The 56,872-nt window shown below is 63.5% G+C and carries 55 protein-coding genes (1 of these 55 cut by a window edge); 34 read left to right on the top strand and 21 right to left on the bottom strand.

All coding sequences use genetic code 11. The features are described from left to right. Positions 1–65, bottom strand: the 5' portion of a protein-coding gene (locus U0S50_RS08405) for a LysR family transcriptional regulator (RefSeq protein ID WP_322308330.1). The gene continues 823 nt to the left of window position 1, outside the view; the window shows 65 of its 888 coding nt (coding positions 1–65); its start codon is at positions 63–65; its stop codon lies off the left edge, out of view. Between the two features lie 97 nt (positions 66–162). On the opposite strand from U0S50_RS08405, the gene U0S50_RS08400 reads away from it, so the two are divergent. Genes U0S50_RS08400 through mmsB form a run of 10 tightly spaced genes read left to right on the top strand, consistent with a single transcriptional unit; the run spans position 163 to position 8,041 of the window. Next, entirely contained in the window at positions 163–1,656 is a 1,494-nt protein-coding gene (locus U0S50_RS08400) for a CoA-acylating methylmalonate-semialdehyde dehydrogenase (protein WP_322308329.1), read from the top strand. 7 nt (positions 1,657–1,663) lie between these two features. After that, positions 1,664–2,602, top strand: coding sequence for a polysaccharide deacetylase family protein (locus U0S50_RS08395; RefSeq protein ID WP_322308328.1), 939 nt, complete (start codon positions 1,664–1,666; stop codon positions 2,600–2,602). A 44-nt stretch (positions 2,603–2,646) separates the two neighbouring features. Continuing rightward, entirely contained in the window at positions 2,647–3,210 is a 564-nt protein-coding gene (locus tag U0S50_RS08390; RefSeq protein ID WP_322308327.1) for a hypothetical protein, read from the top strand. A gap of 30 nt (positions 3,211–3,240) precedes the next feature. Beyond that, a complete protein-coding gene (locus U0S50_RS08385; RefSeq protein WP_322308326.1) occupies positions 3,241–3,546 on the top strand; it encodes an I78 family peptidase inhibitor in 306 nt (101 codons plus the stop codon). Then, the gene (locus U0S50_RS08380) at positions 3,539–3,970 is read left to right on the top strand and encodes a RidA family protein (protein ID WP_322308325.1); all 432 of its coding nucleotides are present in this window, start codon (positions 3,539–3,541) and stop codon (positions 3,968–3,970) included. Before U0S50_RS08385 ends, U0S50_RS08380 begins: the two co-directional genes overlap by 8 nt. A gap of 13 nt (positions 3,971–3,983) precedes the next feature. Next, positions 3,984–5,129, top strand: coding sequence for an acyl-CoA dehydrogenase family protein (locus U0S50_RS08375; protein WP_322308324.1), 1,146 nt, complete (start codon positions 3,984–3,986; stop codon positions 5,127–5,129). Between the two features lie 8 nt (positions 5,130–5,137). Then, a complete protein-coding gene (locus tag U0S50_RS08370; protein WP_322308710.1) occupies positions 5,138–6,181 on the top strand; it encodes an enoyl-CoA hydratase/isomerase family protein in 1,044 nt (347 codons plus the stop codon). After that, positions 6,178–6,339 (top strand): hypothetical protein, encoded by a 162-nt coding sequence (locus tag U0S50_RS08365; RefSeq protein ID WP_322308323.1) that lies wholly within the window; start codon positions 6,178–6,180, stop codon positions 6,337–6,339. Before U0S50_RS08370 ends, U0S50_RS08365 begins: the two co-directional genes overlap by 4 nt. A gap of 42 nt (positions 6,340–6,381) precedes the next feature. Further along, entirely contained in the window at positions 6,382–7,164 is a 783-nt protein-coding gene (locus U0S50_RS08360) for an enoyl-CoA hydratase-related protein (protein ID WP_322308322.1), read from the top strand. Position 7,165: 1 nt separating this feature from the next. After that, positions 7,166–8,041: a 3-hydroxyisobutyrate dehydrogenase gene (gene mmsB / locus U0S50_RS08355; RefSeq protein ID WP_416194974.1), complete on the top strand. Its 876-nt coding sequence runs from the start codon at positions 7,166–7,168 to the stop codon at positions 8,039–8,041. 31 nt (positions 8,042–8,072) lie between these two features. Here mmsB and U0S50_RS08350 read toward each other — a convergent pair whose 3' ends face one another. The 10 genes from U0S50_RS08350 to U0S50_RS08305 form a co-directional block, all read right to left on the bottom strand. Then, positions 8,073–8,300 carry a hypothetical protein gene (locus U0S50_RS08350; protein WP_322308321.1) on the bottom strand — a complete coding sequence of 76 codons (228 nt, stop codon included), beginning with the start codon at positions 8,298–8,300 and terminating at the stop codon, positions 8,073–8,075. Between the two features lie 153 nt (positions 8,301–8,453). Beyond that, positions 8,454–10,487 (bottom strand): 3-hydroxyacyl-CoA dehydrogenase NAD-binding domain-containing protein, encoded by a 2,034-nt coding sequence (locus U0S50_RS08345; RefSeq protein WP_322308320.1) that lies wholly within the window; start codon positions 10,485–10,487, stop codon positions 8,454–8,456. 112 nt (positions 10,488–10,599) lie between these two features. Continuing rightward, entirely contained in the window at positions 10,600–11,802 is a 1,203-nt protein-coding gene (locus U0S50_RS08340) for a serine hydrolase domain-containing protein (RefSeq protein WP_322308319.1), read from the bottom strand. 13 nt (positions 11,803–11,815) lie between these two features. Continuing rightward, a complete protein-coding gene (locus U0S50_RS08335; RefSeq protein WP_322308709.1) occupies positions 11,816–12,619 on the bottom strand; it encodes an SDR family NAD(P)-dependent oxidoreductase in 804 nt (267 codons plus the stop codon). Continuing rightward, positions 12,619–13,395, bottom strand: coding sequence for an SDR family oxidoreductase (locus U0S50_RS08330; protein WP_322308318.1), 777 nt, complete (start codon positions 13,393–13,395; stop codon positions 12,619–12,621). The genes U0S50_RS08335 and U0S50_RS08330 overlap by 1 nt, the downstream gene beginning before the upstream one ends. After that, positions 13,392–14,459, bottom strand: coding sequence for a phosphotransferase family protein (locus U0S50_RS08325; protein WP_322308317.1), 1,068 nt, complete (start codon positions 14,457–14,459; stop codon positions 13,392–13,394). The genes U0S50_RS08330 and U0S50_RS08325 overlap by 4 nt, the downstream gene beginning before the upstream one ends. Positions 14,460–14,508: 49 nt before the next feature. Continuing rightward, complete coding sequence (locus tag U0S50_RS08320) at positions 14,509–15,600, bottom strand: Zn-dependent alcohol dehydrogenase (RefSeq protein WP_322308316.1); 1,092 nt, start codon at positions 15,598–15,600, stop codon at positions 14,509–14,511. Between the two features lie 90 nt (positions 15,601–15,690). Continuing rightward, positions 15,691–16,983 (bottom strand): acyl-CoA dehydrogenase family protein, encoded by a 1,293-nt coding sequence (locus U0S50_RS08315; RefSeq protein ID WP_322308315.1) that lies wholly within the window; start codon positions 16,981–16,983, stop codon positions 15,691–15,693. A gap of 122 nt (positions 16,984–17,105) precedes the next feature. Further along, positions 17,106–18,566 (bottom strand): MFS transporter, encoded by a 1,461-nt coding sequence (locus U0S50_RS08310; protein WP_322308314.1) that lies wholly within the window; start codon positions 18,564–18,566, stop codon positions 17,106–17,108. Continuing rightward, positions 18,563–19,420: an SDR family NAD(P)-dependent oxidoreductase gene (locus U0S50_RS08305; protein WP_322308708.1), complete on the bottom strand. Its 858-nt coding sequence runs from the start codon at positions 19,418–19,420 to the stop codon at positions 18,563–18,565. The genes U0S50_RS08310 and U0S50_RS08305 overlap by 4 nt, the downstream gene beginning before the upstream one ends. 173 nt (positions 19,421–19,593) lie before the next feature. Between U0S50_RS08305 and U0S50_RS08300 the strand changes: the two genes are divergently transcribed. From U0S50_RS08300 to U0S50_RS08285, 4 genes are all read left to right on the top strand, one after another. Continuing rightward, complete coding sequence (locus U0S50_RS08300) at positions 19,594–20,775, top strand: acyl-CoA dehydrogenase family protein (RefSeq protein WP_322308313.1); 1,182 nt, start codon at positions 19,594–19,596, stop codon at positions 20,773–20,775. Positions 20,776–20,779: 4 nt separating this feature from the next. Next, entirely contained in the window at positions 20,780–21,898 is a 1,119-nt protein-coding gene (locus tag U0S50_RS08295; RefSeq protein ID WP_322308312.1) for an acyl-CoA dehydrogenase family protein, read from the top strand. Between the two features lie 50 nt (positions 21,899–21,948). Then, positions 21,949–22,752: an SDR family oxidoreductase gene (locus U0S50_RS08290; RefSeq protein ID WP_322308311.1), complete on the top strand. Its 804-nt coding sequence runs from the start codon at positions 21,949–21,951 to the stop codon at positions 22,750–22,752. Positions 22,753–22,854: 102 nt separating this feature from the next. Then, the gene (locus tag U0S50_RS08285) at positions 22,855–23,379 is read left to right on the top strand and encodes a hypothetical protein (RefSeq protein WP_322308310.1); all 525 of its coding nucleotides are present in this window, start codon (positions 22,855–22,857) and stop codon (positions 23,377–23,379) included. A 35-nt stretch (positions 23,380–23,414) separates the two neighbouring features. On the opposite strand, the gene ppc is transcribed toward U0S50_RS08285, so the two are convergent. The 3 genes from ppc to U0S50_RS08270 all read right to left on the bottom strand — a co-directional run bounded on the left by ppc (position 23,415) and on the right by U0S50_RS08270 (position 27,240). After that, positions 23,415–26,093: a phosphoenolpyruvate carboxylase gene (gene ppc / locus U0S50_RS08280; protein WP_322308309.1), complete on the bottom strand. Its 2,679-nt coding sequence runs from the start codon at positions 26,091–26,093 to the stop codon at positions 23,415–23,417. Positions 26,094–26,170: 77 nt separating this feature from the next. Continuing rightward, positions 26,171–26,593 (bottom strand): YbaY family lipoprotein, encoded by a 423-nt coding sequence (locus tag U0S50_RS08275; RefSeq protein ID WP_322308308.1) that lies wholly within the window; start codon positions 26,591–26,593, stop codon positions 26,171–26,173. Positions 26,594–26,673: 80 nt separating this feature from the next. Beyond that, positions 26,674–27,240 carry an HNH endonuclease gene (locus tag U0S50_RS08270; RefSeq protein ID WP_322308707.1) on the bottom strand — a complete coding sequence of 189 codons (567 nt, stop codon included), beginning with the start codon at positions 27,238–27,240 and terminating at the stop codon, positions 26,674–26,676. 170 nt (positions 27,241–27,410) lie between these two features. On the opposite strand from U0S50_RS08270, the gene gluQRS reads away from it, so the two are divergent. From gluQRS to U0S50_RS08235, 7 genes are all read left to right on the top strand, one after another. After that, positions 27,411–28,271 (top strand): tRNA glutamyl-Q(34) synthetase GluQRS, encoded by an 861-nt coding sequence (gene gluQRS, locus U0S50_RS08265; protein WP_322308307.1) that lies wholly within the window; start codon positions 27,411–27,413, stop codon positions 28,269–28,271. Positions 28,272–28,280: 9 nt separating this feature from the next. Continuing rightward, positions 28,281–28,505 (top strand): HIG1 domain-containing protein, encoded by a 225-nt coding sequence (locus tag U0S50_RS08260; RefSeq protein WP_322308306.1) that lies wholly within the window; start codon positions 28,281–28,283, stop codon positions 28,503–28,505. A 67-nt stretch (positions 28,506–28,572) separates the two neighbouring features. Further along, on the top strand, positions 28,573–29,154 hold the full coding sequence (locus U0S50_RS08255; RefSeq protein ID WP_322308305.1) for a cob(I)yrinic acid a,c-diamide adenosyltransferase: 582 nt from the start codon (positions 28,573–28,575) through the stop codon (positions 29,152–29,154). A gap of 258 nt (positions 29,155–29,412) precedes the next feature. Then, on the top strand, positions 29,413–30,684 hold the full coding sequence (egtB, locus tag U0S50_RS08250; protein WP_322308304.1) for an ergothioneine biosynthesis protein EgtB: 1,272 nt from the start codon (positions 29,413–29,415) through the stop codon (positions 30,682–30,684). Positions 30,685–30,686: 2 nt separating this feature from the next. After that, positions 30,687–31,673 carry an L-histidine N(alpha)-methyltransferase gene (gene egtD / locus U0S50_RS08245; RefSeq protein WP_322308303.1) on the top strand — a complete coding sequence of 329 codons (987 nt, stop codon included), beginning with the start codon at positions 30,687–30,689 and terminating at the stop codon, positions 31,671–31,673. A 56-nt stretch (positions 31,674–31,729) separates the two neighbouring features. Continuing rightward, positions 31,730–32,596 (top strand): 3-hydroxyacyl-CoA dehydrogenase NAD-binding domain-containing protein, encoded by an 867-nt coding sequence (locus tag U0S50_RS08240; protein ID WP_322308302.1) that lies wholly within the window; start codon positions 31,730–31,732, stop codon positions 32,594–32,596. Positions 32,597–32,710: 114 nt separating this feature from the next. Further along, positions 32,711–33,199: a hypothetical protein gene (locus tag U0S50_RS08235; RefSeq protein ID WP_322308301.1), complete on the top strand. Its 489-nt coding sequence runs from the start codon at positions 32,711–32,713 to the stop codon at positions 33,197–33,199. An 8-nt stretch (positions 33,200–33,207) separates the two neighbouring features. On the opposite strand, the gene U0S50_RS08230 is transcribed toward U0S50_RS08235, so the two are convergent. The 3 genes from U0S50_RS08230 to U0S50_RS08220 all read right to left on the bottom strand — a co-directional run bounded on the left by U0S50_RS08230 (position 33,208) and on the right by U0S50_RS08220 (position 35,547). Further along, entirely contained in the window at positions 33,208–33,528 is a 321-nt protein-coding gene (locus U0S50_RS08230; protein ID WP_322308300.1) for an MliC family protein, read from the bottom strand. A gap of 14 nt (positions 33,529–33,542) precedes the next feature. Then, positions 33,543–34,163, bottom strand: coding sequence for a beta/gamma crystallin-related protein (locus tag U0S50_RS08225; protein ID WP_322308299.1), 621 nt, complete (start codon positions 34,161–34,163; stop codon positions 33,543–33,545). Positions 34,164–34,305: 142 nt separating this feature from the next. Next, positions 34,306–35,547 (bottom strand): NupC/NupG family nucleoside CNT transporter, encoded by a 1,242-nt coding sequence (locus U0S50_RS08220; RefSeq protein WP_322308298.1) that lies wholly within the window; start codon positions 35,545–35,547, stop codon positions 34,306–34,308. Between the two features lie 117 nt (positions 35,548–35,664). Here U0S50_RS08220 and U0S50_RS08215 point away from each other — a divergent pair, with 117 nt between their 5' ends. The 6 genes from U0S50_RS08215 to U0S50_RS08190 are packed head-to-tail and all read left to right on the top strand — an operon-like array spanning position 35,665 to position 39,797. Beyond that, positions 35,665–36,342 carry a queuosine precursor transporter gene (locus U0S50_RS08215; RefSeq protein WP_322308297.1) on the top strand — a complete coding sequence of 226 codons (678 nt, stop codon included), beginning with the start codon at positions 35,665–35,667 and terminating at the stop codon, positions 36,340–36,342. Continuing rightward, entirely contained in the window at positions 36,339–37,247 is a 909-nt protein-coding gene (argB, locus tag U0S50_RS08210; protein ID WP_322308296.1) for an acetylglutamate kinase, read from the top strand. Before U0S50_RS08215 ends, argB begins: the two co-directional genes overlap by 4 nt. A 45-nt stretch (positions 37,248–37,292) precedes the next feature. Continuing rightward, entirely contained in the window at positions 37,293–37,592 is a 300-nt protein-coding gene (locus U0S50_RS08205) for a YggT family protein (protein ID WP_322308706.1), read from the top strand. Then, positions 37,592–38,497 carry a bifunctional methylenetetrahydrofolate dehydrogenase/methenyltetrahydrofolate cyclohydrolase FolD gene (folD, locus tag U0S50_RS08200; RefSeq protein ID WP_322308295.1) on the top strand — a complete coding sequence of 302 codons (906 nt, stop codon included), beginning with the start codon at positions 37,592–37,594 and terminating at the stop codon, positions 38,495–38,497. The genes U0S50_RS08205 and folD overlap by 1 nt, the downstream gene beginning before the upstream one ends. Beyond that, positions 38,497–39,171: a hypothetical protein gene (locus tag U0S50_RS08195; RefSeq protein WP_322308294.1), complete on the top strand. Its 675-nt coding sequence runs from the start codon at positions 38,497–38,499 to the stop codon at positions 39,169–39,171. The genes folD and U0S50_RS08195 overlap by 1 nt, the downstream gene beginning before the upstream one ends. Beyond that, entirely contained in the window at positions 39,168–39,797 is a 630-nt protein-coding gene (locus U0S50_RS08190) for a MarC family protein (RefSeq protein ID WP_322308293.1), read from the top strand. The genes U0S50_RS08195 and U0S50_RS08190 overlap by 4 nt, the downstream gene beginning before the upstream one ends. A gap of 73 nt (positions 39,798–39,870) precedes the next feature. Here U0S50_RS08190 and U0S50_RS08185 read toward each other — a convergent pair whose 3' ends face one another. Then, positions 39,871–40,554, bottom strand: a complete 684-nt coding sequence (locus U0S50_RS08185) for an OmpA family protein (protein ID WP_322308705.1) — start codon at positions 40,552–40,554, stop codon at positions 39,871–39,873. Between the two features lie 216 nt (positions 40,555–40,770). Between U0S50_RS08185 and U0S50_RS08180 the strand changes: the two genes are divergently transcribed. Next, positions 40,771–42,093, top strand: a complete 1,323-nt coding sequence (locus U0S50_RS08180) for a hemolysin family protein (protein ID WP_322308292.1) — start codon at positions 40,771–40,773, stop codon at positions 42,091–42,093. A 50-nt stretch (positions 42,094–42,143) separates the two neighbouring features. On the opposite strand, the gene U0S50_RS08175 is transcribed toward U0S50_RS08180, so the two are convergent. From U0S50_RS08175 to purD, 3 genes are all read right to left on the bottom strand, one after another. Beyond that, the gene (locus U0S50_RS08175; protein ID WP_322308291.1) at positions 42,144–42,521 is read right to left on the bottom strand and encodes a hypothetical protein; all 378 of its coding nucleotides are present in this window, start codon (positions 42,519–42,521) and stop codon (positions 42,144–42,146) included. A gap of 632 nt (positions 42,522–43,153) precedes the next feature. After that, positions 43,154–43,744, bottom strand: a complete 591-nt coding sequence (locus tag U0S50_RS08170) for a hypothetical protein (protein WP_322308290.1) — start codon at positions 43,742–43,744, stop codon at positions 43,154–43,156. 79 nt (positions 43,745–43,823) lie between these two features. After that, a complete protein-coding gene (purD, locus tag U0S50_RS08165; protein WP_322308289.1) occupies positions 43,824–45,101 on the bottom strand; it encodes a phosphoribosylamine--glycine ligase in 1,278 nt (425 codons plus the stop codon). Between purD and xseA the strand changes: the two genes are divergently transcribed. The 6 genes from xseA (at position 45,100) to U0S50_RS08135 (ending at position 55,958) form a co-directional block, all read left to right on the top strand. Next, entirely contained in the window at positions 45,100–46,560 is a 1,461-nt protein-coding gene (gene xseA, locus U0S50_RS08160; protein WP_322308288.1) for an exodeoxyribonuclease VII large subunit, read from the top strand. The genes purD and xseA overlap by 2 nt on opposite strands. A 75-nt stretch (positions 46,561–46,635) precedes the next feature. Further along, entirely contained in the window at positions 46,636–46,854 is a 219-nt protein-coding gene (locus tag U0S50_RS08155; RefSeq protein WP_322308287.1) for a DUF2093 domain-containing protein, read from the top strand. Beyond that, positions 46,851–47,783, top strand: coding sequence for a M23 family metallopeptidase (locus U0S50_RS08150; protein ID WP_322308286.1), 933 nt, complete (start codon positions 46,851–46,853; stop codon positions 47,781–47,783). Before U0S50_RS08155 ends, U0S50_RS08150 begins: the two co-directional genes overlap by 4 nt. A gap of 279 nt (positions 47,784–48,062) precedes the next feature. Next, positions 48,063–51,029 carry a TonB-dependent receptor plug domain-containing protein gene (locus U0S50_RS08145; protein ID WP_322308285.1) on the top strand — a complete coding sequence of 989 codons (2,967 nt, stop codon included), beginning with the start codon at positions 48,063–48,065 and terminating at the stop codon, positions 51,027–51,029. A gap of 85 nt (positions 51,030–51,114) precedes the next feature. Further along, positions 51,115–52,602 (top strand): 2OG-Fe(II) oxygenase family protein, encoded by a 1,488-nt coding sequence (locus U0S50_RS08140; RefSeq protein WP_322308284.1) that lies wholly within the window; start codon positions 51,115–51,117, stop codon positions 52,600–52,602. A gap of 332 nt (positions 52,603–52,934) precedes the next feature. After that, the gene (locus U0S50_RS08135) at positions 52,935–55,958 is read left to right on the top strand and encodes a TonB-dependent receptor domain-containing protein (protein ID WP_322308283.1); all 3,024 of its coding nucleotides are present in this window, start codon (positions 52,935–52,937) and stop codon (positions 55,956–55,958) included. Positions 55,959–56,872: the final 914 nt, after the last annotated feature.

Here is a 56,872-nt window from a genome sequence, read left to right as displayed (position 1 = left end):
GCGGCGCGCGCCAAGGTGCCATGGCGCGCGACGAACAGGAAATATTGCAGCTTATCCCAACTCATAACCTGCAAATATGCAGTTTAAAACTGCAAGTCTATCCCTTGCAATCGGCGCCGGCATCGTCTGTGGCTATGTCGATCAGATACGGGAGATTCGACCATGCGACAGATCGGCCATCATATTGTGGGCGGAGCCGGGGGCGTGGGTCGCCTCAGCGACGTTCTCGATCCCAATAACGGCGGGGTGCAGGCGCAGGTCGCACTCGGCGACGCGGCGCTGCTTGATCGCGCCGTCGCGGCGGCAAAGGCAGCGCAGCCCGCCTGGGCTGCGGTCAACCCGCAGCGCCGCGCGCGTGTGATGTTCGAATATAAGCGGCTGGTCGAGGCCCATATGGACGAACTCGCCCAGATGCTGTCGGCCGAACATGGCAAGGTGATCGCCGATGCCAAGGGCGACATCCAGCGCGGGCTGGAGGTCGTCGAGTTTTGTTGCGGTATTCCGCATGTGCTGAAGGGCGAATATACCCAGGGTGCCGGGCCCGGCATCGATGTCTATTCGATGCGCCAGCCGATCGGCATCGGTGTCGGTATCACCCCATTCAACTTCCCCGCGATGATCCCGCTGTGGATGGGCGCGGTGGCCACCGCGGTCGGCAATGCCTTCATCCTGAAACCCAGCGAGCGCGACCCGTCGGTTCCGGTGCGCCTTGCCGAGCTTTTTCTCGAGGCCGGAATGCCTGAAGGCATCTTCCAGGTCGTTCATGGCGACAAGGAAATGGTCGATGCCATCCTGGATCATCCCGACATCGGCGCGGTCAGCTTCGTCGGATCGTCGGACATCGCCCATTATGTCTATGAACGCGGAGTGCGCGCTGGCAAGCGGGTGCAGGCGATGGGCGGTGCCAAGAACCACGGCATCGTGATGCCCGACGCCGATCTCGACCAGGTTGTCAGCGACCTTACCGGTGCCGCCTTCGGCTCGGCGGGCGAGCGCTGCATGGCGTTGCCGGTCGTCGTACCGGTCGGCGAAGACACCGCGAACCGATTGCGCGAAAAGCTGGTCCCGGCGATCGAGGCGCTGCGCGTCGGCGTATCGACCGACCCTGACGCTCATTATGGTCCGGTCGTGACCCAGGCGCACAAGGAAAAGGTCGAGGGCTGGATCGCCAAATGCGCCGAAGAAGGCGCGGAACTGGTCATCGACGGCCGCGGCTTCACCTTGCAGGGGCATGAAAAGGGCTTTTTCGTTGGCCCGACCCTGTTCGACCATGTCACCCCCGACATGGAAAGCTACAAGGAAGAAATCTTCGGCCCCGTGCTGCAAATCGTCCGCGCCCCCGATTTCGAAACCGCGCTCGAACTGCCGTCGAAGCATCAATATGGCAACGGCGTTGCCCTGTTCACCCGCAACGGTCGTGCCGCGCGCGAGTTTGCCGCACGCGTCAATGTCGGCATGGTCGGGATCAACGTGCCGATCCCCGTGCCCGTCGCGTATCATACCTTCGGCGGCTGGAAGCGCTCGGCTTTCGGTGACACCAACCAGCATGGCATGGAAGGCGTCAAATTCTGGACGAAGGTGAAGACGATCACCGCGCGCTGGCCTGACGGTGCGCCCGACGGCGGAAACGCCTTCATCATTCCGACGATGGGCTGACGCCGCCTTGCTGCGGCGCCTCCTTCTTCCGCTGTTGGTCCTGTTGCTGCTACCTGTTCCGGCGGCGGCACAGAAACGGATCGCTTTGTCATTCGATGATGCGCCTGGCGACAGGGGGCCTTTCTTCACGACCGAAGAACGGACCGAACGCATCATTCGTGAGCTGCGGGAGGCGGCTGCGCCGCAGGCTGTGTTTTTCGTTGTGCCGGGCGCGATCGGCCGGGGCGACGGAATAGGGGGCGATCGGCGTATCCAAGCCTATGTCGATGCGGGGCATGTGATCGCGAACCACAGCAACACGCATCCCCCTCTCAGCGAGATCGAGGCCGACGCCTATCTGGCAGATATCGACGCGGCGGAAGGGTGGCTGAAAGGCCGCCCGGCCTATCGCCCGTGGTTTCGTTTCCCCTTTCTCGATGAAGGTGGGCAAGATCGGAGCAAGCGCGATGCGATCCGGTCCGGATTGACTGCGCGGGGGCTGCGAAACGGCTATGTGACCGCCGATGCGTGGGATTGGCACCTGGAAAATCTGTCGCGCGAAGCCATGCAGGCGGACAAGCCGGTGGACAGAACCGCGCTGCGCGACCTTTACCTGCGCTGGCGTGTCGAGGCCGCCGATTTTGCCGACGCCATGATGCAGCAACTGGTCGGGCGGCAGCCGGTTCAGGTGATGCTGCTCCATGAAACCGACGTGACCGCACTTTATGTTGGTGATCTCGTTCGCGCGCTGCGTGCGAGCGGCTGGACGGTGGTTTCCGCCGATGAGGCCTACGCCGATCCGATCGGTGCGCTGGTGCCGGATGCTCCGACTGCGGGCGGCACACTTGTAGAGGCGATAGCCGCCGAGCGTGGCCTCTCAGGGCCGCGTCGCTATCACTACAATGATATCGAGCGCGGCGCCGACCTATACCATATGGCGGTTCTGGGCGAAGGGGTCGGTCAATGAAACCAGTAGCCGGGCCCGGACATTCTACTTCCTCAAGGAGGAAGATGATGAAGCAATGGACAATCCCGGCCCTGTTATTGCTCGGGGCCTGTAGTGACAGCGAGAGTGAACGGGCTCCGGCCGAGGTGGCCGATGACGGTGCCGCTACTGCTGCTCGCGACGTGGTGCCGGGCGAAAATGCGCCGTCGTCCATTGCTCCACCGACCGTTCCCGATGCCGATCTTGCTTACGCCGCGGATCCGGCTGTGCGGGCTCCTGCTGCACCTGACGCCGGTATTGGCACTGGCGATCGCGCCATTCCGGCGGCCATTCAGGGGCGTTGGGCGCTGAAGGCCGAAGATTGCGCCGCGCGCAAGGGGACCGACCTGACGGCCCTGGTAATAGACGCCCGGACGTTGCGCTTTTTCGAATCGGCCGGGGATCTGGTGCAGGTGCGCGACCGCCGAGCGAACCGCATCGTTGCCGATTACAGGTTCAGCGGCGAAGGTCAGGAATGGCATCAAATGATGCTGCTCGGTCTCGCCGATGGCGGAAGGGTGTTGGTGCGCCGCGACTATGGCGAGGGTGCCGATCCACAGCCGCTGCGTTATACTCGCTGTGCCGCCTGACCGGCAAAAGGAAGAATAGGAGAGTAGAGCATGGATATTCGCTGGATTTTCGCCGCAACCGCCCTGCCGCTAGCCGCCTGTGCCGGAGGCTATGGCGCCGCCGAACCCGAAACGCCGTCCGCGCCCGCCGAAATGACCTGCAACGCCGATGTGGTGCAGAGCCATGTCGGCCATCGCGCAAGTCCGGAAATGGGTGCGGCGATCCTCAAGGAATCGGGGGCACGTACGCTGCGCTGGGGCCCGCCGCGCAGCGCAATGACGATGGACTATCGCCAGGACAGGGTGAATGTGATGTATGACGACGCCTATACCATCACGCAGGTTTCGTGTGGCTGACGCTGAAGCGGCCGCTTGCGACCGCGCAACCCTGTCTTCGGCATCGCCCTATGAGCCGCTCTATGGTTACAGTCGGGCGGTGCGGACAGGGAACCGTATTACGGTCGCCGGAACCGCGCCGATCGAACCCGACGGGTCCTCGACCATCGGCGATGCCGAGGTGCAGGCTGCGCGTTGCCTGGCGATCATTTTCGATGCGCTGGCGGCACTCGGCGGCAGTCCTGCCGACGTCGTGCGCACACGCATGTTCATCACCGACGCGGCCGACGCCGACCGCGTCGGCCGTGCGCATGGCGCGGTGTTTGGCGAGATCCGCCCCGCCGCGACGATGGTGGTCGTGGCGGCCCTGCTGCGCCCGGAATGGAAAGTTGAAATAGAGGCCGAGGCCATTCTGCCGCACAAACCAACGCCCGCATGGCGATAGAGAAAAGACGACAATGACCGACCAGTTTCAGCTTACCGATGATCAGCGTGCCATTCAGGATATGGCGCGCAAATTCACCGCCGACGCAATCACTCCATTCGCCGCCGAATGGGACGAAAAGGCGTATTTTCCGCGTGAGGTCATCAAGCAGGCGGCCGAACTTGGTTTCGCTGCCATCTATGTCAGCGAGGAATCGGGCGGCATCGGCCTCGGCCGGCTCGAGGCTGCGCTGATCATGGAGGCTATGTCCTATGGCTGTCCTGCGACCAGCGCCTTCATCTCGATCCACAATATGGCGAGTTGGATGATCGACCGCTTCGGCGGTGATGCGGTAAAGGCGAAATTCTTGCCGGATCTCGTCACCATGGACAGGATGGCCAGCTATTGCCTCACCGAACCCGGCTCGGGCTCCGACGCTGCGGCGCTCAAGACCAGTGCAGTGCTGGAAGGCGACCATTATGTGGTCAATGGCACGAAACAATTCATCTCGGGCGCCGGGGTCAATGATATCTATGTGACGATGGTACGGACCGGCGCGCCGGGACCCAAGGGTATTTCGTGCCTGGTCATCGAAAAGGACATGCCGGGGGTCAGCTTTGGCGCGAAGGAGAAAAAGCTCGGCTGGAATGCTTCGCCGACCGCGCAGGTGATCTTCGACAATGTGAAGGTGCCGATTGAAAACCGCGTTGGCGCCGAAGGAGACGGCTTCCGCTTTGCGATGGCGGGGCTCGACGGCGGCCGCCTCAACATCGGTGCCTGCTCGCTCGGTGGCGCGCAGCGCTGTCTCGATGAAGCGATCGCCTATACCAAGGATCGCCAGCAGTTCGGCCAGCCGATCTCGGATTTCCAGAATACCCAGTTCATGCTCGCCGACATGGCGACCGAGTTGGAGGCGGCGCGTGCGCTCCTTTATCTCGCCGCGGCCAAGGTGACCGCGAACGCCCCCGACAAGACGCGCTTTTCGGCGATGGCCAAGCGGCTTGCAACCGACGGCGGCTCGAACGTCGTCAACAACGCGCTGCAGCTTTTCGGCGGCTACGGATATCTGAAAGACTATCCGATCGAGCGCTTCTGGCGCGACCTGCGCGTCCATTCGATCCTCGAAGGGACCAACCAGGTGATGCGGATGATCGTGGGAAGGGACTTGCTGCGCCAATGACCGCCAATATGACCGACGATGTGCTGATCAGTGTCGATGGCCGGGCTGGCCGTATCGCACTCAACCGCCCGCGCGCGATCCACGCGCTTAACCTCGCGATGTGCGAAGCCATGATCGCGGCGCTTTCGGCCTGGCGCCACGATGATGCAATCGAGGCGGTGATCATCGAGCATAGCGAGGGGCGTGGCTTCTGCGCCGGGGGCGATATTCGCATGCTCGCTGAAAGCGGGGCGGGCGACGGCAAGGAAGCGCGTGCCTTTTTTCACACCGAATACCGCCTCAATCATCTGCTCTTCACCTATGAAAAGCCCGTCGTCGCCTTCATGGACGGCATCACCATGGGCGGCGGTGTCGGGATTTCGCAGCCTGCCAAGTATCGCGTCGCGACCGAACATACGCGCTTTGCGATGCCCGAAACTGGTATCGGTCTGTTCCCCGATGTCGGCGGCGGCTGGTACTTGCCGCGGCTTGAAGGCCGGGTGGGCTATTATCTCGCGCTCACCGGCGCGCGGCTCGACGGCGCCGAATGCCTCGCGCTGGGGCTTGCGACCCACTATCTGTCCTCCGACCGGCTTGCCGAGGCAAAGGATCGGATCGCCGCGCACCCCGACCGTATTGGCGGAATATTGGGTGAATTGTCGGTGACGGCGCCGCCCGCCGCAGTGATGGCGCATCTCGATAGGATCAACCGGCTGTTCGCGGGTGATCGATACGAGGATATTCTGGCCGCGCTCGAAGCCGACGGGTCGGATTGGGCGCAAAAGGAACGCGACACGCTCGGCACCAAATCGCCGCAGACGTGCAAGGTCGCGCTGCGTCAGCTTCGCGAAGGGGGCGCCATGCACGACTTTGCCGCCGAAATGGCGCAGGAATATGCGATCGGCAGCCGTGTCGTGGGCATGCATGATTTCATCGAGGGCGTGCGCGCGCTGATCGTCGACAAGGACAACAGCCCGAAATGGGATCCGCCGACTCCGGAAGCGGTCACCGAAGACTGGATCGACGCCATCTTTGCCCCGCTGCCCGACGATCGGAAATGGACGCCGCTGTGACATTTCGTAGCCCGATCGATCTTTTTCACGCGGTTCGCAAATGCGGGTTGGCCGAAATCGTCGCCGACCCGTTCGACGAACCGATTCCCTATGGCAATCGCCCGACATCGACCGTTGAGCCGCACGAACATGCGACGCCCGCGCATTTGCAGCGATAGCTGCAGAACATCGACGCCCACCGCTGAGAGCAGGATAGATATATGACCTACGAAACCATTGCCGTCGAACAGCGCGGTGCCGTCACGTTGGTGACATTGAACCGTCCACAGGCGCTCAATGCGCTCAACTCGCAAGTGCTCGATGACCTGATCGCCGCCTTCGCCGCCTTCGAAGCCGATCCGGAACAGCGCTGTGCCGTGCTGACGGGTTCGGGCGACAAGGCCTTTGCCGCAGGCGCCGACATCAAGGAAATGGCCGACAAGCCCGCCGCCGATTTCTACCTCGAAGATTTCTTCTCCAAATGGACAAGCGATTTCGTGAAAAAGATACGCAAGCCGTGGATCGCTGCGGTGAACGGATTTTCTTTGGGCGGCGGCTGCGAACTCGCGATGATGGCCGACTTCATTATCGCGAGCGACAAAGCGAAATTTGGCCAGCCCGAGATCAAGCTTGGCGTAGCGCCGGGCATGGGCGGATCGCAGCGACTGACCCGCGCGATCGGCAAGGCCAAGGCGATGGAGATGTGCCTCACCGGCCGGATGATGGATGCCGCTGAAGCCGAACGTGCGGGCCTGGTCGCTCGCGTCGTCGAGCACGCGAGCCTTGTCGAGGAGGCGATGAAAACCGCAGCCCTGATTGCGTCGATGCCGCCGATGGCTGCAATGGTGAACAAGGACATGGTCAACGCCGCCTTTGAAACGACTCTCGATCAGGGCCTGATCTACGAACGCCGCCTGTTCCAGATACTCGCCGCGACCGAAGACAAGGCCGAAGGCATGGCGGCCTTCATCGAAAAGCGCGAAGGCGTGTGGAAGGGGCGGTAACATGAAAATCGCATTCATCGGATTGGGCAATATGGGCGGCGGCATGGCCGCGAACCTTGCAACGGCGGGGCATGAAGTCCGCGCGTTCGACCTCAGCGAAGAGGCGCTCGCGCGCGCCGCTGAAGCCGGCTGCGCGCGAGCTGCGTCGGCGGCCGAAGCCGTTACGGGCGTCGGGGCGGTTGTGACGATGCTGCCCGCAGGCAAGCATGTTGCGGGCGTCTACGAAAGCGACGTCTTCCCGAACGCCGCGCCAGGCACGCTGCTGCTCGATTGTTCGACAATCGATGTCGCGACGGCGCGCGCCAATATCGAGGCGGCGACCGCCAAGGGTCTCGTCGCGGTCGACGCACCGGTATCGGGCGGCATCGCGGCCGCCAACGCGGGAACGCTGACCTTCATGGTCGGTGGCACCGATGAAGGTTTTACACGAAGCCAGCCCATCCTTGCAAAGATGGGCAAGGCGGTGATCCACGCCGGCGATGCGGGCGCGGGGCAGGCGGCGAAAATCTGCAACAACATGCTGCTCGGCGCGTCGATGGTCGCGACCTGCGAAACGCTGGCGCTTGCGCAGAAGCTCGGACTCGATCCGCAGAAATTCTTTGATATCGCCAGCGTGTCGTCGGGGCAATGCTGGTCGCTGACCAGTTATGCACCGCTGCCCGGCGTCGGGCCGACGACCCCTGCCGATAATGATTACAGGGGCGGTTTCGCCGCTGCGTTGATGCTCAAGGATTTGCGCCTGGCGATGGAGGCCGCATCCAGCGTTGCCGCCGATGTGCCGATGGGAAGCCGGGCGCGCGAATTGTATGAGGCGTTCGTCGAGGCTGACGCCGATGGCCGTGATTTTTCCGCGATCATCACGACATTGCAGAAATAGGCCTGATATCCGCCAAGCGGCGGGACGGCGGTCAGTAAAAGTCCGCGGTTTCGCCGCCGTCGCGCCGCTGGGTGCGATGAGTATCGATCGGCGCGGACGGCGTGCTGCTCCGGACTTCCAGTCGGCCGTCCACGCGCCGCACCTCTGCGGGCGCCAATATGCGCGCGCGCGCGCTGCCGACAGCGCTTGCCTGTGGCGGTGGAGCGGGGGGCGCGGCGGGAGTGGCCGCAGCCAGCAGCAGGATGGAGGTAAGCGGCATGGCGTTCATGCTCTGCCCTAACGGCAGATGCTGCCAGCGCTTTAACCGAGAATCGTAACTTTTCCGCGCGGAGAAACCGCCGTTGCGGGACAAGAAAAGGCCGCCCGCCCCGTATCGGGACAGGCGGCTGTCATTTCGTAAGCGGTTACGGGATCAGAAACCCGATTTCGCCGCCGCCTTTTCCTTCAACAGCGGCGCGACTTCGAAGCCATGTTTCTCCAGCGCCGCGGCGATCTTGTCCGTGCCTTCGAGCCCCGCCCAGAACATCGGTCCGCCGCGATAGACCGGCCAGCCATAGCCATAGATCCACACGACATCGATGTCGCTGGCGCGCTGCGCCTTGCCCTCTTCGAGGATCAGCGCACCTTCGTTGACCATCGGGTAGAGGGTGCGCTCGATAATCTCCTGATCGCTGATTTCGCGCTTTTCGATTCCGGCCTTCGCGCGGAACTGGTCGATGATTTCGGCGACCCGTGCGCTTTCGCTCGGGGTGCGCTTTTCGTCATAATCGTAAAAGCCCGCCTGCTTTTTCTGGCCCCAGCGGCCCTCGGCGCACAGCGCATCGCGGATATTCTCGATCCGGTTGGGGTCGCGGTGCCAGCCGATGTCGACTCCGGCGAGATCGCTCATCTGGAACGGGCCCATCGGCATGCCGAATTCGACATGCACCTTGTCGACCTGCGCCGGGGTGGCGCCTTCCATCAACAGCTTCATCGCTTCCATCTGGCGCGGTTTCAGCATCCGGTTGCCGATAAAGCCGTCGCACACCCCCGCAACCACCGCGACCTTGCCGATCTTCTTGCCGACCGCCATGGCGGTGGCGAGGGCGTCGGGGGCGGTCTTCTCGCCGCGTACGACTTCCAAGAGCTTCATCACATTGGCGGGCGAGAAAAAGTGCATGCCCAGGACATCGCCGGGGCGGTTCGTCGCGGTCGCGATCTCGTCAATGTCGAGATAGCTGGTGTTCGACGCAAGGATCGCGCCGGGCTTGGCGATTTTGTCGAGCTTGCCGAAAATGTCCTTCTTGACGTCCATATTCTCATAGACCGCCTCGATGATCAGGTCGCAGTCGGCAAGGTCGTCGAGGCTGAGTGAGGGGGTGATCAGCCCCATCATCGCCTCGACCTGTTCGGGCTTGAAGCGGCCCTTGGCGGCGCTGGCATCATAATTCTTGCGCACGACGCCGAGCCCGCGGTCGAGCGCGTCCTGTTGCATCTCGACGATCGTGCAGGGGATGCCCTTTTGCAGAAAGTTCATCATGATGCCGCCGCCCATCGTCCCGGCGCCGATGATGCCGACCTTCTTGATGTCACGCAGCTGCGTGTCCTTGGGCAGGCCGTCGATCTTTGCCGCCTGGCGTTCGGCGAAAAAGATATGGCGCTGTGCCGCCGACTGGCTGCCGAACATCAGCTTCATGAACTGTTCGCGTTCGAAGGCGAGCCCTTCGGCGAACGGCAGGCGCGTCGCCGCCTCGACACAGGCGAGGTTCGCATAGGGAGCCTCGAACCCGCGCCAGCGCTTGGTGTTCGCGGCCTTCAACTGTTCGATCACCGCGACGTCACCGAACACTTCGCGTTCGCGGGTTGGGCGCGGACCGTCGGTGATTTTCGCGCGGGCAAAGGCGACCGCATCGGCGGCGAGGCTGTCCTCGCCCGCCAGTTCGTCGACCAGCCCCATTTCCTTCGCCTTGGGGGCGGGGACGGGGTTGCCGGTCGAGGTCATCGTCGCGGCGGCTTCGACCCCGACGATGCGCGGCAGGCGCTGGGTGCCGCCAGCACCGGGCAGCAGGCCGAGCTTGACTTCGGGCACGCCGAGCTTGGCCGAGGGAACGGCGACCCGGTAATGACAGACGAGCGCTGTTTCGAGCCCGCCGCCGAGCGCCGTGCCATGGATCGCCGCGACCACCGGCTTGGGCGAAGCTTCGATCATGTTGAGCACGGCGTTGAAATCGGGACCGCGCGGCGGCTTGCCGAATTCGCTGATGTCGGCGCCCGCGATGAAGGTCGCACCGTCGCAGCGCAGCACGATCGCGTTGATGCCATCATCGGAGATCGCGGCGGTGAAATGATCTTCCAGCCCCTGGCGGACATGCCAGGAGAGGGCGTTGACCGGAGGATTGTTGACGATGATGACGGCGACATCGCCATCCTTTTGCATCGTGACGCTGACGGGGGTATCTTCAGACATGGAAGGCTCCTCTAAATTTTTCCATTCGTGTCGAGCGAAGTCGAGAAGCGTCTAGCGCTGCGTTCGACGTGTCTCGACTTCGCTCGATACGAACGGTGGTTGGGTTTTCAAATCAATCGTCGAGCGCGGCGTGGACAAGTGTCTTGACCTCGCGCCGCACCGGATAGGTGGAAGATGGCATCAGCTGGGTCATGAACACCATGCAAATGTCTTCGACCGGGTCGACGAAAAAGCCGGTCGAGAACATGCCGCCCCAGTAGAAATCGCCCGCTGATCCCGGAATGCCGGTTCGTGCGGGATCGAGCGTCACGGCGAAGCCCAGGCCAAAGCCGACCCCGGCATTCTCATCTTCGCTGAAGATGCCGACGCTGTGCTGGGTCAGGTCGCCGCCGCCGACGAGGTGATTGGCGGTCATCAGCGCCAGCGTCTTGCGGCTGATGATCCGCGTGTCGCCAAGCTTGCCGCCGCCGAGCAGCATCAAACAGAAACGATGATAGTCGGAAAGCGTTGAGGCCAGCCCGCCGCCGCCCGAATGAAAACTGCGTTCCTTGGCCCAGCGGCTGCGTTCGCCGCTGTCGAAAAGCTTCATCTTCTCTTTGGGATCAAAGGCATAGCAGTCGGTCAGCCGGTGCTGCTGGTGGGCGGGCACCTGAAACCCGGTGTCTGCCATGCCGAGCGGGGCGAAAATTCGTTCCTGCAAAACCCGGGCAAAGGGCTTGCCCTCGATCCGTTCGATCACCGCGCCCAGCACGTCGGTCGCCATCGAATAATTCCAATGCGCGCCGGGATCGAACTGGAGCGGGATTCTGGCCAGCGCCGCGATGAAGCTGTCCATCGTGTAATCGGCGTCGAAATCGTCGATCCGGGTCTTGCGATAGGCGGCGTCGACCGGTGTCCGCTCCTGAAAGCTGTAGGTCAGCCCGGCGGTGTGGCGCAAAAGATCGACCATGCGGACGGGCTGCGCCGGCGGCCGGGTCAGAAAGGGGGCGTTGCCGCCGCCTGCGACAAAGACGCCGGTGTCCGAAAACTCCGGGCAAAATTTCACCAGCGGATCGGACAGCGCGACCTTTCCTTCCTCGACCAGCATCATGAAGGCGATGCTGGTGATCGGCTTTGTCATGCTGGCGATGCGGAAGATCGCATCTTCCTTCAGCGCTTCGCCGGGCCGTGCTTCGCCGATGCACGACAGATGTGCGATCTCGCCGCCGCGCGACACAAGTGTTGCCGCATGCGGCAGGCGCCCCGTATCGACATATTTGGTCTTCAGCAGCGCTGGAATGCGGTCCAGCCGGGCGGGGTCGAAACCAAGGCTCATGGTCTATCCTGTATCAATGCGACGTCTGGCCAAGCAGTTGGCGCGTCACCGGGTGCGAGCTGGTAAGGCCGCCGTCAACCGCAATTGCCTGTCCGTTGACATAGCTTGCCTGATCGCTGGCGAGGAACAGCGCAACATTGGCGAGCTCCTCAGGCTGCGCGGCGCGCTTCAGCGGGTTCAACTGGCCCAGCTTATCGGTGACGCCCTTGTTTCGGGCATAGTCGAAGGTCGGCTTGGTCATGCCGGTCTCGGTCAAGCCAGGGCACACCGCGTTGACGCGTACGCCGCTTGTGGTCAGCTGCTGGGCGGATGTCTTGACAAGGTTGATCACCCCCGCTTTCGAGGCCGAATAGGCGGCGGGGCCAGCGCCCGAGTTCAACCCGGCGACGCTGGCGGTCAGCACGATTGCGCCGCCGCGACCCTGATCGACCATCGCCTTGCCGGCATGCTTCACCATTAACGCTGGGCCGATCAGATTGACGCGCAGGGTTTCGGCCCAGGCGGCGGGGTCGAAGTCGAAAATGCCGCCCATGTCGCCGATGATTCCGGCGTTGGCGAAGGCGACGTCGATCCCGCCATAGCTTTCCTTCGCGGCGGCGACGAGCCGAGCGACATCGGTCTCGACCCCCGCGTCGATTTCCAACGCCACCGCTTCACCGCCTGCATCGCGCACGGCCTGCGCGGTTTCGTGCACAGCGGCGCTCTTGTCGCCCAGCACCAGTCGCGCGCCCTCGGCGGCAAAGCGCAGCGCGCTCGCGCGGCCGATACCCGAGCCGGCGCCGGTGATGATTGCGATCTTGCCGTCCAACGCGCCCATCATGCGCCTCCCGAAATCGTGGCTCCGCCATCGCACACGATGGTCTGGCCGGTGGTGAAAGCTCCCGCCTTGCTTGCAAGGAAAACGGCGGCACCCGCAATTTCGTGCGGCTCGCCGATCCGCTTCAGCGTTGCGGCGGCGGTCGATCGCTTGAGATTTTCCGGATTTTCCCACAATGCCCGCGCCATGTCGGTGCGGATCAACCCCGGAGCGATGCAGTTGACGCGCACGCCCCGCGGTCCGAACTCGACCGCGAAATTGCGCGCGACCTGCATGTCGGCGGCCTTGGAAATGCCATAGGCGCCGATGATCGGCGATCCCTTTAGCCCTCCGATCGAGCTGATGATGGCGATCGACCCTTCGCCGCGTTCGAGCATTTCGGGGGCGACCATCGCGATCAGCCAGTGGTTGGACAGGATGTTATTGTCCATGATCTTGCGAAACTGCTCGTCGCTGATGCCGAGGCCGGGGCCATAATAGGGGTTCGAGGCGGCGTTGCAGACCAGCGTGGTGATCTTGCCAAAGGCGGCGCGCGTTGCGCCGACCAGATGATGGAGATCGTCCTTCGACGAAATGTTGGCGGCGACCGCGATCGCGGTGCCTTCGCCATGGCGGGCATTGATTTCAGCCGCCGTCTGGTCGCAGGCGTCCTGCTTGCGGCTCGAAATCACGACCTTGGCGCCTTGTTCGGCCATCGCCTCCGCGGTCGCCTTGCCGATGCCGCGCGACGATCCGGTGATCAGCGCGACATCGCCGGTCATGTCGAACAGGCTCATGCGCCGGCCTTTCGTGCAAATTCCCACGCCTGCGCCGCCAGCGGCCGGACGCGCTCCGACATCGCCTTGGCCTGGGCGGAGGATGCGGTGCCGTCGATGACGCGCTTCTTGATCCCCTGGATGATCCCGGCAAGGCGGAAGAAATTATAGGCGAAATACCAGTTCATGTCCGGTACGCCGTCGCGTCCCGTCGCGGCGCAATAGCGTTCGACCACCTCGTCCAGTTCGGGGATGCCGAGCGCGGCGCGGTCGATGTCCATCACCCCCGACCGGCCACCATTTTCGGTAACCCATGCCATCGCGACATAGGTGAAATCGGCAAGCGGATCGCCCAATGTCGACAATTCCCAGTCGAGCACGGCCAGCACCTCGGGCCGGTCATGCGCAAAGATCATATTGTCGATGCGATAATCGCCGTGGACGACGCTGGTGCGCGTCTGTTCGGGCAGGGTGGCGGGAAGGAAGGCGATCAGCCGCTCCATCTCGTCCATCGTTTCGGTTTCCGCGAGCCTGTACTGTTTGGTCCAGCGATCGACCTGGCGACCGAAATAATTGCCGGGCTTGCCATAATCGGCCAGGCCAGCCGCTGCGACATCGACATTGTGGAGCGCGGCGAGGGTGTCGATCATCGCGAAATAGGTCGCACGGCGACCATCGGGGGTCGCTCCCGGCATTGCGCCGTCCCAGATGGTGTGCCCGTCGACCATCGCCATCACGTAGAACCAGCTGCCGATGACATCGTCGTCGGTACACAACCCATATTGGCGCGCGACCGGAAAGCCGGTCTTATGCAGCCCCGCCTGGACCTTATATTCGCGGTCGACGGCATGGGCCGACGGCAACAGCTTGCCGAACGGCTTTCGGCGCAGGACGTAATTTCCCGAAGGTGCGGAAATCTTGTAGGTCGGATTCGACTGACCGCCGGCGAACTTGCGCTGGGTTAGTGGTCCTTCGAACCCCGTGACATGGGCCTCCATCCATGCGGTCAGCTTCGCTTCGTCAAGCCGATCGGTCCCTTCGGGGTCGACGGTGCCGCTAAAGGCCTTTTGGGCGTCGATGGTCATGGCAAATCCTTCCCGCGAAACGGGACGGAACGCATGGCATCCCCTCCCATCACTGGTTGAACACGATCACCGACCGCGCGGCGTCGCCCTTCTTCATCTTGTCGAACCCGTCGTTGATCCTTTCGAGCGGGATCGTTTCGGCGACGATCGAGTCGAGATCGAGCAACCCGCGCAGATAGAAATCGACCAGTCGCGGAATATCGACGGGAAAACGGTTGCCGCCCATGATCGCGCCCTGCAATTTCTTGCCCGACAGCAGGTCCATCGCTCCCAGCCCGACCTTTTCGGTAAGCGGCATCATGCCCAGGATCGTGGCAGTGCCGCCGCGACGCAGCGACGCGACCGCAAGGCTCGCCGAAGCCTGCCGTCCGACCGCCTCGATCGCATGGTCGACCCCGCCTTTGGTCATTTCGACAATCTGCTTTGCGGCATCGTCGGCAAGCGCGTCGACCACGTCGGTCGCGCCGAGCTTTTTGGCGAGTTCACGTTTTTCGGGGACGGGGTCCGCGGCGATGATCCGACCCGCGCCCGCGATTTTCGCGGCGTTGATCGTCGCGAGGCCCACTCCTCCGCAGCCGACGACCGCGACGGTTTCTCCGGGCGTCACCTTGCAGGCGTTGAAGATGGTGCCCGCGCCCGTCGTCACGGCACAGCCGATCACTGCGGCGCGGTCGAGAGGCATGTCGGGGTCGATCGCGACGCAGGCATGTTCGTGAACCAGCATCACCTCCGCAAAAGCGCTGAGGTTCAGCATCTGGCCGACCGGAGAGCCATCGGGACGGGTGATCCGCGGGGGCGCACCTGCGGGACGGCGCGTGTCACCGCCCAGGCACAGTGACATGCGGCCAGTGACGCAAAATTCGCAGTGTCCGCAAAAGGCGCTGAGACAGGTAACGACAGCATCGCCGGGCTTTACCGTGCGCACCTCGCTGCCCACCGCTTCGACGATCCCGGCGGCTTCATGGCCGGGAATGGCGGGCAGCGGGTGTGGGTAGGCGCCGTCGATGAAATGCAGGTCCGAATGGCACAGGCCGCAGGCGGCGGTGCGGATGCGCACCTCGTGCGGGCCGGGGTTGTCGATAATGACATCCTCGACCGACAAGGGTTTTCCGGCTTCGATCAGGATCGCGGCTTTGGTCAATTTTCCATCTCCGTTCGGTTCGAGCGCAATCGAGAACCGTTGTATGTCACCGTGTCTCGATCGCGCCCGACACGAACGGCGTGTCCTGGATTATCGTGAAACCCCGATGTCGCCTGACGAGAATCCGGCCTCGCTCGCGGCGGCCGAATGCTTCGCCAGTTCGATCCGCGAGATGGCCCGGGCATGGACCTCGTCCGGTCCGTCGGCCAGGCGCAGCGTGCGTTGACCGGCATACATTTTGGCAAGGCCGAAATCCTCGCTGACGCCGCCGCCGCCATGCGCCTGGATCGCATCGTCGATGATTTGCAGCGCCATGTTCGGCGCCTGCACCTTGATCATTGCGATTTCGGCCGCGGCCGACTTGTTGCCGACCTTGTCCATCATGTCCGCCGCCTTCAGACACAGCAGGCGCGTCATTTCGATATCGATGCGCGCGCGCGCGATGCGCTGTTCCCAGATGCTGTGTTCGGCAATCGTCTTGCCGAAGGCGACGCGCGACTGCAGCCGCTTGCACATTTTTTCGAGTGCTTCCTCGGCAACGCCGATGGTGCGCATACAATGGTGAATGCGGCCCGGCCCCAGGCGCCCCTGGGCAATCTCGAACCCACGGCCTTCGCCCAGCAGCATCGCCTCTTCGGCGTTGACGCGGACATCCTTTATGGCGATTTCCATATGGCCATGCGGCGCGTCGTCATAACCGAAGACGGGCAGATGGCGTTCGATGGTGATGCCGGGCGCGTCGAGCGGTACCACCAGCATCGACTGCTGCTGGTGGCGCTTGGCGCCGAAATCGGTCTTGCCCATCACGATCGCAACCTTGCAGCGCGGATCGCCTGCCCCCGACGACCACCATTTGCGGCCATTGATCACATAATCGTTGCCGTCGCGTTCGATCCGCGTTTCGATATTGGTTGCGTCGGACGATGCGACCTGCGGCTCGGTCATCAAGAACGCCGACCGGATTTCGCCCTCCATCAGCGGCTTGAGCCATTTGTCCTTCTGGGCGCGGGTGCCGTAACGGTGGAACACCTCCATATTGCCGGTGTCGGGCGCCGAACAGTTGAAGACCTCGCTGGCGAAGCCGATGCGTCCCATTTCCTCGGCGCACAGCGCATATTCGAGATTGGTAAGGCCGGGTCCTTCGAACGCGAACGTCTCGTCGACATGGTGGTGTGCGGCGCTGCGCGGCGGCATGAACAGGTTCCAAATGCCCGCGGCCTTTGCCTCGGCCTTCAGATCCTCGACGATCTGGATCACCTTCCACCGTTCGCCCTGCGCATCCTGCTCCTTATAGGTGGCGACGGCGGGCCGTACCTTGCGCTCGATGAATTCGCGCACGCGGCCCTGCCAGTGCTGCTGCCGGTCGGTAAGGTCGAAATCCATCGCGTGCTTCCTTCTCTCTCTTTCCCTTTACGTTCACGTAAGCTTGTGGACCGATTCGCCCCCCTTTGCCAAGTCCCGCCGCGCATAAAATTGCCCGGACCCGGCCCAGGCGCGATCTTACGTTACGGTTGCGGGCTTTGGCTATCGGGCGATGCGGCGGCGGTCGAGGCAAGGGCGGCGACCCGTGCCTCGTGGCTGGCCCGATCGATTCCGTAGCGTCGCAGCAACAGGGCCGCAGCGATGGCGATACACACCATCAGCACGGCAAATATCCAGGCCATCGCGGTGGCGGTCTGCGGTGCGAAATCTTCGGGACGGACACGGCCGCCCAGTCCGGCAAAGGCGATCAGCTGTCCGACCAGGAAAATGCCCAGGGCGTGCGCACATTTCTGAACCATCAGATATCCGGCGAAAAACACGCCCTCGATCCGGGTGCCATGCTCCATTTCATGGGCTTCGACGATCTCGGCAACCATCGACGCCGCCGATATGTTGGCGACGATCAGCCCAAACAGCGAAACGGTCATGAAACCGATCAGCAGCAGCATCGACGACCAGCTGCCAAGGTCGAACCACAAACCCATATTGCGCGCGGCATAGGGCAGAAAGCCGATTGCGCCGCTGAAAAGAATCGCGGCGATTGCGGTATCGCGCTTGCCAAACCGGCGATGCGCGATGCCGACGAAGACAAAGGCGGCAAAGACGGCGACCGCCAGGCCCGCAGGATACCAGGCAAGCTGTTCGTCGGTCAGCCGCCAGACATAGAGCATCAGATAATTGGTTGCGGCAATCGAGGTGGCATAGCTGGTGATCACGAACAGCGCGCCGCTGGTCAGCGCGACGAAGGCCGGATTGCGAAAGGCCAGCAATATGTCGGATAGCAGGGCGATGCCGTGGCGCTGTACCGGCGGGCGCGGTGGCAGGGCCAGGATTCGGCGTTGCTGCCCATATGCCGAACCGAGGGTCGAGAGGAGGATCATCACCGCGCCGAACAGGCCGAAAGCCCAATAGCCGCCGGGTTCGAGCAGGCCGTTCCGCGTCGGATCGTCGGATTTCAGGAAGTAGCCATAAGCCAGCGCGGTCGCCGACAGGCCGCCGAGCCATCCGAACAGAAAGCGGTATCGCATCAGCGCAGTGCGCTCGTCATAATCGCGCGTCAGTTCGGCGACCAGCGAGATCGATGGAATTTCACATGCCGAAACCAGGATGCGCACCGCGATGACGTTGAGTGCGAGGCCCAGCGTCGAATGGCTTGCCAGACCGGGCGACATCCACAGCAGCGCCCAGGCGAGCGCCATCGGCACCGCCGCGCCATAGAGCCATGGCAATCGTCGCCCCAGCCGCGTGCGCGTCGCATCGGACAGGCGCCCGATCAGCGGATCGGCCAGTGCGTCGATCAGCATGGCGATGATCAGGATCATCGACACGGTGCGCGGGTCGAAACCCAGCACTTGATTGTAATAGATCATGAAAAAGGTGGTGAGCCCGGTCTCCTTGATCCCGAGGGTGATGGACCCGGCGCCATGGGCGAGCTTGAGGTTCATGGGCAGCCGCTCGCCTGGCGGCGGGGTGGCGGAACTCACGCTGGGGCCCCGGCCCTGGCTGCATCCTCCATCGCGACCAGCGCGTCGAACAGGCCCGGCGCTTCGGGGTCCCAGGCATGGCGTTGGCCGATCGTCAGTCCGCCGTCGACCAGCATGTGAGTGCCGGTCATGAAACTCGCTTCCTCGCTCGCCAGATAGGCGACGGCATTGGCGATGTCATCGGGCTGGCCGCCGCGCGCAACGGGCTGCGCGCCCGCGCTCATATCGGCGATGACTGCCTTCGCCTGTTCCTTGTGCGCGTCGGGCACCTCGAGCGACGAGGTGAAGATGTTCGTGTTGATGAAGCCGGGGCAAATCGCGTTCACCCGGATGCCATAGCGGGCGAGGTCGGTCGCGGCTACCTTGGTCAGGTGCAGGACGCCTGCCTTGGCGACAGCATAGGCGGTCGGCGAATAGCCGGCGCCCAGCGCCGCGACGCTGGCGGTGTTGACGATGGCGGCGCCCCGGCGGCCCTTCATGTGCGGGCTGGCATAGCGAATGCCCATCGCCACCGATTTTAGGACGAGATCCATCGTTCGATCCCAGCCTTCCGGCGTGATCTCGTCGATCGGCGCGCGGTCGCCGGCGGCGGCGGCGTTGTTGAACAATATGTCGATCCCGCCGCCGCGCACTGCCGCAGCGTTCATCAGGGCCTCGATATCGTCGGCGCGTGTCACGTCGCAGCGGATGAAGTCGATCCGACCGTTTGATGCCGCCGCCACGGCTTCGCCGCCTGCTTCGTCGATATCGGCGGCAAAGACATGCGCGCCCTCTGCGGCCAGTTTCAGCACCGCGGCCTTGCCGATACCCGATGCCGCGCCGGTGATGACCGCGACCTTGCCTGCGAATCGCATAGCCATGCTCTCCCGTTTTCTTTTGCCACCTAGCTTAGGCGTCGAACGAGGCGCGTCAACGGCGGTCGGTTCGACGCTACGGCGCCGTAACGGCAGGTTGCCTCTACCAAGTTGACGCTTGCGTAAACCTGTTCCGACCCCCTAGGTTCGAAGGCAGAAGAGGAGCCTTTGGGATGAGCGATCTGGACGCTTTCCGCGCCGACGTGCGCGCCTGGCTGGAAGCCAACTGCCCCGCCGAAATGCGCGAACCGGTGCGCGGCGAAGACGATATTTGCTGGGGCGGACGCAAGTTTCAGTTCAAGAATGAGGCGCAGAAGCTGTGGCTCGAACGCTGTGCGGAAAAAGGCTACACGGTTCCCGACTGGCCCAGGTCCTACGGCGGAGCCGGCCTGTCGCCCGAAGAGACGAAAATCTTCAAACAGGAAATGAAGCGTTTGGGCGCGCGCTCGCCGCTCGACAGTTTCGGCATCTGGATGCTGGGGCCGGCGCTGCTCAAATTCGGGACCGAGGAGCAGAAGGTCCATTATCTGAACCAGATCGCGCGCGGCGAGATTCGCTGGTGTCAGGGCTACAGCGAACCCGGGTCGGGCAGCGACCTCGTCAGCCTGCAGACCTTTGGCGAGGACAAGGGGGATCACTGGGTCGTCAACGGGTCGAAAATCTGGACCAGCTACGCCGACAAGGCAGACTGGATCTTCTGTCTCGTCCGCACCGACAAGGCGAACAAATATCAGGGCATCACCTTCATGCTCTTCGACATGGAGAGCAAGGGCGTCACCACTAAACCGATCCTGCTGATCAGCGGCAATTCGCCCTTCTGCGAAACCTTCTTCGACGATGTCGAAGTGCCCAAGACGCAGTTCGTCGGCGAGATTAACCGAGGCTGGGACGTTGCCAAATATCTGCTCGGTCACGAACGTGAGATGATTTCGGGCGGCGGCGCGGGGGGCGACATGGTCAGCATCGGCGCGCTTTTTGCAAAGTCGCTCGGCAAGAACGACCGGGGAGAACTCGACGACCCGATTCTGCGCGCCGAAATGGCGGCGTTCGACACCGAGGTCTTTGCCTATCGCGCAATGGGCGAGCGTTTCATGGACATGTGGAAGACCGGCCTGGCGCATCCGGCGTCGTCGAACATGATGAAATATGTCGGGACCGAGCTCAACAAGCGCCGCCACGAATTGGTGATGTCGGGCGGCGGCAGCGAGGCGCTCGAATGGGGCAGCCCGGAAACCAAGGGCGGCGCCCGTCCACGGGCCTGGCTGCGTACCAAGGCCAATTCGATCGAAGGCGGGACGAGCGAGGTCATGCTCAACGTCATCGCCAAGCGTATCCTCGACCTTCCCGGAGCCTGACCCCATGCCTTTGTATCACAATGACGACCAGGCGATGCTCAAGGACAGCGTCGCGCCTTTCGTGGCCGAACAGGCGCCGCCGGCGCATTTGCGTAGCCTGCGCGATACGGCCGACGCGACGGGTTTCTCGCGCGACCTTTGGGCCCAGTTCACGGAGATGGGACTGCCCGGCATGATGGTTCCGGAGGATCATGGCGGGCTTGGCATGGGCCATGTCGAGGCAGGCATTGTGCTTGAGGAAATCGGTCGCAACCTGACCCCTTCGCCTTTTCTCGCCACCAGCGTCGGCGCGGTCGCCGCGCTCGCCAGGGCGGGTGGAACCCAGGCCGGGCGCTGGCTTCCGGCGATCGCGTCGGGCGAGGCGATCGCCGCGCTGGCGATCGACGAGGGAGCGAAGCATCGCCCCGATCGTATCGCCACCACCGCGACGCGGAGCGGTAATGGTTTTCGCCTGGATGGCAAAAAGGCCTTTGTCCTTCACGGACATGTCGCCGATTTCCATGTCGTGTCGGCACGAACCGACGGCGGCATCACACTGTTTTCTGTGCCTAAGGACGCAAAGGGCCTGACCGCCGATCCGCGTCGCCTGGTCGACTCGTCGTTCGCGAGCCACGTCACGTTCGACGGGGTGGAGCTCGACGCCGATGCCGTGATCGGTGAGGTCGACGCGGGCGAAACGCTGCTCGACGTGCTGCTCGCCGCGACCCGTGCTGGCGCTGCGGCCGAGCTTGTCGGGGTCGGTCAGGGCGCAATGGACAGGACGGTGAACTACCTCAAGGAACGCAAGCAATTCGGGCGTCTGATCGGTGAGTTCCAGGCGCTTCAGCACCGTGCCGCGCATCTTTATGGCGAGATGGAGGTCGCGCGCGCGGCGGTGATGAAGGCGCAACAACTGCTCGACGAAGAAAGTTCGGGCGCCAGGCTGATGGTTTCGGTCGCCAAAGCCAAAGCCAGCCGCGCGGCCAACCTTGCGGTGCGCGAAGGCGTCCAGATGCACGGCGGCATCGGTATGACTGATGAATATGACATTGGCCTTTATATGAAACGCGATCGTGCGCTCGCGGAATTCATGGGCGACGCGCATTACCACATCGATCAGGTTGCGCGGATGAACGGCTACTAAGCCAAGAAAGGCCCCCTCTCGAAATGGGGGTTTCAAGAGGAGTTCCTATTATGAACCTCAATGACATGTTCGGCCTGCCGGGCCGCATCGCGCTCGTCACGGGCGGCTCGCGCGGGATCGGCGCGATGATCGTCGAAGGCTTCCTCGCCGCGGGCTGCGCGCGCGTCTATATTTCGGCGCGCAAGGCCGATCAGATCGAGGCGGCGGTCGCCGATTTCGACACGCGCTATCCGGGCAAGGTGATCGGCCTGCCCGTTGATCTGTCGACCGTCGACGGGTGCTGCGGGCTCGCGAAGGAACTCGAAGCGCGCGAGGAGCGGCTCGACATCCTCGTCAACAATGCCGGCGCCGCCTGGGGCGAACCGTTCGAGGGTTTCCCCGAGGCGGGCTGGGACAAGGTGATGGACCTCAACGTCAAATCGCCCTTCTTCCTGACCCAGGCGCTTCACGGAATGCTCAAGGCTGGGGGTTCGTCCGACCAACCGGCAAAGGTGATCAACATCGGGTCGATCGACGGGATGCGCCTCAATCCTTGGGAAACATACAGCTACCACGCCTCAAAGGCGGCGATCCTCTATTTGACCAAGCGCATGGCGGCGCGGCTCGTCACCGATAACATCCTTGTCACCGCCATTGCGCCTGGCGCTTTCCAGTCGGACATGAACAAGGCGGCGCGCGACCATGGCGATGCGGTGGCAAAGAGCATCCCGACCAAGCGTATCGGCGTGCCCGAGGATATGGCGGGCGCCGCCATCTTCCTCGCGTCAAAGGCGGGTAATTATGTTGTCGGCGATACGATCACTGTCGATGGAGGGCTCGTTCACGGGGATCTGAGAACCAGCATCGACGCCTGATGCCTTCGCTGCCATATGCGAGTTCCCGGACTCGATCCGGGAATATTGACTTGGTGCATAGCTGCGGTGTATTATCATTATAATGCACCAAGGAGACCGGTCGTGCGCATTGCGTTTCTCATTCCCCCGATGATGCTCCTCGCTGCGTGCGGCGCGAGCGAAAATGAAAAGGTCGCCACCGACAGCGCCGACGTCACGGCCGGCGCCGATGGCGACGGCGGTCAGGTTCAGATCAAGGCGGATCAGGCCGGCGGCAAGCTGAAGATCGCAACGGGCGGCGTGCGTGTCGATATCGATATTCCCGACATCAGTGATTTCGACATCAGCAGCGATTTCGACATCGACGGCGTGCCGCTCTATCCCGGCAGCAAGATCACAGCGATGGATATCAATGCCAGCGACCGGAAAAACGCCAAGGATGCGGTCGTGACCTTCGCCTTTACCTCGCCCGCTGCTCCGGAAAAGGCGGCCGATTGGATGGCAGGTAAGTTCGCCGAAAAAAATGTCGCGGTCCGGCGCAGTGGCGATACGCTGACGGGGGCCGACAAGGATGGCGACGATTTCGCGATCAGTTTCGCGCCAGAAGGCGCGGCGTCGAAGGGCGAAGTGCGCATCGTTTCGAAATAGCGCCCGCCTCGCCCCTCGCGGCCGGGGAAGGGGACTTATCCGCTGTTCCGTAGCGCCGTCGCGATCGCGTTGATCGTCAGCTGAATTCCCTCGGCAATGCGCGGATCGGTTTCGCCTGCGCGGTGGCGCTTCATCAGTTCGATCTGAAGCAGGTTCAGCGGCTCGATATAGGGCAGGCGCAATCGGATCGACGCCTCAAGCGCCGGATTCTTCTCGAGCAGACGCGATTGGCCGGTGATCGCGAGCAATCCGTCATGCGCGCGGTTCCACCCGTCGCGGATCGCGGTGAAGATGCTCTCATGGCCGTCGATATGGCTCGCCAACCCGGCATAACGGGCCGCAATCCCCATGTCTGATTTCGCAAGCACCATTTCCATATTGCCCAGCAGCGCGGCAAAGAAAGGCCAGCTTTGCGCCATGTCGGATAGCAAGGCCTTGTCGTCGAACGCCGCGAACGCTTCGCCGGTCCCATACCAGCCGGGCAACATCGTGCGTGCCTGCGCCCAGCTGAAGACCCAGGGGATCGCGCGCAGATCCTCGATCGCGCTGCTCTTCTTCCGGCTCGATGGGCGCGACCCGATTTTCAGCGTCGCAATTTCGGCGATCGGGGTCATCGCGCGAAAGAAGTCCTTGAACCCCGGCGTTTCGTAAACCAGCCCGCGATAGGTGGTAAAGGCTGTGTCCGACAGGGCGTCCATCGCCCGCGTGAAGCGCGCGGCGTCTCTGGAATCCATCGGTTCGGGTTCCAGGCTGGCGAGCAGGCTGGCCGATACCATCGCTTCCAAATTGGTCGCCGCGCTGTCCACCGTGCCGAATTTGGCGGCAATCACTTCACCCTGTTCGGTGATGCGGATGCGTCCCTGCACCGTGCCGGCGGGCTGGGCACGGATCGCGGCAAAGGCGCTGCCGCCGCCGCGCCCGACCGCGCCGCCGCGGCCGTGGAACAGCTGCATTGCGGTGTCGGCTGCCTCGAACACCGGGGTCAGCGCCTGCGATGCCTGGTGAAGCCCCCAGGTCGAGGTCAGATAGCCGCCATCCTTGTTCGAATCGGAATATCCGATCATCACTTCCTGATGCCCGCGTATCCCGATCTGCGGACCGATTTCGGGCATCGCGAAATAGCGCGCCATGATTTCCGGTGCGCGGTCGAGGTCGGCGATCGTTTCGAACAGCGGCACGATCATCAGATTGTCGGTGCCCGCGGCTGCGCCGCTGCGCCACAGTCCGCCTTCGCGCGCCAGCAGATGCACCTCAAGCAGGTCCGAAAGTTCCTGCGCCATCGAAATGATCCACTGGCAGATGGCATCGGGACCAAGGCGGCGGCGGATATCGGCGGCGGCATGGACGATCGCCAATTCGCCGGCGGTCTCTTCGCTCCACTGATGCCAGGGCGCGGCGAGCGGGCGGTCGCTGGCCAGTTCGGCGGTCAGCAGTGTGATGCGCGCTTCCTCGTCCAGCGCGTCATAATCAGCGCACACGCCCGAATTGCGAAGCAATTCGGCGAGCACGCGCTCGTGGACCGCGCTGTTCTGCCGCATGTCCAGCGTCGCAAGGTGGAAGCCAAAGACTTCGACGGCGCGTATCAGCCGTCCGAGCGCGCCGATGCCGCCAAGCTGGCCCTCGCCGCTCGCGGAAAGGCCGTTCGCGATAATCACCAGGTCGCGGCGCAATTCGCCGGGGGTGTCATAGGCGTCGCCCGTCAGGGGCGAGGGGCGCGGCGGGGCCTGGCCGACGATGGCGGCATAGGTCGCGCACAACCGCGCGTAAATTCCAGACAGCGCACGGCGATAGGGCTCGTCCCGGCGGCTCGGCGCTTCGTCGCCGCTCGCTGCGGCCAGCGCGACGACCTCGGCGGGAATGATGGCGAGGGCAGAGGATACCGACAGTTCGGCGCCCAGGGCGTGAACCGCATCGATATAATGACCGATAATGGCGGCAGCGTTGCGCCCCGTTGCCTGTTGCAATGTTTCGGCGGTGACAAAGGGGTTGCCATCGCGGTCGCCGCCGATCCAGCTTCCGACACGCAGGAAACTTGCCGGGCGCTGCCCCAGCTCCTTTTCCCAGCGGGCATAAAGCTTTGGGACCACCGGCAGGAACACGTCGCGCAAATAGGTCAACGCGTTGTCGATTTCGTCGGCGACGAACAGCTTTTCGGTACGTAGCGGACGTGTTTGCCACAACAGCACGACCTGGCGACGGATCGCATCCTCGATCCCGTCGCCCTCGGGGCTTTCCTCCAGCCCGGCATCGCGCATCCGCATCAGGTCGGCGATGCGATTCTTGTGGTCCAGCATCGACTTGCGCCGCACCTCGGTCGGGTGCGCGGTCAGCACCGGCGCGATCAGCGCGGCGTCCAGCAGAGCGGCGATCGCGTCGCGATCGATCCCGTCGCTTTTCAGCTTGTCCAGTGCCGCGGCGACCGTCGCCTCGGGCTCGGCGGCCACGCCCTGCCGATCCTCGGCCAGGTTGGCGAGCATGGAAAACAGCATGAAACCGCGAACAAAGGCGATGGTGTCGTCAAGGCCCAGCGCATCAAGCCCCGGGTCGATCGCTTCGGCGCCAGCGATGCCGCGGTGCCGGTCAACGCTCGATGATCTGATATATTCGGTCTGGCGAAACAGCTTGTCGCCGCCATAGGCACGGATGACGTCGCCCAATATCCGCCCCAGATAGCGGATGTCGGGATTCTGGCTGATCTGTATCGGTGGGCCCATGGCCTCCTTTGCTGCACCTGCGAAGGCGCAGGGTCAAGCGCGGAGCGCCGGCGCATAGCTATGCGCCGGCGCTCGGTTCAGCGCGTCTTGACGAGATTGAGCATCCCCATGTCGATCAGCGAGCCGCGATCAAAGGTCACGTTGTTGCGCGTGTCGGTGATGAACAGCAGTTTGCCCGATGCGTCGGTGATCCGCGCGGCGACGGCATAGCTGTGGCGCGGATCGAGCTGGCGCTTGTCGACGGTCATCGAAAACGCAAAGGGCACCTGGCGGCCGTCGGCTGTGAAGCTTTGGCGCGCGATCGTCTTTGACGGCGCATCCATAAGGCTGACGTCGTCGAGGCGGATTTCGACCTGCGCGGTGGGCGGCAACGCGATGCGTTCGCGATAGGCGATGCTACCCGTCACGGTGACGGGGGCTTCGGCCGGAGCCAGCGTCGCGCAGGCGGCGAGCGGCAGGGTGGCCAGGCCAAATATGATGTTCTGGGTCAGGCGGACCATCTTTCTTTCTCCTTCGATAAAGGCGCGGCCCCCTAGGGGCGGCAGTCTGAACCGAGGCTGTCCACATTGTTGCCCGGGCTTCAGCCTTCGAGCTCGACGTCCCAATATAGCCAGTCGATCCAGCTTTCGTGCAGATAATTTGGCGGGAAGGCGCGGCCATTGTCCTGCAATTGCCAACTCGTCGGACGCCAGGGCTGACGATAGAGCGGCATATGGGCCTGTGCGGGGGTTCGCCCGCCTTTCTTGAGGTTGCATGGCGCGCAGGCGGTGGCGACATTTTCCCAGGTGGTTCGCCCGCCCAGCCGGCGTGGGACGACATGGTCGAAGGTCAGATCCTTGCCCGATCCGCAATATTGGCAAGAAAAACGATCGCGCAGGAACAGGTTGAATCGGGTGAAGGCTGGGTGTTGCGACGGCTTCACATATTGGCGCAGGGCAATGACGCTGGGAATCGGCATCGTCCGCGTCGGCGAATGAATTTCGCGTTCGTAATTTTCGACGATGGTGACGCGGTCGAGGAAAACGGCCTTGACCGCGGTTTGCCACGGCCACAGGCTCAAGGGGTAATAGCTCAGCGGCGTATAGTCGGCGTTGAGCACGAGGGCCGGACAGGAGTCGGGATGCCGGGCGAGATCGGGATGGAACATGGCTTTGCTACGCTGCCCCCTATGCTGCGCGGGATGGCGCGCCACTGCCGTTCCTGCGTGACACTGTCATTACATGCCGCATCAGAATCTGGCGTCAAGGGGGCATGTGCCGCAAGATATGGATTGGTTGTCGCACCGGGAATACCGCATTTGGATTCAAGGGGCTGACCATGTTGACCCGTTTCGCTCCCAGTCCGACGGGCGAACTGCATCTGGGGCACGCCTATAGCGCGGTTCTGGCGCATGACGCGGCGCGCAAGGCGGGCGGCATTTTTCGCCTGCGTATCGACGATATCGACGGCAGCCGTTCGCGCGAGGATCATCTCTTGGCGGCGCTCGCCGATCTGGCGTGGCTGGGTGTCGATTGGGACGGTGACCCGCTGCGCCAGTCGGATCGACTCGGTGATTATGCTGCGGCGCTCGCCGACCTGGAACGGCGCGGGCTCGTCTATCCCTGTTTCTGTACCCGCGCCGACATTGCGGCGAGCCTGGCGGCGCCGCACGGTCCGCCGGGGCCGGTTGGCACCGTCTATCCCGGGACCTGCCGCCATATGGGCGCTGCCGCACGCGAACGTCGGCTCGCCGACGATCCGCATTGCTGGCGGCTCGACATGGGTCGTGCGGCGGCGCTGGCGGGCGATCTTGATTGGGAGGAGGCAGACGAAGGGCGCCGCCCCGCCGACCCCGCAGTGCATGGCGATGTTGTGCTGGCGCGCAAGGATGCGCCGGCCAGCTATCATCTCGCGAGCACGATCGACGATGCCGCCATGGGGGTAACATTGGTGGTACGCGGTGCCGATCTGATCGCATCGACCGACATTCATCGACTGCTTCAGGCGTTGTTCGGTCTGCCGACCCCCACCTACCGGCATCATGCGCTGGTATGCGGTGCCGACGGCAAGCGCCTGGCCAAGCGCGACGGAGCCGCTGCGCTCGCCGGGCTTCGCGCGGCTGGCGCCGATGGCCGCGTGCTTGCCGCCGATCTGCTCGACGGGCGGCTTCCCACTGGATATTCGCTGCAAAAGGCCTAAACTGTCGCCATGCAAATCATCCTCGTCCTCGCGGTGGTCGTGGCCGCCGGCTTTGTCCTCTTCTCGCTTGCGCGGGGTCTCTTCTATTTCTCGCAAGGGCATCGCGCTGCGCTCGAGGGAACGGTCGAGGAAAATCAGCTGATGCAGAACAAGATGATGATGGCTCGCGTGAAATGGCAGGCGATTACCATCATCCTGCTCGTCCTCGTCGGCGTCCTCGCGGCGGGCGGCTGACGGGCGCCGCGTAATCAATACGCCTTTCTCCCAAGGGGGGAGGGGCATTCCCGCTGAAGGCACGCCCTTGGTCAAGCTCAACAAAATCTACACGCGGACCGGTGATGCCGGCACAACGGGCCTTGTGGACGGGTCGCGCATTGCCAAATCGGCACCGCTGATGGCCGCGATCGGTGACGTCGACGAAGCGAACAGCGCGATCGGCCACGCTGCCGCTGCACTCGATCCGGCGAGCGAAGAGGCGGCGATGCTGTCGCGCATCCAGAACGAGTTGTTCGACCTTGGCGCCGATCTGGCGACCCCTGCCGACGCACTGCATGGCTTTGGGCCGCACGATATGGCGCTGCGCATCGTGCCTGGCCAGATCGGTCGGTTGGAGGCTGAAATCGACACGATGAACGATGCGCTGGGCGCGCTGACAAGCTTTATCTTGCCCGGCGGAACCGAGGCGGCGGCGCGGCTTCATCTGGCGCGCGCCATTACGCGCCGTGCCGAGCGTGCGGGCGTCACGGCGGGTGCAGAGCGTGATCTCAACCCGCTCGCGCTGGCCTATCTCAACCGCCTGTCCGACCATCTTTTCGTCCTCACGCGCCATATCAATGCGGCGGGCGGCGGCGATATATTATGGAAGCCCGGCGCCACGCGCTGACCCCCGCCTGATCTTTCGTTCCACCAGGCGCGGTCCGACGCCGAAGTCTACCGAAATTTCTGTCCTATACCGTGCGGCTGCGTGCGCTTCTGGGCATGGCCGCAGCCGCCTGCGCGCAACCTCGCGCTTCGCCGCACCCATCGCCGATAGCCCTCGGAATCGACATTTGTTCCCTAAATGTTCTGGACATGGCTTTGCCGTGTAACCATAATTGCTTTCCTGCCGAAACCGAATCGCACTCCGGGGGATTGTCTGTTCATGGCCAGCCGCACCGACGCTTCGAACCGCACCGAGCTGCGGGACACGCTGGGTGAGCGCCTTGGGGCGACCCGGCGCCTGTCGCTCGGCCTTGTCGAGCCGCTGTCGGACGCCGATGCCAGCGCGCAATCGATGCCCGACGCCTCGCCCGCCAAATGGCATCTGGCGCATACGACATGGTTTTTCGAAACCTTTGTCCTGCGCGATAATGTGCCGGGCTATGCGCTGTTCGACGATCGTTACCCTTATCTGTTCAACAGCTATTATGAAGCCGAGGGGCCGCGCCACGCGCGCCCGCAGCGCGGGCTGTTGACCCGCCCGTCGCTCGACCAGGTCCGTACCTGGCGTGCGCATGTCGATGCGGCGCTGGACGATGCCCTGCCGCATCTTTCCGCCGCAGCGCGTGCGCTCATCGAACTTGGCATCCATCACGAACAACAGCATCAGGAATTGCTGCTCACCGATATCAAGCATCTCTTTGCGCAGAATCCGCTCGGCCCCGCGATGTGGTGCAATAATCGAATCGCGAGTGAAGTTGCGCAGTTTTCCGGGATAAAATGGGTGGAGGGCGCATCGGGTGTCATTGCGCTCGGCCATGGCGGTGACGGCTTTGCCTTCGACTGCGAAGGGCCGCGGCACGATGTGCTGCTTGCGCCCCATGCGCTGTCCAACTGCCCGGTCTCCAATGGGGAATGGCAGGATTTTATCGCCGACCGCGGTTATGAGAATCCGACGCTCTGGCTCAGCGACGGCTGGGCATGGGTGCAGAAGGAAGGTGTGTCGGCGCCGGCTTATTGGCGGGATGGGCGGCAATACACCCTGACCGGATGGCGCGACATCGACCCCGCGGCACCGGTCACCCACATCAGTTTTTTCGAGGCGGATGCCTTTGCAAGCTGGGCGGGTGCGCGCCTGCCGACCGAGGCAGAGTGGGAGGCGGCGGCCGCCTCGCTCGATCCGTGCGGTGGTCAACAGCTCGATGCCGCGGGGCCGGTGCATCCGGAGGCCGTGGCGACTGGCGACACCGGGCTACAGCAGATGTTCGGCGGCGTTTGGGAATGGACCGGCAGCGCCTATCGTCCCTATCCCGGCTTTCGTGCCGCCCCCGGCGCGGTCGGCGAATATAATGGCAAGTTCATGAACGGCCAGTTCGTGCTGCGCGGCGGCAGCGTCGCTACCCCGCGCGGCCATATGCGCGCCTCCTACCGCAATTTCTTCTATCCGCACCAGCGCTGGCAGTTCACCGGTCTGCGCCTTGCCAAGGATTTGTAACCATGGGTGTTGTTCGGCAATTGCGGCAGGTCGATGCCGATGCGCAGGGCGTCGATATGGCGTTTCGCGCCGACGTCCATGCCGGGCTTGGCCAAGCGCAAAAGGCGATTCCGGCCCGCTGGTTCTATGACGCGACCGGCTCTGCGCTATTCGAGGATATAACCGCGCTTCCCGAATATTATCCCACGCGCAGCGAAACCGATCTTCTCACCCGCCACGCCGCGGCGATCGCGGCGGCGATCGGTCCGGGGCGCGCGGTGGTCGAACTGGGGTCGGGCAGCGCCGCCAAAACGCCGCTGCTGCTCGGCGCCATCGCCCCCGCCGCCTATGTCCCCGTTGATATTTCGGGCGCATTTCTGCGCGACAGTGCGGCGGCGCTTTCGGCGCGCTTTCCGGGGTTGCCGGTCTATCCGGTCGAGGCCGATTTCACCCAGCGTGTCGCCTTGCCGCGCGAAATCGGCCCGCTGGCAAAGCTCGGCTTTTTTCCGGGCTCGACGATCGGCAACATGGTCGCGCGCAGTGCGATCGACCTTTTGCGCAACTGGCGCACCGCGCTCGGCGACGGTGCGCTGATGTTGATCGGCATCGACCGGATCAAGGATATCGCTACGCTGATCGCCGCCTATGCCGATCCGGCAGGGGTGACGGCGGCCTTCAATCTCAACCTTCTCGAACGGATCAATCGCGAACTTGGTGGGACGATTCCGGTCGAAAATTTCGTTCATCGCGCGCTGTGGAACGATGTCCATGCGCGTATCGAAATGCATCTGGTGGCGGCCTGCGATATCGAATTTGCCGTCGATGGTCGCCGCTATCGCATGGCAAAGGGCGAAACGATCCATAGCGAAAACAGCCATAAATACGGGCCGCGCGACGCCAATCTTCTGCTCCGCGCCGGTGGCTGGACCCCGGTGGCGACCTGGGATGACGCCAACCCCGGCTTCGCCCTTATCCTCGCCGAAGCGGCGGCATTCCGTTCGGCCCCTTGACGCCGCTGTGCCAGCGCCTAGGCAGCGAGCACGATTTTCCAGCGAAAGGGTTTGTCATGATCGTCGGCGTTATCGGTGCGGGACAGATGGGGGCGGGGATCGCTCAGGTGTCGGCAGGGGCCGGCCATGATGTGCTGCTGTCCGACATCGACATTGCCCGCGCCGAAGCGGGCAAGACGGGGATCGCGAAAGCGCTCGGCCGCCTTGTCGCAAAGGAAAAGATGACGGCGTCGGATGCCGACGCGCTGCTCGGCCGCATTACCCCCGTTGCCGATCACGCCGCCTTCGCGCCCGCCGATCTGGTGATCGAGGCGGCGACCGAGCGTGAGGAGATCAAGCGCGCAATCTTTGCGAGCGTCGGGCCGCATCTGTCGGATCGCGCGATCCTCGCGACCAACACCAGCTCGATTCCGATCACGCGGCTGGCGCAGGCAGCGCCCGATCCGGCGCGCTTCATCGGCGTCCATTTCTTCAATCCGGTGCCGGTGATGGGGCTGGTCGAGCTGATCCGCGGGCTGGCGACTAGCGATGCGACGCTGAACGCGGTCGAGGCCTATGGCCGCGGCCTTGGCAAGCAAATCGTTCATGCCAATGATGCGCCGGGCTTCATCGTCAACCGCGTGTTGATGCCGATGATCAACGAGGCGGTCTTCGCCCTCGGCGAAGGCGTCGCGACGATGCAGGACATCGACGCGGGTTGCCGCCTCGGTCTCAACCATCCCATGGGGCCGATCACCCTCGCCGACTTTATCGGCCTCGATACCTGCCTCGAAATCATCCGGGTGCTTCACAGCGGCACCGGCGATCCCAAGTTCCGCCCGGCGCCGCTGCTCGTCCAATATGTCGAAGCGGGCTGGGTCGGCAAAAAAGCCGGGCGTGGTTTCTATGACTGGACCGGGCCTGAACCCGTCCCGACGCGCTAGGGGCGGCTGCCTGCGGCATATTCCAGTGCTTTCCCTGGTGAGCGGGAGGGGCAGCTGAACGCTTCCTCCTGTGCTATTCTTCCGGAATAAGGGAACAGCAAAGGAGGAAGGCTTATGCGCGCTACATCCTTTTTCGGCCTGTCGCTCGCGATGCTGGTGGCGGCTCCGCTCAGCCATGCCCAACAGGGCGCGCCCGAGGAATCGACCATCAAGGATGCGGCCAATTCAGTCACCGAGCCTTTCGACGGAAAGGAGGTGCCCGAAAAATTGCGGGCGATCCTCGACGATCCCTATTCGCTCGCTGGCCTTGGCAAATGCGCTGCGATCATTCGTGAGGTCGAGGAACTGAACGCGGTTCTGGGGCCTGATGTCAACGAGCGCGTCGATAAGAGCCTTGCCAAAAAGCGCGAGGCGACAGCCGCCCGGCTTGCCGGCAATTTTGCGGGCTCGGTTATTCCTTTTGGTGGATTGGTCGGCGAAGTGACTGGCGCCAATGCCGAACGGCGGCGCTATGCCGTTGCCGTTTATGTCGGCACGGTCCGGCGCGGCTTTTTAAAGGGCGTGGGGCTCGAACGCGGGTGCAGGTCACCCGCGCGGCCCTGACCCGCCGGTCAGAACGGGGTCATGATCACCTTGCAGCTTTCAGCCGCGGTGCGGGCCGCCGTGTTCCAGCTGACCATGTTGCCGTCGCGGTGAAGCCGGGCACCCGTCTTGTTCTCATAGGATGAGCCGCTGTTGCTCGGCACCGCCCGCAGCGCCAGCGTCCGCCCGCCGTTGACCCGCACCAGCGCGCCGTCCTTTACATAGTTGACGTTGAGCTTCGTGCCGCCATTACACTCATAAAAGCTGCCGGTTCGTGCCGGCACCGAAGAGCAGGCGGCCATGGCCAGCATCACCGCGCCGCCCGCGACGATCGTCATCATCCTCGTCATCTTGTCTTTCCCCTTCAATATCCCGTGCGGACGCAAAGGACATCGGCCAGATACTCCCGCCGATTGATCGTTTCCATATGCTCGCGCGCCGACCCGTTCCAGCCGATCGAGCGGCACCAGTTGTCGGCGGTTTGCGCCGCGCAGTTGGCGGTGGCCGAACCAGCCGCGCAGGCCGCGACCCGCCGCCCATTGGTGCCCGGCTGGGTGTGGAATTCGGCGAAATTGCCGCGCGCAATCTGGCCGTTTGCGGGTGGTGCCTGCCACCCATCGTCCCCGCCACCATTGCCTACCGGCCGGATCGACTGGATCGTCAATCCGCGCAGCACATTGTTCAGCAAGGGTGTGTCGCGATCAACGGTACGGCACTGCCCGCGAAAGCGGGTCTTTTCGCACAATTGCCACCGACCTTCCTTGACGCGGATCGAATTGACCGGCCAGCTTAGCCCCAGATTGGGTTTCGCCTCTCCGATAAAGACGGCGGGGCCGCGATAGGCTGCATCGCGATAAATGGTTGCCTCTGGTGGTCGGTACATTCTGTCGTCGGGCGTCTGTGCCGAAGAGGTGGACAGCGCGCCGCCACCCACAATGACCGCCAACCCCGCCAGATATGTCCAGCTCATGCGCAATTTCGACATTGGATGGCCCTCCCTGTTCCAAGCCTGTGCGTGCGACCGGACGGAAAGTTCTCACAGATATAATGGCTTGGCAATCAGCGGCGCGAAGGCATTTGCTGCCATATTGGCGGCAATCGTGTCGACGCTGTAAGGTGGCGCGTCGTTACATCAGTCCCAGCATCAGCCCCGCGAGCGCCGCGGACATGAGATTCGACAGGCTGCCGGCGAGCAGCGCCTTCAACCCCAGCCGCGCAATCATAGGGCGCTGGTTGGGGGCGAGGCCGCCCGTCACCGCCATCTGTATGGCGATCGAGCTGAAATTGGCGAAGCCGCAAAGGGCAAAGGTGCCAATCGCGATCGATGTTGCCGACAAATCACCCTGTACCTTGCCCAGATCGATGAAGGCGACGAATTCGTTGAGGACCACTTTCGTGCCAAAAAGGCCGCCGACGGTACCGCTTTCGGCCCAGGGCACGCCCATCAGATACATGACCGGTGAAAAGACCCAGCCAATCACCGCCTGGAACGACAGATTGTCATAGCCGAACCAGCTGCCGATCCCGGCCAGCAGCCCGTTGGCGAGTGCGACCAGTGCGACGAAGGCGAGAACCATGGCGCCGACCGCAACCGCCAGCTTCACCCCGGTCTGCGCACCTTGCGCCGCTGCCATGATCAGGTTTGCGGGCTTCTCTTCGTCGTGGCTCGCTTCGGGCATGATGACGGGTTCGACGCCCAGATCCTTAGGATCGTCGGGCATCATGATCTTGGCCATCAAAATACCGCCCGGTGCCGACATGAAGCTCGCAGCAAGCAGATAGGGGAGAAGTTGTTCGCCGATCATGCTGGCGTAAGCGCCGAGGATCGTGCCCGCGACCCCGGCCATGCCGACCGTCATGATGGTGAACAGCTGCGACGGGGTGAGCCCGGCCAGATAGGGGCGGATGACCAGCGGCGATTCGCTTTGTCCGACGAAGATGTTGGCGGCAGCACCCAGGCTTTCGACCTTGGTAATACCGGTGACCTTCTGGATAGCGCCGCCGACCCATTTGATCACCAACTGCATGATGCCGAGATAATAGAGGATCGAGATGAGCGAGGCGAAGAAGATGATGACGGGGAGCGCGGCGATTGCAAAGCTGTTCGCGCCCATTTCGGGTGAGGCGAGCGGGCCGAAGATGAAATCGGTGCCTGCCTTGGCATAGCCCAGCAGGTTCGACACGCCGTTCGACATCGCCTGGATGATTGCGCGGCCCCAGGGCGTGCCGATGACGAGAAGGGCGAATCCCGCCTGAAGCAGGAAGGCGGGAATGACGACGCGCAAGCGAATCCAGCGGCGGTTCGATGAAAAGAGCACGGCAATCGCAAGCAATGCGACGATGCCGAGCAAACCGATCAGGCGTTCCATAATCTCGTCTATTCCCCCGCAGATAATCCGGCCTGTCTAGCGGCCTTTGACGATGGGGCAAGGGGCAGGCTTACCGCACATCTTTCCAGCACCTTCAAAACCGACTATCGCGCAGCGATGACCGAACCCGTATCCGCTGCGCTGCCGCGCTCCATCTCGCCTTCGCTCTTTCTTTTCACCATTATCTACGGCGGCATGGTGGTGCTGGCCGGAGTGCTGGGGAACAAGCAGGTTGCGTTGGGCGGCTGGCTGGCGGTCGAGGCCGGCATCTTTGCTTTCCTGATTCTGGTTGCGCTGTCGAGCGCGACCGCTGAACTGCATGGCCAGGGCGCCGCGAACCGCCTCGTGCTGTGGGGCTTCGTTCCGCTTGTTCTATCGATCATTCTGACCGCGCTCGTTCTCGCGTTGCCCGCGTCGCCTGAAATGCAGGCGGAACGGTTGGGCGCGTTCGACATGATCCTGGGGCAGAGCCCGCGATTGATGGCCGCAGGGATCGTTGCATACGGCACATCGCAGTTCTTGAACGTCACGATTTTTGCGAAACTCCGTGGCCGTGAAGGTGTCGGGAGCGGTGCGACCTGGCTTGCGATCCGCGGTGCGGTTGCGAGTGCGCTCAGCCAGATTGTCGACACGCTGCTGTTCGTCACCATTGCCTTTTACGGCGTGTTCCCGATCGCCAATCTGATGGTCGGGCAGATGCTGGCCAAGGTCGTGCTGTCGATCCTCGTTATTCCCTTTGTCATTACCGGCCTTGTCGCGCTTGGCCGCAGCCTGGATAGCAAAACCGACGTATGAATCAGACTCCCGACCCTTCGAAGCTTCCCGATCTGCTCGCCAAGGCGGAAACGCTGGTCGAGGCGCTGCCCTATCTGCAGCGCTATGCCGGGCAGACCTTCGTGATCAAATATGGCGGCCACGCCATGGGCGATCCCGAGGCGCAGCGCGACTTTGCCGAGGATGTCGTGCTTTTGAAAGCGGTCGGCATCAATCCGGTGGTCGTCCATGGCGGCGGCCCCCAGATCGGATCGATGCTGAAGCAATTGGGCATCGAGTCGACGTTCGTGGGCGGTTTGCGCGTTACCGATGCCGCGACCGCAGAGGTCGCCGAAATGGTGCTGGCCGGCAAGATCAACAAGGAAATCGTCGGCTGGATCGCTGCGCTCGGCGGGCGCGCGGTCGGCTTGTCGGGCAAGGATGCCAATCTCGTGCTCGCCGAAAAGGTGCAGCGAACCGAAGCGGACCCGAATTCGGGGATTGAGCGTCATGTCGATCTGGGTTTCGTCGGCGAGCCGGTCGCGGTCGATCCGACAATCCTGACCAATTTGGCGAACGACAATTTCATTCCGGTCGTGGCTCCGGTCGCGCTGGGCGCGGACGGCGCAACCTACAACATCAATGCCGATACGATGGCGGGAGCAATTGCCGGCGCGCTGGGCGCAAAGCGCTTTTTCCTGCTGACCGATGTGGCGGGCGTTCTGGATCGGTCGGGCGCCCTGCTGACCGATCTCGACAGCGCCGGGATCGAGTCGCTTAAGGCGGACGGGACGATTACCGGCGGCATGATCCCCAAGGTCGATACCTGTGTCGCCGCGGTTGACAGCGGGGTCGAGGCGGCGGTTATCCTCGATGGACGGATTCCGCACGGCATGCTGCTCGAAATTTTCACCGCAAGGGGTGCAGGCACGCTCATTCACCGCTAAGAGTGCCTGCCATCACGGTTTTACGGAGACCCTGTCTTGCTTCTCATGCTCATCCAGATCGTCGATATCATCCTGACGGTCCTGTGGTGGTTCATCATCGCCCAGGCGGTGATGTCGTGGCTGATCGCGTTCAACGTCATCAACACCCACAATGAATTCGTCGGCCAGCTATGGACGGTACTCGATCGCATTACCGAGCCGCTTTACCGGCCGTTCCGCCGTATCATGCCCGATTTCGGTGGGCTCGACCTGACGCCGATGCTGGTATTGATCCTGATCATCATCATCCAGGGACCGGTGCTGCAATATCTGGCAAGCCTGGCCTATTCGGGCGGTTTTGCCTGATGGTTGCGGGGGGGAGCGCAGGGGTTATTGACGGCAAGGCCTTTGCCGCCGGGCTGCGCGCGCGCATCGCCGATGCCGTTCCGGCATTCCAGGCCGCGACCGGCCGTGCGCCGGGTCTTGCGGTCGTGCTGGTCGGTGACGATCCGGCGAGCGCGGTCTATGTCGGATCCAAGGGCAAGGCGACCATCGCTGCCGGGATGGAGAGTTTCGAGCACCGCCTGCCCGCCAAGGCGACACAGGCCGAGGTCGAAGCGCTTCTCGCGGCACTCAACGCCGATGATGCGGTCGATGGCATATTGCTCCAGCTGCCCTTGCCTGGCCATCTCGACGAACAGCGTGCGGTCGCGACGATCGATCCCGACAAGGATGTCGACGGGCTGACCCCGGTGAGCGCGGGACGCCTGGCGCTCGGTATTCCGGGCCTCGTTCCCTGCACCCCCTTTGGCTGCCTCTTGCTGCTTCAGGATCGGCTTGGTGACCTTGGGGGCAAGGACGCGATCGTCGTCGGTCGCTCGATCCTCGTCGGCAAGCCGATGGCCCAGTTGTTGCTCGGCGCCAATTGCACCGTCACCATGGCACATAGCCGGACGAAGGATCTGCCTGAACTTGTGCGCCGCGCTGATATCGTCGTTGCCGCGGTCGGCCGCGCCGAAATGGTGAAGGGCGACTGGATCAAGCCCGGCGCCGTCGTCATCGACGTCGGGATCAACCGCCTGGCGCCTGCCGAAGGCGAAGCCAAGGGGCGCCTGGTCGGCGATGTCGATTTTGCCGGCGCCGCGGCGGTGGCCGATGCGATCACCCCGGTTCCGGGTGGGGTCGGGCCGATGACGATCGCCTGTCTTCTTCGCAACACGCTGGTCGCCGCGCACCGCCGCGCCGGCCTGGCCGATCCGGAGGGGTTTTGATGCGGCGCCTGACGGTTGCCGCATTCGCTCTTTCGCTGCTTTCCGGCTGTGCGTCCGCGCCGCGCGGCGACATGTTCAATCGTCCGCTGGCGGCGAACCCCAGCGCCTTTGTCGCTGCTGAAATCGCCTTCGCGCGCCTGGCGCAGGAAAAGGGGCAGTGGACCGCCTTTCGCGAGACGGCGCATCCCGATGCGGTCATGTTCGTGCCAGCCCGCACCAGCGCCCGCGACTGGTTGAAGACGCAGGCCAATCCGGCCGAGGCGGTTCGCTGGCAGCCGCACGCGGTCTATGTCAGCTGCGATGGCAACGTCGGCGTGACGACCGGTGCCTGGCAGAAGGGTGCGGGCAGCGGTTATTTCACGACAGTCTGGCTGAGGGACAAAAAAGGGGAGCTTTCCTGGGTGCTCGATCATGGCGACACGCTGGAGGTGCCGCGGACTGCACCCGATCTCATTGCAACACGCCAGGCGGCGTGCGGGTCGCGGCCGGGGGCAGAGGTAAGCCCGGCGGACGAGGGAGCTGACATGGCGGTCGGTCTGGCACCCGACCAGACGCTGAGCTGGACGTCCGAGGTCGCGGCCGATCTGTCGCGCCGCATCCGTATTCGCCTGTGGAATGGCAGCATGATGGAAACGGTCATCGACGACCGTGTCGCAGCGCCCAAGCAACCATGATCGACCTGTTCATTTCCGCCTTCGTCACGTTGTTCGTGGTGATCGACCCGCCGGGCTGCGCGCCCATCTATGCCAGCCTGACCGGCGGCGCGAGCCCGCAACAGCGGCGGTCGATGGCGATCCGCGCCACGTTGATCGCCGGTTGTATCCTCGTGTTTTTCGCGATGTTCGGCGAAGGGCTTTTGAGCTTCCTTCACATCGACCTCGACAGTTTCCGGATCGCGGGCGGGATCATGCTGTTCATGATCGCGATCGACATGGTGTTCGAAAAGCGCACCGAGCGCCGCGAACAGCGCGCCGAAAAGCTGATGGCGACGCCCGAGGTCGAGGATGTCTCTGTGTTCCCGATGGCGATGCCGATGCTCGCCGGGCCCGGGTCGATCGCATCGGTGATGCTGCTGGTGTCGCAGAATGACGGGATCGACCGCGCTTTCGTCATCTTTGCCGCGCTGCTTCTCGTCCTGTTGCTCACCCTTGCTGCGCTGTTGAGCGCCGGGCCCTTGATGCGGCTGATCGGCCACAAGGGCGAAGCGGTGATCACCCGCCTGCTCGGCGTCCTGCTCGCCGCGCTGGCCGCGCAGTTCGTGATCGACGGGCTGAAGGCGAGCTTTCCGAGTCTGGGCTGAACCCAAAACGCCGATATAAAAAGGGGCGCCGCCCGAAGGCAGCGCCCCTTCGCGTCCACGGGAAAGGACGGCGTCAGCGTGCCGCGGCGACGTCGGCCTGCGTGACCGGTGCGATGCGGATTTCGACGCGGCGGTTGCACTGATAATCGGCCTCCGAACGTTCGGGGCTGCACTTCAGCTGCGATTCGCCATAGCCCAGCGTTGCCATCCGGGCGCGCTGGATGCCGCGGCCGGCCAGATAGTCGGCGACCGACGCCGCGCGGCGTTCGGACAGGCCCTGATTATAGCTGTCGCTGCCCGTCGAATCGGTGTGGCCATATACGTCGATATAAGTGCTGGGATATTCGGCGAGCGTCGAGGCGACATTGTCGAGGGCGCTGCGGAACTGCGCCTTCACCATCGCGCTGTTGAGGTCGAAGGTCACGTCGCCCGGCATGTTGAGGACAAGCTGGTCGCCCTGACGTTCGACGTCGATGCCGGTTCCGGCGGTGCGTTCACGCAGCTTCTTTTCCTGCTGATCCATATAATAGCCGACGCCAGCGCCCGCCACGGCGCCGATCCCGGCGCCGACGATTTCCTCGGTCCGGCTGTTCTTGCCGCCGATCAGGTCGCCGAGCAGATAGCCGCCGAGCGCGCCGCCGACGCCGCCGATGGCGGCTTTCGAAATCCGCTTTTCGCCCGTTTCGGGGTCGGTGACGCAGCCGGTCAGGGTCAGCGCGCCAAGCGCGGCGAGGGTCGTGAGCTTGGTGATCTTCATATTCATTGGGTCGCTCCCTTTCTGCCGGCGGCGCAAGCTGGTCGTGGGCGGGCCGCCGTTCCTTCGAATAACATATGCCGCGCCATCTGGTTCCAAATTTCGCATGAATGGTGGATGAGCGGTGGGGCCATTGTGCAGGGGCAAGGCTTTGTCCTATAGGAGCGGCATGACCGAAGCTGACAGGGGCCGGGCGCTTGCGCGCCGCATGACCGCCCAATGACCCCTTTTCCCTGGTCGGACGTCGCGATCATCGCGATCCTTGTCCTTCTGAACGGCGTTTTTGCCATGTCCGAACTCGCGATCGTATCGTCGCGTGACCCCCGCCTTGCGGCAGCGGAAAAGCGCGGCAGCCGCGGGGCGCGGATCGCACGGCAACTGGCCGCCGATCCCGGCCGCTTTCTGTCCACCGTCCAGGTCGGCATCACGCTGATCGGCATTCTGGCCGGTGCCTATTCGGGCGCCAGCCTGGGCGAGCCGGTCGGCGAGCGGTTGCAGCCATTGTTCGGACTCGACACCGAAACCGCGACCACGGCGGGCTTTGCTGTCGTGATCGCACTGACCACCTATGCCTCGTTGATCGCGGGCGAGCTGGTCCCCAAGCAGTTCGCGCTGCGCGCGCCCGAACGCATCGCCATTTTCGTCGCGCCGATGATGTACTGGCTGTCGCGGATCGCGGCGCCGCTCGTCTGGTTGCTCGATACCAGTTCCGCCCTGGTCTTTCGCCTGCTCGGCCTCAACCGCGAATCGGAGGATCGGGTCACGGCGGAAGAATTGCATCTGATCGTCGCCGAGGCATCGAAATCGGGGGTGATCGAGGAAAGCGAGCGCGCCATTATTTCGGGCGTCGTGCGCCTGGCCGACCGTCCGGTGCGCGAGGTGATGACGCCGCGCAAGGACGTCGACTGGATCGACATCGCCGCCGATGCCGACGCGGTGCGCGCCAAGTTGCTCGAAACCCCGCACACCCGCTTGCCGGTGGCGCGCGGATCGGTCGACGATATCGTCGGCATCGTCCAGGCGCGCGACATCGCGGCGGCGCTGTTCCGCGGCGAGGCGCTCGACCTTGAACGGCTGACCCGCACGGCCAAGGTGATCCACGACCAGATCGACGCGATGGACGCGCTGGAAAGCCTGCGCGTGGCAGAGGTTCCGATGCTGCTCGTCCACGACGAATATGGGCATTTCGACGGGCTGGTGACACCGGCCGACCTGATGTCGGCGATCGCGGGCGAATTCGCCTCGGACCAGGACATCGGCAGCGAACCCTTTGTCACCGAACGCGAGGACGGCAGCCTGCTGATCGCCGGATCGATGCCCGCCGACCAGATGGCCGATCGCCTGGGGATCGAGCTGGACGATGACCGTGACTATGCGACCGCCGCCGGACATGCGCTGGCGATCCTGAAGCATCTGCCGACCGAAGGCGAGATTTTCACCGATCGCGGCTGGCGATTCGAGATCGTCGACATGGACGGACGCAAGATCGACAAGCTGCTGGTCAGCGAATTGTTGAAGCCGAAGGACGACGAGGACGCCTGACGTCCGGCCGAATGCGGTCTTAAAGCGACAAAAGATACGGACGTGCGCCGTCATTCTGTCTCCTTTGTCGCTTTAACGAAATGCGGCGGTACGGCATCGTCGCGCAGCGCGGCGTGGACCACCGCCATGTCCGGACCGCCGCTGACATCGATGGCGCCGCCCTTCAGAACCCGGACGATCGTGACGCCGTTGAGGGCGCGATCCATAGCGACCTTATACTGGTGGATACGGCCCATCGAAATGGCACGGTCCCACGCCGCGGCAAAGCTGGCCGCCTGGGGCCGTTCGCGGAGGCGATAGGCGGAGGCGCGCCCCATGCCGACGGCGCGCGCCGCCTTGCCGACCGAGCCCATCGCAGCGAGCGCGCGGATGAAATCGGCCTGCGTGCCGGGGCTCCAGCCATCGGCGCGGCGGCGTTGCTGCGGCACGGGATGAAATGCAAGGCAGGTGTCCGCGAGGGGCTGGGCGGGCGGGATGCTTTGTTCCATCGACCAGTTTGAAGCATGGCCGGATAATGTAGGAAAGCGTTATTCGAAGATCTGCTTTGGGGTGGGACGGGGACGTTGCCCTCCTTCGTCATCCCGGACTTGATCCGGGATCCCGCTCTTTGAGGCGCGGATTGCCTTCGATCTCAAGCGGGACCCCGGATCAAGTCCGGGGTGACGATCATGGATAGGTCAACTTCCGGTCGATAGCCGACGCACCTCCTTTTCCGTTCGTGTCGAGCGAAGTCGAGACACCCATCGATGCGGCGCCTGGCCCGAGGGGCATCTCGACTTCGCTCGATGCGAACGGGTTGAGGAGGCGGAGACGGCGGCTTCGGGGTCGTTAGCTGCCATCGCGTCGCGAACTGCACCGAACGGCGAAAACGGGGTGGTGAGCTGCCGTTAAAATCCTCCTTGGCGCGTAGCGATGGGGAGGGGGACCGCGCCCGCAGGGCGTGGTGGAGGAGCGCCGCGGCGTCGCGCCATTTGCCCCTCCGTCAGCGCTTCGCGCTGCCACCTCCCCATGCCTGCGGCACTGGGCGGATCTTATGATAACTCCCGGTCGGAAAGCGGCTTTATAGCTCCCCGCCGAGCGCTCCATATTTGGCTTCGAAACCGGCCTTGTCGCGGCGCGCCAGAAAGCCCGCCTGATCGACCCAATTGTCGCGGGTGATGCGGCCCTGGAAGGTTCCGAGCTGAGGATCGATTTCCGCGATGTCGGCGTCGGTCCATCCCGCGATCTGGTCGAAGCGGGTGATGCCCAGGCTGTTGAGCAGCGTCGCCAGCTTTGGCCCCACGCCCTTGAGCAATTGCAGATTGTCGGCCGCCGCGTCGGTTGCTGCGGGAGCGGGGGCGGGGATTGGGGCTGGCTCAGGGGGCGCAGCGGGTTCGGGCGCGGCGCTTTCGGCGGCAGGGGCCGGTTTCGGCGCGGCGGCGGGCGGCGGGGTGGGCGCGGGTTCGGGAGCCTTGAAGCGCGCCGGTTCGGCCGCGACAATGTCGGGCTTGACGGGTTCGAGCGGCTTGGCGGGCCTGGCGGGTTCGGCGACCGGCGCGGCGACATCGTCGAACGTATCGGGCTTGCGGCGCGCGAACAGCCACCAGAGGATGGCGACGGCGGCCACCGCCACCACCAATGCGACGATCCAATTTTCCTGCAGCCACATCATGGCATCTTCTCCTGCTGTAGTTCCAGCCTATGCGGGCGTGGGCGCGGCGTCCACCGTCGCGGACTGTTGGGTCAAGGCCTCAGCGTGCTTCGCGCGCGACTTCGCGCCAGCCGATGTCGCGGCGGCAAAAGCCGGTCGCGAAATCGAGTTTGTCGACCGCGGCATAGGCGCGTGCCTGCGCCTCGGTGACGGTCGGGCCGGTCGCGGTGACGTTGAGCACGCGGCCGCCCGCCGCGACGATGCGGCCGTCGGCGCGCGCGGTGCCAGCGTGAAAGACGCGCACCCCGCCCGCTTCGGCATCGGCGATATGGCCGATTGTCCCGCCCTTTTCGGGGGTGCCGGGATAGCCGTTCGCGGCCATCACGACGGTCAGCGCATAGCCGCCGGCAAAGACCGGCGCGGGCGCATCGGCGAGCGTTCCGGTCGCCGCGGCGTGGAGCAGCGCCGCGAAATCGCCGGTGAAGCGCATCATCAGCACCTGGCATTCGGGATCGCCGAAGCGGCAATTATATTCGATCAGTTTCGGCCCCGCGTCGGTGAGCATCAGCCCGGCGAACAGCACCCCGACATAGGGGGTGCCCTCTGCCGCGAGGGTGGCGACGGTCGGACGGATGATCCGTTCCATCACCGCTTCCTGAAGGTCGGGGGTCAGCACCGGCGCCGGGCTGTAGGCGCCCATGCCGCCGGTGTTCGGTCCGACATCGCCGTCGCCGACGCGCTTGTGATCCTGTGCGCTGCCGAACGCCATCACGTTGGTGCCGTCGGACAGCGCGAAGAAGCTTGCTTCCTCGCCGGTCATAAATTCCTCGATCACCACTTCGGCGCCCGCGCCGCCAAAGGCGCCAGCGAACATGTCGGCGATCGCCGCTTCGGCCTCGGCGCGCGTTTCGGCGATGATCACCCCCTTGCCCGCGGCGAGCCCGTCGGCCTTGATCACCACCGGAATCGCGAAATCGGCGAGCGCGGCGCGCGCGTCGTCGGCGCTGGAGCAGCGGACATAGGCGGCGGTCGGGATGCCGGCGCGCGCGCACAGATCCTTGGTAAAGCCCTTTGACCCTTCGAGCTGCGCCGCGGCGGCGGCGGGGCCGAAGGTGGGGATGCCAAGGTCGCGCAGCCGGTCGGCGATCCCGGCGACCAGCGGCGCTTCGGGGCCGACGACGACAAAATCGATGGCATGGGCGCGAACGAACGCGATGAGCGCGTCGAGGTCGTCGGCGGCAATCGGCACGCATTCGGCGTGCGCCTCTATCCCCGGATTGCCCGGCGCGGCATAGAGCTTGGCGCAGCTCGGCGATTGTGCCAGTTGCCAGCTCAGCGCATGTTCGCGGCCACCCGACCCGATAAGCAGGATATTCATGTCAGTTCCTTTTCCCGATCCGGCGTCCGATGGCGACACGCCCGCGCGGCTGTTAGCCGAGGCGGCGCCGGGCGACAATGCACCAGCCCTGTCGGTCGGGCAATTGTCGGCGGCGATCAAGCGCGCGGTCGAGGACGGTTTTTCGCGGGTACGGGTGCGCGGCGAGCTGTCGGGCACCAAACGCGCGGCGTCGGGGCATTTCTATGCGGCGCTGAAGGACGATAATGCGCTGATCGACATGGTGATGTGGAAGGGACAGGCGGCGCGCCTGGCCTTTCGCCCCGAAGACGGGATCGAGGTGATAGCCACCGGCAAGCTTACCACCTACCCCGGCCGTTCCAAATATCAGCTGGTCGTCGAAAGCCTGGAGGTGGCGGGCGAAGGCGCGCTGATGCTCTTGTTCGAAAAGCTGAAGGCGCGGCTCGGCGCCGAGGGGCTGTTCGACCGCGAGCGCAAACAGCCGATCCCGCGGCTGCCCAAGGTGATCGGCGTCGTCACCTCGCCGACCGGGGCGGTGATTCGCGACATTTTGCACCGCCTGGCCGACCGTTTCCCGATGCATGTCCTCGTCTGGCCGGTGCTGGTGCAGGGCGAAGGCGCGGCGGCGCAGGTCGCGCGCGCGGTGCGCGGGTTCGACGGGCTCCCCCCCGGCGGGCCGGTGCCGCGCCCCGACCTTGTCATCGTCGCGCGCGGCGGCGGATCGATCGAGGATCTGTGGGCGTTCAACGAGGAAGTGGTGGTGCGCGCGATCGCCGAATGCCGCATCCCGACGATCAGCGCGGTCGGCCATGAAACCGACGTGACGCTGGCCGACTATGTCGCCGATGTGCGCGCCCCGACCCCGACCGCGGCGGCCGAAATGGCGGTGCCGGTGCGCGCCGAGCTGCAAGCGCAGCTGGCGACGTGGAACGGGCGGATGATCGGCGCCGCGAGCCGTCACCAGGCGCTGGCCGCCGAACGGCTGGGGGCGCTGGCCCGGCTGCTGCCGCGCCGCGACGGCCTGTACGCGCCGCAGCGCCAGCGGCTCGACGAGGCGCAGGGGCGACTCGATCGCAGCCAGCGCCACCGGATCGGCATCGTCGGCGAGCGGCTGGCGACCCGCGCCGCGGTGCTGCGCCCGGCGCTGTTGACGCGCGCGTGGGATCGCGACCGGGCGCGGCTGGAGGGGCTGGGGCGGCTGCTCGCCTCGCTCGACCCGCGCGCGTTGCTCGCGCGCGGCTATGCGATGGTGCGCGATGCCGAAGGCGCGATCGTCACGACCGCCGACGGCGCGCGGGGCGCCGGGCATCTGCGGTTGATGTTCGCCGATGGCGAGGTGCCGGTGCAGGTTGCTGGGGCTGATCTGCCTCCGCCCGGCTCGGCTTCCTCCGCGTTGCCGTCGCCTGCGCCTACCGCGCCGCGTGCGCCGCGCAAGGCGTCCGATGCCGCGCCGGGGCGTGGGCAGGGAGAGCTCTTCTGACGCCGCCGGGGGTGGCCGCGCCGTCCGATGCTGCTATACCGGGGCGATGACCCGCCACGATATGGACAATTTTCGATGCTGATCGCCAGCCGCAACCGCCTCGCCCGCCTGCAATATGGCCCCAATGGCTTTCGCGTCCTGGCGCCCGGCGACCATGTGCTGTGCGCGGCCAGCGGCGTGCCGATCGGCCTCGACGAGCTGCGCTATTGGTCGGTCGCGCGGCAGGAGCCCTATGCCACCGCCGCGCTTTCGGTGCAGGCGACGCTTGATTCGGGCGATTCGGGTAAGGCATGACGGCAGCCATCCGGACGCGCGGGCGCGCCCTGACGGTCGGCCTTGTCATCGGGCTTTCGAGCTGTGTTCCCGCGATGGACGCGCCGGCCGCCGCGCCCGCCGATGTTGCGATGGACGGCGCGGCGACGCCAATGGCGCCGACGGTCGACGCGCGCGAACCCCGGCGTACCGATTTCGAACTGGCCGCAACCGCCGAACAGGGCGGTGTACTGATCGGGGTGGCGCCTGCCGATACGCGCAGTCTGGCGCTTGATGGCCGGGCGATCCCGGTTGCGCCCGACGGACGTTTCCTGCTTGCCTTTGACCGCGATGCGGGCGCGACGGCCCGGCTGGTCGCGACATTCGCCGACGGCCGCACGGCCCAGCGCGATATTGCGATTGCGGCGGGGCGCTGGCGGATCGAGCATGTCAACGCCCCCTATCGCGGCAGCGCGGCGAGCGACGCCGAGTTCACGCGCCGCCGTCCGGCCGAGCTGGCGCAAATCGCCGAGGCGCGCGCGCGGACGGTCGAATCGGATGGCTGGCGGCAAAGCTTCGTCTGGCCGGTCAAGGGACGATTTTCCGGCTTTTTCGGTTCGCAGCGCGTCTATCAGGGCAAGCCGGGCAGCTATCACAGCGGCACCGATGTCGCGGTTCCGGCGGGAACGCCCTTCGTCGCGCCCGCTGATGGCGTGGTCGTGCTCGCGGCGAGCGCGCCCTTCACCCTCGAAGGCCATTTGCTGATCGTCGACCATGGAATGGGATTGAACAGCGCCTTTCTCCATTGCCAGCGGCTTGACGTGAAGGCCGGTGATCGGGTCAGGCAGGGCCAGGTGCTGGGCACCGTCGGTGCGACCGGCCGCGCGACCGGTCCGCACATGCACTGGGGCCTGAAATGGCACGACGCACGGCTCGACCCCGGCAAGCTCGCCGGGCCGATGCGGCGCTGAGTTTTCGCCCGGGCCCCGCGTTTCGCGCTCGGCCCTTAGTAACAATTGAAACAAAATTTCCATTTTAGGGCACTGCTCGCGCCTTTGATTTCGGCTGATTGCGATGTTGTTGCCGATGCGTCACAGAAACGCAAAAAACTGCGAGCGGCACAACAAATTCGCTTTACTCGGACCTCCGCTATAGTCATCCGATGCGTACCGGGGAAGTAATGTGGGGTGGGGAGTCACCTGCGCAGATGATCCCGGCTGTCTTGTCAATAAGTAGCAAGGGACTGCGCTGTGAAACGAACCCAATATACCAAATTAAGGCTGGGTGCTGCTCCTATCGTTTTGGGGGTCGCGCTGCTATCCAGCACCGCATACGCGCAACAGGATGCCGTAGAAGATGGTACCTCGGCGAACGAGGGGACGATCGTTGTTACCGGAACGCGTATCGCGCGGCCCGATCTTGAAGTAACGAGTCCGGTCAATGTGATTGGCGCTGAAGAAATTAATCTTCGCCAGCCGAATTCTGCTGAAGATCTTCTTCGTGACCTTCCGTCGGTCCGCCCTTCACTCGGGCCGGGCGTCAACAACGGCTCAGACGGCTCGGCCAGCGTCAACCTGCGCGGCCTGGGCGACAACCGCACGCTCGTCATTCTCGACGGCCGCCGGATCGTTCCCTTCGGTCTTGACGGCGTCGTCGACCTTAACGTGATTCCGACCGGTCTGGTCGAGCGCGTCGATGTGGTGACCGGCGGTGCTTCGTCGGTTTACGGTGCCGACGCTGTGGCCGGCGTCGTGAACTTCGTCACCCGCCGCAATTTCACAGGCTTCGAAGCGTCGGGCAATTATCGTATTTCCGAACGCGGCGATGCGGCCCAATATCGTGCAGACCTTTTGGTCGGGGCGAGCTTCGACGACGATCGCGGCAATGTCGTGCTCGGTCTCGGCTATGGCGATCGCAGTTCGCTGTTCACCACCGACCGGCAGATTGCACGTTTCCCGATTAGCTCGGTAAACGGCCTCTATAACGGTTCGACCGGCGCGGTACCCGCCATCTTCCAGTCGCAGCTTCGGTCGGCGACCAACCCGAACGGATTGCCGACGAGCGGACTTGGTGCGGTCATCGATCCGACGACCGGATCCTTCCGTGCTGCAACGCAGAACGATTTGTTCAACACCAATCTCGGCACCTATTTCCTGACGCCGCTCCAGCGCTGGAACGCATATGCGGCGGCTCGTTACGAAATCACCGACGATATCGAGGTCTATTCGACCGCAATGTTCACGCGCAACAAGGCGCGTCTGGCGCTCGCCGCGTCGGGAACCTTCGGCAACGCTTATAATCTGCCGCTGAATAACCCGTATCTGCCCGCCGGCGCGCGTGCACAGCTTTGCGCGGCCAATAATATTTCGGTCGCCGATTGTAATGCCGCCGCAGCGGTGAACACGGGCACGTCGCAAACGGTGCGCGTGATTCCGTCGCGGCGCCTGAGCGAATATGGCCCGCGCGGCAACCCGATCGAATCGACGATGTTCCAGGTCCAGACCGGATTCCGCGGCGACATCACCGACAGCATCAAGTTCGACGTGTCGGCGCAATATGGCGAAACCAGCCAGAACCAGCAGCGCGTCAACTGGGGTTCGTCGAGCAAGGTGCAGCAGGCGCTGCTCGCCTATCGCAACGCTGCCGGTCAGCTGGTCTGTTCGAACACGGCCAATGGCTGCGTTCCGCTGAACCTGTTCGGTGCGGAAGGGTCGATCACGCCGGATCAGATTGCGTTTATCGATCTCGATGCGCAGATTCGCCGTCTCGTCCAGCAGGGCGTCGTTACGGGTAGCATCTCGGGCGATCTGTTCGGTCTGACCAGCCCATTTGCCTCGTCGCCGATCGCTTTCTCGATCGGTGCCGAATATCGCAAGCTGAAGTCGAGCGCGACCCCGGACGCACCGTCGCAGATCCAGGGCGAAGTGCTTGGCACCGGTGCGCGCACCCCGCCCGATCTCGGCCAGTACAGCGTGAAGGAAGTGTTCGGCGAAATCATCATTCCGCTGATCGAGGACAGCTTCATTCACAAGGCGACGATCGAAGCGGGTATCCGTTATTCGGATTATTCGACCACGGGCACCAGCACGACCTGGAAGGCCGGCGGTACGATCGAGCCGGTCGAGGGAATCAAGTTCCGCGGCATGTATCAGGTGGCGGTGCGCTCGCCGAACATCCAGGAATTGTTCCAGTCACCGGTGCAGGGTCTGAGCAACCTGACGGTCGATCCCTGCGCGGGGGCGACTCCGTCGGCGCCGCGGAGCCTGTGCGAAGCGACAGGGGCGCCTTCGGGCACCTATGGCGGCATTTCGCAGCCGTCGTCGGGACAGATCAACGTCACGACCTCGGGCAATCCTGACCTCGATGTGGAACGCGCCAAGACCTATACGCTGGGTCTGGTGTTCGCGCCGCGGTTCATCCCCCGACTGTCGATCACGGCGGACTATTTCAATATCAAGATCCGCGATCTGATCAGTGCACCGTCGCAGAATGATATTCTGAACGGCTGTTATTCGTCGGTGCTCAACCCGTCGCAGACCCCCAATGCGTTCTGTGCGCTGATCAAGCGTAACCCGCTGACGGGCAGCCTGAACGGTGCGGGTGAAACCCCGGGCGTGATTCTGGCGAGCTCGAACCTTGGTCGCCTGTCGACCGCGGGTATCGATGTCGGTATCAATTACAAGATTCCGGTCGGTGAAGACGGCGCGATCCGCCTTGGCGCGAATGGCACCTGGATGGATTATTATCGAGTCCAGGCGACGCCGAATTCGATCAACCGCGAATGTTCGGGTTATTACAGCACGAGCTGCACCAACCCGCGTCCGAAGTGGAAGTGGAATGCGCGGGTCGGCTATAATGATGGTCCGTTCGATGTCACGTTGATGTGGAATCACATCAGCAGCGTCGAGCTCGAACCCATCCGCCCCACCGGTACGGCACTCAACACGCCGGCTCCGGGCAACACGACGACGGCGTATAATTCGATCCTGCCAGCTTTCCGCAAGATCGATGCATACGACTATTTCGACCTGACGCTGCGGTTCGATGTCAGCGAAGCCTTCGAACTCGGACTGTTGATCGAAAATCTGTTCGACAAGAAGCCTCCGCTGGTCGGGGCAGGCGTGGCAGGGACGTCGTTCAACAACGGCAACACCATGCCGACGACCTATGATGTCATCGGCCGGGCCTATACAATGTCGGCCAAGATCAGCTTCTGATCCTTGCTGGCATCGTGACAGACTGGGGGGTGGGCCATTGGTCCGCCCCCTTTTCTTTTGAACTTTGCTCGGACAAGGTTCCTCCATGATTCAACCCGACGGCGTTTCCGATCCCGAGGCGGTGATCAACGCGGCACTCGATGCCCGCGATGCCGGGCGCGGCGCAGACATGTTGCCCTCGCTAAGGGCTGCGCTCGATCGCCATCCCCGCAATGCTCGGCTTTGGCAGACCATGGGTGTCGTTTATCGCGCGCTCGACGAGAGTGCGGCCGCCATCGATGCCTTCGCCGAAGCGGCGCGTCTGGCTCCGGGCGAGATCAAATCGGTTTACGGGGTGGCTCAGGCGAGCCTGGAGGCGGGCCGTCCGGCAACGGCCCTGTTCGAGCGCGTGCGCCAGCTGGCGCCTGGCGACGGCGCGCTGTTGCTTGGCCGAGCGGCTGCCCAACTGGCAGAGGGACAGGGTGCGCAGGCGATTGCCGATCTCGACGCAGTCGTCGCAGACAATCCGCTTTGGTTCGATGGCCAAGCGGCGCTTGCCCGCTTGCGTGGCCAGATGGGCGACGCATCGACTTTCGATGCAGGCTATCGCCGCGCCCTTGCGGCAATGCCCAAAGCTTTCCCGCTATGGGATGCGTTCATCAATTTTCTGATCCATGTCGAACATTATGGCGCGGCGGAGCGGGCGGTGGGAGAGGCACGCGCCGCAGGCTGTCACGCCGACGGCCTGGTCTTGTTCGAAGCGATCTGCGCTTCGGAACTGGGTGATCGTGCCCGCGCCGATCATCTGTTTGATTCGCTGGCTCAGCGTGCGGATATCGGGATTGCCGAGCGACATATTCGCCATCTGTTGCGGACCGGACGTGCGGATGCTGCCGCGTCGCGTGTCGAGCCGCACCTGGGCGACCGCCAGGCGAATCGGATTTGGCCCTATGCGGCGTTGGCGTGGCGATTGACGGGCGATGCGCGGTGGCAATGGCTGGAAGGGGATCCGGCGCTGGTCGGCGTCGTCGATCTCGATGTCGGCGATCTCCTCGCTCCGTTGGCCGAGCGGCTGCGCGCGATCCATCGGGCGGTCGCCGCGCCGCCCGGGCAGTCGGTGCGGGGCGGTACGCAGACCGACGGCCCTCTCTTTGCCCGTGATGAGCCCGAAATCCGGCGGCTGCGCGCGATCGTCGTCGCGGCTGTGGAAGCGCATGTCGCCGCAATGGGGCCGCGCGATCCGCAGCATCCCTTGTTGCGTCACACCGGCAAGCGTTTTCGCTTTGCGGGATCCTGGTCCGTGCGCCTGATGGGGGCCGGGCATCACAGCAATCATATTCATCCGCAGGGGTGGTTAAGTTCGGCCTTTTATGTGGCTTTGCCGTCACAGTCGGAGATGGGGCCGCCTCCAGCCGGTTCGCTTCAACTTGGCGCGGCGCCCCATGAACTTGGACTCGATCTGGCGCCGTTGCGAACGATAGAGCCGAGGCCGGCGCGCCTTGTTCTGTTTCCCTCCATCATGTGGCACGGAACCCAGCCGATCCTGGGGGGCGAGCGCTTGACCGTGGCGTTTGACGTGACGCCGGTTGGGTGATGGGCTCTTTTTACGCGGTTTCTGCGGACGGTATTCTGCGAACTTTTTGAAAAATAATAAATTACAATGTGTTAAATGAGATTTCCGGTATCGCTGACCCGCGCATAGGTGGGTGGAGCACCCGTCTCACATGATTCGCGCGCGCCTGTGCCGTGATTGTTGCAAATACATCACAATGGCTGATGAAATGGCCAAATCAGGGGCAAATTTTCTTTACTCCCGATGAATGAAGGGTCATCCCGACCCCCAACCGGGGTAATCTGTGACGCGTTCATGCGTCAGAATTACGCAATCCCGGCTATTTCTATCCACCAGTAGCAAGGGACTGCACTGTGAAGAAAACCCAATTTTCTAGGCTGAAGCTGGGCGCTGCCCCGGTCGTCCTGGGAGTTGCTCTCATTTCGACTCCCGCTTTTGCGCAGGACGCCGAAGAGGGCGCGTCCAGCGAGACGATTATCGTGACCGGCTCGCGCATCGCATCGCCGAACATCACCTCGCTGCCGCCGGTTCAGACCGTCACGGCAGAAAACATCCAGCAATCGGGTGCCGTTAACATTCAAGAGCTTCTGCTTGAGAATCCCGCTTTCGGTACGCCCGCGCTGAGCCGCACAAACTCGGCGTTCTTGACGTCCGGTACCGGCGTGGCAACCGTTGACCTTCGCGACTTGGGTTCGGATCGTACGCTCGTTCTGATCAACAATCGTCGCGTGGTTGCCGGCGTGCCCGGCACGGCGACCGTTGACCTCAACATTATCCCGACTCAGTTTGTCGAGCGCGTCGACGTTCTGACCGGTGGTGCATCGTCGCTCTACGGTTCGGACGCCGTTGGCGGCGTGGTCAACTTCATCTACAAGAGCGATTTCGAAGGTTTCGAAGCTGAAGGCCAGTATGGCATTACCGAGCGTGGTGATTCGGCTCGCATTCAGACGAACCTGACCTTCGGCGGCAATTTTTCTGACAACCGCGGTAACATCATGGTTCACCTCGGCTATTCGGATGAAAAGGGCCTGCTCTCCCGCCAGCGCAAGAATACTTTCTCGGATGACGTGGACAGGTTTGCGTTTATCACGGGTGATCCGGCGGACTATGGCGTGTCGGCTGGTCCGTTCTTCTCGAGCTTCCCGCCGCAGGGTCGTTTCACTGTTGGGGATAATTTCCGGCCGGCCGGCGATTATACCTTCACTTTTGGACCCAACGGGCAACTGCAGCCTTGCTTCACCACCAATGGACCGACCTGCAACAGCCAGGTTCTCAATTCGTCGGGTGGCGTAGTCGTTCCCGGAATCGGTACCGGTGTTGGTCCGAACGGTTTCAATCGCCAGTTCTTCCGTACGCTGGCTGTTCCGGTGAAGCGTTATCTCTTCGCTGCTCGTGGCCATTACGATATCACGGACGATATCCGCTTTGTTGCTGAAGGCACCTACGCAAAGACCACGGCGTCGCGTGAAATCGAGCCTTTCGCGCTTGATGTTGCGAACATCTATCCGGTCACCGGTCGTGCGCCGATCGAAACGATGGTCAATGGCGTTGCCGTCCTGAACCCCTATGTCCCGGCAGCCATCGCGGCCGTCGCAACCGACGTCGATGGCGACGGTCTGCGTGACATGGGCTTTGCCCGTCGTTTGACCGAGGTGGGGACCCGTAATGGCTCCACCGCTCGCGATACGTTCCGTGTTGTGCTCGGCCTTGAAGGCGGCCTGTTTGATGACAAGTTCCGCTGGGACGTCAGCTATAATTACGGCCGCACGACGGAATCGCAGCGTTCGAACGGGCAGGTGAACGTTCTGAACTTCGCCAACGCAATGTCGGCGATCACGGACGTGGACGATCTTGATGGCGACGGTTCGCGAACTGACGTTGTTTGCGCCAGCGCAACCGCGCGTGCGCAGGGCTGTGCTCCGATCAACATCTTTGGCGAGGGTTCGATCTCGCCGGAGGCGCTGAACTACATTGCAGCACAACAGTCGTTCCAGACCGACATCCGTCAGCAAGTGTTCACCGCGAACCTGTCGGGCGAGTTGTTCGACCTGCCCGCTGGGCCGGTGGGGATTGCTGTCGGTGGCGAGTATCGTAAGGAATCGAGCTCCGAAGATAACGATGCGCTTACCAATGCTGGCCTGAATGCCGGTAATGCCATTCCGGACACCGCAGGTTCCTTCAACGTTAAGGAACTGTACGGTGAAATTAACATTCCGGTTTTGGCCGACACCGCATTCTTCCACTCGTTGAACCTGCGTGCTGCTGGCCGTGTGTCGGACTATTCGACGGTCGGTACGGTATATAGCTATAGCTTTGGCGCAGACTGGGCGCCCGTGGAAGATATCCGCTTCCGCGGCACGTTCGCTCGCGCCGTTCGCGCGCCGAACGTCGGTGAGCTCTATCAGGGTCCGTCACAGACGTTCCCGACTGGCCTGCAGGATCCGTGCGCTGGCATCGGCGCCTCTGGTGGTGGTGATCTGGGAACGCGCTGCCGTGCAGACGCTGGCGTTTCTCTGAACATTGCCCAGAACGGTACGTTCACGCTCAATCAAGCTGACTTGCAGGGCATCAGCGGCTTTAACAGCGGCAACCTGGACCTGTTCGAAGAAACTTCGGACTCGTACACCTTGGGTGTGGTTATTACGCCGCGCTCGATTGCTGCGCTGCGTAACCTGACCCTGTCGGTCGACTACTACAACATCAAGATCAAGGACGCGATTGTTGCTCCGCCGCGCCAGTTCATTCTGAACCAGTGCTATCAGCAGGGTAACGATCAGTTCTGCGATCTGATTCAGCGTCGCCAAATCCAGGCAGGCTCGAATAGCCCGGGTTCGCTTGAGTTCATCGATGCTCCGTTGGTCAACGGTGGACGACTGAAGGCCGAAGGTATCGACGTCGTCGCGGGTTATCGCACGCCGGTCCTGAACGGGTCGTTGAGCATGCGCATCTCGTACAACCACGTGTTGGACGGCTATGTGATCCCGGTTCCGGGTGCGCCGAAGGATCCGTTCGCGGGCGAAATCGGCACGGCACGTGACCGCTTCACTGCCAACCTGGGTTATCAGGAAGATAAGTTCGGTATCACCTTCACCGGTACTTATATCGGTAAGTCGTATGAGGATGACCAGTTCCTCGCCGAATATGATCTGGGTCCGAAGGACATCTCGATCCCGGCGCAGTTCTATCTGGACACGCAGATGACGTATCGTCCGGCCGATGCCTTCGAATTCTTCTTTGGTATCGACAACCTTCTGGACAACAAGGCGCCGAACATTCTGTCGGGTTCGCCGTTCAACGTAACGGGCGCGGACACGGCCGCAGATGTCTATGACATCTTCGGGCGTCGTTATTACGCCGGTGTCCGTCTGAAGTTCTGATCACTTCAGTCGAAACGGAACGAGAAAGGGGCAGCGAAAGCTGCCCCTTTTTTGTCTGGTACGGGATTCCCCTGGTTGGCCTGCCCCCTCGATGGACATACCGCCCGACGGCGCAGGGCGCTGGCACCTCGGGCGATATGTCGGTGCCGCCAAAAGGCCGGTCCATGTGTGTGTGTGTGTGGGCCATCTTTGCTTGCGAGCGGCTGGGGCTGTTGATTTGAGCTGCGCCGGCTTTCTGAGCTTGGAATGAGAAGCCCGAGAAGCTCGCGTAGGGTGTGGGCTTTTAATCCGGTACTTTCTGAAAAGCCGCGTAAGTCTAAGTGAGTGAGCGGCGCATGATTTTCATTATGCTAGCCGATCGGCGACATCGGGCGCGCGAAACGTGCTGAAGGGCTAAACGCTCCTCCACGCCCGAGACCGCACTCCGCAATCACCAAGCACGCTGCAACGGCAGGGGAAAAAGCTGCGCCGTGCGTTTTGGAAAGGTGCAAGATTATCGCGCGGGAGCGCGCGTGCCGATGAAAGGGATTGGAAAGGATCGCGCAAGTGGCGAGATGCGGGCCGGCGCAAGCGATTTTCCAATGGTGTTCCTTGTGATCGCTTCCTACCGATCTGGCAGAACATCGGGGTCCGGTTGGAAGTTAAGGGGTGAATTGGCGGGCGCGAAAGCTTGCTGCTCCGTTAGAAGCTGGAGACGCCGGCGCCAAATCTATTAGTTCGCCACGGCTTAAGGAAGCGCAGCGTTGATCCCAGGCTTCTTGGCCGTGACGGCTTTGCGTGCGCGTTCTGACGTGCTCCCCTGAAATGTGACCGATTTTGAGTAGAGTCCGGCGCGAAGGAGTCGGACGTAATGAAGCGAAGCAGGTTCAGCGAAGAGCAGATCATCGCGATATTGAAGGAGCATGAGGCGGGGA

Origin of the sequence: Sphingopyxis sp. (genome assembly GCF_034380315.1) — a bacterium.
Classification (GTDB): domain Bacteria; phylum Pseudomonadota; class Alphaproteobacteria; order Sphingomonadales; family Sphingomonadaceae; genus Sphingopyxis.
The sequence above is the reverse complement of the archived record's forward strand: the minus strand, read 5'-3'. Positions and strand labels throughout refer to the sequence as shown.

Bases quoted from the DNA above. Each gene is read 5' to 3' on its own strand.
- U0S50_RS08195 (WP_322308294.1), top strand. From the start codon at position 38,497: ATGCGGCGCCTGACGGTTGCCGCATTCGCTCTTTCGCTGCTTTCCGGC.
- purD (WP_322308289.1), bottom strand. From the start codon at position 45,101: ATGAATATCCTGCTTATCGGGTCGGGTGGCCGCGAACATGCGCTGAGC.
- U0S50_RS08325 (WP_322308317.1), bottom strand. From the start codon at position 14,459: ATGACCATCGACGCCCAAAAGGCCTTTAGCGGCACCGTCGACCCCGAA.
- U0S50_RS08240 (WP_322308302.1), top strand. From the start codon at position 31,730: ATGATCGTCGGCGTTATCGGTGCGGGACAGATGGGGGCGGGGATCGCT.
- U0S50_RS08335 (WP_322308709.1), bottom strand. From the start codon at position 12,619: ATGGGCGCGTTGGACGGCAAGATCGCAATCATCACCGGCGCCGGCTCG.
- U0S50_RS08150 (WP_322308286.1), top strand. From the start codon at position 46,851: ATGACGGCAGCCATCCGGACGCGCGGGCGCGCCCTGACGGTCGGCCTT.
- U0S50_RS08385 (WP_322308326.1), top strand. From the start codon at position 3,241: ATGGATATTCGCTGGATTTTCGCCGCAACCGCCCTGCCGCTAGCCGCC.
- egtD (WP_322308303.1), top strand. From the start codon at position 30,687: ATGGGTGTTGTTCGGCAATTGCGGCAGGTCGATGCCGATGCGCAGGGC.
- U0S50_RS08260 (WP_322308306.1), top strand. From the start codon at position 28,281: ATGCAAATCATCCTCGTCCTCGCGGTGGTCGTGGCCGCCGGCTTTGTC.
- U0S50_RS08315 (WP_322308315.1), bottom strand. From the start codon at position 16,983: ATGGATTTCGACCTTACCGACCGGCAGCAGCACTGGCAGGGCCGCGTG.
- xseA (WP_322308288.1), top strand. From the start codon at position 45,100: ATGTCAGTTCCTTTTCCCGATCCGGCGTCCGATGGCGACACGCCCGCG.
- U0S50_RS08295 (WP_322308312.1), top strand. From the start codon at position 20,780: ATGCCTTTGTATCACAATGACGACCAGGCGATGCTCAAGGACAGCGTC.
- argB (WP_322308296.1), top strand. From the start codon at position 36,339: ATGAATCAGACTCCCGACCCTTCGAAGCTTCCCGATCTGCTCGCCAAG.
- U0S50_RS08400 (WP_322308329.1), top strand. From the start codon at position 163: ATGCGACAGATCGGCCATCATATTGTGGGCGGAGCCGGGGGCGTGGGT.
- U0S50_RS08290 (WP_322308311.1), top strand. From the start codon at position 21,949: ATGAACCTCAATGACATGTTCGGCCTGCCGGGCCGCATCGCGCTCGTC.
- ppc (WP_322308309.1), bottom strand. From the start codon at position 26,093: ATGGGCCCACCGATACAGATCAGCCAGAATCCCGACATCCGCTATCTG.
- U0S50_RS08235 (WP_322308301.1), top strand. From the start codon at position 32,711: ATGCGCGCTACATCCTTTTTCGGCCTGTCGCTCGCGATGCTGGTGGCG.
- U0S50_RS08360 (WP_322308322.1), top strand. From the start codon at position 6,382: ATGACCTACGAAACCATTGCCGTCGAACAGCGCGGTGCCGTCACGTTG.
- U0S50_RS08270 (WP_322308707.1), bottom strand. From the start codon at position 27,240: ATGTTCCATCCCGATCTCGCCCGGCATCCCGACTCCTGTCCGGCCCTC.
- U0S50_RS08340 (WP_322308319.1), bottom strand. From the start codon at position 11,802: ATGAGCCTTGGTTTCGACCCCGCCCGGCTGGACCGCATTCCAGCGCTG.
- U0S50_RS08300 (WP_322308313.1), top strand. From the start codon at position 19,594: ATGAGCGATCTGGACGCTTTCCGCGCCGACGTGCGCGCCTGGCTGGAA.
- U0S50_RS08155 (WP_322308287.1), top strand. From the start codon at position 46,636: ATGCTGATCGCCAGCCGCAACCGCCTCGCCCGCCTGCAATATGGCCCC.
- U0S50_RS08305 (WP_322308708.1), bottom strand. From the start codon at position 19,420: ATGCGATTCGCAGGCAAGGTCGCGGTCATCACCGGCGCGGCATCGGGT.
- U0S50_RS08180 (WP_322308292.1), top strand. From the start codon at position 40,771: ATGACCCCTTTTCCCTGGTCGGACGTCGCGATCATCGCGATCCTTGTC.
- folD (WP_322308295.1), top strand. From the start codon at position 37,592: ATGGTTGCGGGGGGGAGCGCAGGGGTTATTGACGGCAAGGCCTTTGCC.
- U0S50_RS08220 (WP_322308298.1), bottom strand. From the start codon at position 35,547: ATGGAACGCCTGATCGGTTTGCTCGGCATCGTCGCATTGCTTGCGATT.
- U0S50_RS08275 (WP_322308308.1), bottom strand. From the start codon at position 26,593: ATGGTCCGCCTGACCCAGAACATCATATTTGGCCTGGCCACCCTGCCG.
- U0S50_RS08225 (WP_322308299.1), bottom strand. From the start codon at position 34,163: ATGTCGAAATTGCGCATGAGCTGGACATATCTGGCGGGGTTGGCGGTC.
- U0S50_RS08190 (WP_322308293.1), top strand. From the start codon at position 39,168: ATGATCGACCTGTTCATTTCCGCCTTCGTCACGTTGTTCGTGGTGATC.
- U0S50_RS08390 (WP_322308327.1), top strand. From the start codon at position 2,647: ATGATGAAGCAATGGACAATCCCGGCCCTGTTATTGCTCGGGGCCTGT.
- U0S50_RS08230 (WP_322308300.1), bottom strand. From the start codon at position 33,528: ATGACGAGGATGATGACGATCGTCGCGGGCGGCGCGGTGATGCTGGCC.
- U0S50_RS08330 (WP_322308318.1), bottom strand. From the start codon at position 13,395: ATGAGCCTGTTCGACATGACCGGCGATGTCGCGCTGATCACCGGATCG.
- U0S50_RS08375 (WP_322308324.1), top strand. From the start codon at position 3,984: ATGACCGACCAGTTTCAGCTTACCGATGATCAGCGTGCCATTCAGGAT.
- U0S50_RS08205 (WP_322308706.1), top strand. From the start codon at position 37,293: ATGCTCATCCAGATCGTCGATATCATCCTGACGGTCCTGTGGTGGTTC.
- mmsB (WP_416194974.1), top strand. From the start codon at position 7,166: ATGAAAATCGCATTCATCGGATTGGGCAATATGGGCGGCGGCATGGCC.
- U0S50_RS08140 (WP_322308284.1), top strand. From the start codon at position 51,115: ATGATTCAACCCGACGGCGTTTCCGATCCCGAGGCGGTGATCAACGCG.
- U0S50_RS08170 (WP_322308290.1), bottom strand. From the start codon at position 43,744: ATGATGTGGCTGCAGGAAAATTGGATCGTCGCATTGGTGGTGGCGGTG.
- U0S50_RS08370 (WP_322308710.1), top strand. From the start codon at position 5,138: ATGACCGACGATGTGCTGATCAGTGTCGATGGCCGGGCTGGCCGTATC.
- U0S50_RS08345 (WP_322308320.1), bottom strand. From the start codon at position 10,487: ATGTCTGAAGATACCCCCGTCAGCGTCACGATGCAAAAGGATGGCGAT.
- U0S50_RS08185 (WP_322308705.1), bottom strand. From the start codon at position 40,554: ATGAAGATCACCAAGCTCACGACCCTCGCCGCGCTTGGCGCGCTGACC.
- U0S50_RS08350 (WP_322308321.1), bottom strand. From the start codon at position 8,300: ATGCCGCTTACCTCCATCCTGCTGCTGGCTGCGGCCACTCCCGCCGCG.
- egtB (WP_322308304.1), top strand. From the start codon at position 29,413: ATGGCCAGCCGCACCGACGCTTCGAACCGCACCGAGCTGCGGGACACG.
- gluQRS (WP_322308307.1), top strand. From the start codon at position 27,411: ATGTTGACCCGTTTCGCTCCCAGTCCGACGGGCGAACTGCATCTGGGG.
- U0S50_RS08215 (WP_322308297.1), top strand. From the start codon at position 35,665: ATGACCGAACCCGTATCCGCTGCGCTGCCGCGCTCCATCTCGCCTTCG.